The sequence below is a fragment of the Micromonospora sp. LOL_015 genome, assembly GCF_048060275.1.
Lineage (GTDB): Bacteria > Actinomycetota > Actinomycetes > Mycobacteriales > Micromonosporaceae > Micromonospora_E.
This window is the reverse complement of the sequence record NZ_JBHMIO010000008.1, coordinates 113,437-167,776: the sequence shown is the minus strand read 5'-3', so window position 1 is coordinate 167,776 and position 54,340 is coordinate 113,437. Positions and strand designations below refer to the sequence as shown.

49 protein-coding genes and 2 pseudogenes (1 of these 51 cut by a window edge) are annotated in these 54,340 nt (G+C 71.3%); 20 read left to right on the top strand and 31 right to left on the bottom strand.

Features of this window, described 5'->3' with window-relative positions; genetic code table 11:
- Positions 1–98, top strand: a pseudogene (locus ACFHWU_RS10735) (IS5/IS1182 family transposase); the annotation flags it as partial.
- 18 nt (positions 99–116) lie between these two features.
- Here ACFHWU_RS10735 and ACFHWU_RS10730 read toward each other — a convergent pair.
- From ACFHWU_RS10730 to ACFHWU_RS10715, 4 genes are all read right to left on the bottom strand, one after another.
- The gene (locus ACFHWU_RS10730; protein ID WP_416590409.1) at positions 117–1,493 is read right to left on the bottom strand and encodes a phosphomannomutase/phosphoglucomutase; all 1,377 of its coding nucleotides are present in this window, start codon (positions 1,491–1,493) and stop codon (positions 117–119) included.
- A 152-nt stretch (positions 1,494–1,645) separates the two neighbouring features.
- A complete protein-coding gene (locus tag ACFHWU_RS10725; protein WP_416590408.1) occupies positions 1,646–2,530 on the bottom strand; it encodes a hypothetical protein in 885 nt (294 codons plus the stop codon).
- 54 nt (positions 2,531–2,584) lie between these two features.
- Entirely contained in the window at positions 2,585–2,797 is a 213-nt protein-coding gene (locus ACFHWU_RS10720) for a DUF397 domain-containing protein (RefSeq protein ID WP_416567464.1), read from the bottom strand.
- A gap of 24 nt (positions 2,798–2,821) precedes the next feature.
- Positions 2,822–3,682, bottom strand: coding sequence for a helix-turn-helix domain-containing protein (locus tag ACFHWU_RS10715; protein ID WP_416556077.1), 861 nt, complete (start codon positions 3,680–3,682; stop codon positions 2,822–2,824).
- 166 nt (positions 3,683–3,848) lie between these two features.
- Between ACFHWU_RS10715 and ACFHWU_RS10710 the strand changes: the two genes are divergently transcribed.
- Positions 3,849–4,160 (top strand): hypothetical protein, encoded by a 312-nt coding sequence (locus ACFHWU_RS10710; protein ID WP_416556075.1) that lies wholly within the window; start codon positions 3,849–3,851, stop codon positions 4,158–4,160.
- A 16-nt stretch (positions 4,161–4,176) separates the two neighbouring features.
- On the opposite strand, the gene ACFHWU_RS10705 is transcribed toward ACFHWU_RS10710, so the two are convergent.
- On the bottom strand, positions 4,177–5,682 hold the full coding sequence (locus tag ACFHWU_RS10705; RefSeq protein WP_416590407.1) for an aldehyde dehydrogenase family protein: 1,506 nt from the start codon (positions 5,680–5,682) through the stop codon (positions 4,177–4,179).
- Between the two features lie 76 nt (positions 5,683–5,758).
- Between ACFHWU_RS10705 and ACFHWU_RS10700 the strand changes: the two genes are divergently transcribed.
- The 4 genes from ACFHWU_RS10700 (at position 5,759) to ACFHWU_RS10685 (ending at position 7,867) form a co-directional block, all read left to right on the top strand.
- Positions 5,759–6,094, top strand: coding sequence for an ArsR/SmtB family transcription factor (locus tag ACFHWU_RS10700; RefSeq protein ID WP_416567461.1), 336 nt, complete (start codon positions 5,759–5,761; stop codon positions 6,092–6,094).
- Positions 6,095–6,122: 28 nt separating this feature from the next.
- The gene (locus ACFHWU_RS10695; RefSeq protein WP_416567460.1) at positions 6,123–6,614 is read left to right on the top strand and encodes an SRPBCC family protein; all 492 of its coding nucleotides are present in this window, start codon (positions 6,123–6,125) and stop codon (positions 6,612–6,614) included.
- A 150-nt stretch (positions 6,615–6,764) separates the two neighbouring features.
- A complete protein-coding gene (locus ACFHWU_RS10690; RefSeq protein WP_416590406.1) occupies positions 6,765–6,980 on the top strand; it encodes a helix-turn-helix domain-containing protein in 216 nt (71 codons plus the stop codon).
- Entirely contained in the window at positions 6,977–7,867 is an 891-nt protein-coding gene (locus tag ACFHWU_RS10685; protein WP_416590405.1) for an SAM-dependent methyltransferase, read from the top strand. The genes ACFHWU_RS10690 and ACFHWU_RS10685 overlap by 4 nt, the downstream gene beginning before the upstream one ends.
- A 330-nt stretch (positions 7,868–8,197) precedes the next feature.
- On the opposite strand, the gene ACFHWU_RS10680 is transcribed toward ACFHWU_RS10685, so the two are convergent.
- The 4 genes from ACFHWU_RS10680 to ACFHWU_RS10665 are packed head-to-tail and all read right to left on the bottom strand — an operon-like array spanning position 8,198 to position 12,373.
- Positions 8,198–9,040 (bottom strand): ABC transporter permease, encoded by an 843-nt coding sequence (locus ACFHWU_RS10680; RefSeq protein WP_416556068.1) that lies wholly within the window; start codon positions 9,038–9,040, stop codon positions 8,198–8,200.
- On the bottom strand, positions 9,037–9,948 hold the full coding sequence (locus tag ACFHWU_RS10675; RefSeq protein ID WP_416590404.1) for an ABC transporter permease: 912 nt from the start codon (positions 9,946–9,948) through the stop codon (positions 9,037–9,039). Before ACFHWU_RS10675 ends, ACFHWU_RS10680 begins: the two co-directional genes overlap by 4 nt.
- Positions 9,945–11,123: an ABC transporter ATP-binding protein gene (locus ACFHWU_RS10670; protein WP_416556066.1), complete on the bottom strand. Its 1,179-nt coding sequence runs from the start codon at positions 11,121–11,123 to the stop codon at positions 9,945–9,947. Before ACFHWU_RS10670 ends, ACFHWU_RS10675 begins: the two co-directional genes overlap by 4 nt.
- Positions 11,124–11,134: 11 nt before the next feature.
- On the bottom strand, positions 11,135–12,373 hold the full coding sequence (locus ACFHWU_RS10665) for an ABC transporter substrate-binding protein (RefSeq protein ID WP_416590403.1): 1,239 nt from the start codon (positions 12,371–12,373) through the stop codon (positions 11,135–11,137).
- Positions 12,374–12,622: 249 nt separating this feature from the next.
- On the opposite strand from ACFHWU_RS10665, the gene ACFHWU_RS10660 reads away from it, so the two are divergent.
- The 3 genes and pseudogenes from ACFHWU_RS10660 to ACFHWU_RS10650 all read left to right on the top strand — a co-directional run.
- Positions 12,623–12,832: a hypothetical protein gene (locus ACFHWU_RS10660; RefSeq protein ID WP_416556064.1), complete on the top strand. Its 210-nt coding sequence runs from the start codon at positions 12,623–12,625 to the stop codon at positions 12,830–12,832.
- 18 nt (positions 12,833–12,850) lie between these two features.
- Positions 12,851–13,615: a hypothetical protein gene (locus ACFHWU_RS10655; RefSeq protein ID WP_416590402.1), complete on the top strand. Its 765-nt coding sequence runs from the start codon at positions 12,851–12,853 to the stop codon at positions 13,613–13,615.
- A gap of 144 nt (positions 13,616–13,759) precedes the next feature.
- A pseudogene (locus ACFHWU_RS10650) lies at positions 13,760–14,242 on the top strand (aminotransferase class III-fold pyridoxal phosphate-dependent enzyme); the annotation flags it as partial.
- Between the two features lie 106 nt (positions 14,243–14,348).
- On the opposite strand, the gene ACFHWU_RS10645 reads toward ACFHWU_RS10650, so the two are convergent.
- Positions 14,349–14,720 carry a DUF3499 domain-containing protein gene (locus ACFHWU_RS10645; protein ID WP_416556061.1) on the bottom strand — a complete coding sequence of 124 codons (372 nt, stop codon included), beginning with the start codon at positions 14,718–14,720 and terminating at the stop codon, positions 14,349–14,351.
- A 219-nt stretch (positions 14,721–14,939) separates the two neighbouring features.
- On the opposite strand from ACFHWU_RS10645, the gene ACFHWU_RS10640 reads away from it, so the two are divergent.
- Entirely contained in the window at positions 14,940–15,305 is a 366-nt protein-coding gene (locus ACFHWU_RS10640) for a metallopeptidase family protein (RefSeq protein ID WP_233606708.1), read from the top strand.
- Between the two features lie 32 nt (positions 15,306–15,337).
- Here the strand turns inward: ACFHWU_RS10640 and ACFHWU_RS10635 are convergent, their stop codons facing one another.
- From ACFHWU_RS10635 to ACFHWU_RS10610, 6 genes are all read right to left on the bottom strand, one after another.
- The gene (locus tag ACFHWU_RS10635; RefSeq protein ID WP_123605977.1) at positions 15,338–15,595 is read right to left on the bottom strand and encodes a WhiB family transcriptional regulator; all 258 of its coding nucleotides are present in this window, start codon (positions 15,593–15,595) and stop codon (positions 15,338–15,340) included.
- Between the two features lie 494 nt (positions 15,596–16,089).
- Entirely contained in the window at positions 16,090–16,455 is a 366-nt protein-coding gene (locus tag ACFHWU_RS10630; protein WP_416556060.1) for a phospholipase, read from the bottom strand.
- Between the two features lie 56 nt (positions 16,456–16,511).
- Positions 16,512–17,900, bottom strand: coding sequence for a DUF4331 domain-containing protein (locus tag ACFHWU_RS10625; protein WP_416556058.1), 1,389 nt, complete (start codon positions 17,898–17,900; stop codon positions 16,512–16,514).
- 80 nt (positions 17,901–17,980) lie between these two features.
- Positions 17,981–18,265: a hypothetical protein gene (locus ACFHWU_RS10620; protein WP_416590401.1), complete on the bottom strand. Its 285-nt coding sequence runs from the start codon at positions 18,263–18,265 to the stop codon at positions 17,981–17,983.
- Between the two features lie 179 nt (positions 18,266–18,444).
- Positions 18,445–20,970 carry a bifunctional FO biosynthesis protein CofGH gene (locus ACFHWU_RS10615; protein ID WP_416590416.1) on the bottom strand — a complete coding sequence of 842 codons (2,526 nt, stop codon included), beginning with the start codon at positions 20,968–20,970 and terminating at the stop codon, positions 18,445–18,447.
- A 128-nt stretch (positions 20,971–21,098) separates the two neighbouring features.
- Positions 21,099–21,941 carry a hypothetical protein gene (locus tag ACFHWU_RS10610; protein WP_416590400.1) on the bottom strand — a complete coding sequence of 281 codons (843 nt, stop codon included), beginning with the start codon at positions 21,939–21,941 and terminating at the stop codon, positions 21,099–21,101.
- A gap of 80 nt (positions 21,942–22,021) precedes the next feature.
- Here ACFHWU_RS10610 and cofD point away from each other — a divergent pair, with 80 nt between their 5' ends.
- Positions 22,022–23,035 (top strand): 2-phospho-L-lactate transferase, encoded by a 1,014-nt coding sequence (cofD, locus tag ACFHWU_RS10605; RefSeq protein WP_416590399.1) that lies wholly within the window; start codon positions 22,022–22,024, stop codon positions 23,033–23,035.
- Complete coding sequence (locus tag ACFHWU_RS10600) at positions 23,032–24,195, top strand: coenzyme F420-0:L-glutamate ligase (protein ID WP_416556051.1); 1,164 nt, start codon at positions 23,032–23,034, stop codon at positions 24,193–24,195. Before cofD ends, ACFHWU_RS10600 begins: the two co-directional genes overlap by 4 nt.
- Before the next feature lie 13 nt (positions 24,196–24,208).
- Here ACFHWU_RS10600 and ACFHWU_RS10595 read toward each other — a convergent pair whose 3' ends face one another.
- Positions 24,209–25,309: a mannose-1-phosphate guanylyltransferase gene (locus ACFHWU_RS10595; protein ID WP_416556049.1), complete on the bottom strand. Its 1,101-nt coding sequence runs from the start codon at positions 25,307–25,309 to the stop codon at positions 24,209–24,211.
- A gap of 78 nt (positions 25,310–25,387) precedes the next feature.
- Positions 25,388–26,551, bottom strand: a complete 1,164-nt coding sequence (locus tag ACFHWU_RS10590) for a glycosyltransferase family 4 protein (protein WP_416590398.1) — start codon at positions 26,549–26,551, stop codon at positions 25,388–25,390.
- Positions 26,552–26,748: 197 nt separating this feature from the next.
- Here ACFHWU_RS10590 and ACFHWU_RS10585 point away from each other — a divergent pair, with 197 nt between their 5' ends.
- On the top strand, positions 26,749–27,456 hold the full coding sequence (locus ACFHWU_RS10585) for a TIGR03089 family protein (protein ID WP_416590397.1): 708 nt from the start codon (positions 26,749–26,751) through the stop codon (positions 27,454–27,456).
- A 37-nt stretch (positions 27,457–27,493) separates the two neighbouring features.
- On the opposite strand, the gene ACFHWU_RS10580 is transcribed toward ACFHWU_RS10585, so the two are convergent.
- Both ACFHWU_RS10580 and ACFHWU_RS10575 read right to left on the bottom strand, forming a co-directional pair.
- Positions 27,494–27,832, bottom strand: a complete 339-nt coding sequence (locus ACFHWU_RS10580; protein ID WP_416567454.1) for a hypothetical protein — start codon at positions 27,830–27,832, stop codon at positions 27,494–27,496.
- Between the two features lie 69 nt (positions 27,833–27,901).
- Entirely contained in the window at positions 27,902–29,911 is a 2,010-nt protein-coding gene (locus tag ACFHWU_RS10575) for an acetoacetate--CoA ligase (RefSeq protein WP_416590396.1), read from the bottom strand.
- Between the two features lie 273 nt (positions 29,912–30,184).
- Here ACFHWU_RS10575 and ACFHWU_RS10570 point away from each other — a divergent pair, with 273 nt between their 5' ends.
- On the top strand, positions 30,185–30,916 hold the full coding sequence (locus ACFHWU_RS10570) for a hypothetical protein (protein WP_416590395.1): 732 nt from the start codon (positions 30,185–30,187) through the stop codon (positions 30,914–30,916).
- 80 nt (positions 30,917–30,996) lie between these two features.
- Entirely contained in the window at positions 30,997–31,905 is a 909-nt protein-coding gene (locus ACFHWU_RS10565; RefSeq protein ID WP_416590394.1) for a hypothetical protein, read from the top strand.
- A 38-nt stretch (positions 31,906–31,943) separates the two neighbouring features.
- On the opposite strand, the gene ACFHWU_RS10560 is transcribed toward ACFHWU_RS10565, so the two are convergent.
- A complete protein-coding gene (locus ACFHWU_RS10560; RefSeq protein WP_416556037.1) occupies positions 31,944–33,107 on the bottom strand; it encodes an acyl-CoA dehydrogenase family protein in 1,164 nt (387 codons plus the stop codon).
- A gap of 268 nt (positions 33,108–33,375) precedes the next feature.
- On the opposite strand from ACFHWU_RS10560, the gene ACFHWU_RS10555 reads away from it, so the two are divergent.
- Together ACFHWU_RS10555 and ACFHWU_RS10550 are read left to right on the top strand one after the other, a co-directional pair.
- Positions 33,376–34,803: a UDP-glucose dehydrogenase family protein gene (locus ACFHWU_RS10555; RefSeq protein WP_416567452.1), complete on the top strand. Its 1,428-nt coding sequence runs from the start codon at positions 33,376–33,378 to the stop codon at positions 34,801–34,803.
- Between the two features lie 166 nt (positions 34,804–34,969).
- The gene (locus ACFHWU_RS10550; RefSeq protein ID WP_416590393.1) at positions 34,970–40,066 is read left to right on the top strand and encodes an SCO7613 C-terminal domain-containing membrane protein; all 5,097 of its coding nucleotides are present in this window, start codon (positions 34,970–34,972) and stop codon (positions 40,064–40,066) included.
- A gap of 40 nt (positions 40,067–40,106) precedes the next feature.
- Here the strand turns inward: ACFHWU_RS10550 and purE are convergent, their stop codons facing one another.
- The 7 genes from purE to mca all read right to left on the bottom strand — a co-directional run bounded on the left by purE (position 40,107) and on the right by mca (position 48,545).
- On the bottom strand, positions 40,107–40,601 hold the full coding sequence (purE, locus tag ACFHWU_RS10545; protein ID WP_416556031.1) for a 5-(carboxyamino)imidazole ribonucleotide mutase: 495 nt from the start codon (positions 40,599–40,601) through the stop codon (positions 40,107–40,109).
- On the bottom strand, positions 40,598–41,767 hold the full coding sequence (locus tag ACFHWU_RS10540; RefSeq protein ID WP_416590392.1) for a 5-(carboxyamino)imidazole ribonucleotide synthase: 1,170 nt from the start codon (positions 41,765–41,767) through the stop codon (positions 40,598–40,600). Before ACFHWU_RS10540 ends, purE begins: the two co-directional genes overlap by 4 nt.
- A gap of 12 nt (positions 41,768–41,779) precedes the next feature.
- Positions 41,780–43,813, bottom strand: a complete 2,034-nt coding sequence (locus ACFHWU_RS10535) for a thioredoxin domain-containing protein (protein ID WP_416590414.1) — start codon at positions 43,811–43,813, stop codon at positions 41,780–41,782.
- Positions 43,814–43,893: 80 nt separating this feature from the next.
- On the bottom strand, positions 43,894–44,496 hold the full coding sequence (locus ACFHWU_RS10530; RefSeq protein ID WP_278173904.1) for an HAD-IA family hydrolase: 603 nt from the start codon (positions 44,494–44,496) through the stop codon (positions 43,894–43,896).
- Complete coding sequence (locus tag ACFHWU_RS10525) at positions 44,493–47,024, bottom strand: putative bifunctional diguanylate cyclase/phosphodiesterase (RefSeq protein ID WP_416590413.1); 2,532 nt, start codon at positions 47,022–47,024, stop codon at positions 44,493–44,495. Before ACFHWU_RS10525 ends, ACFHWU_RS10530 begins: the two co-directional genes overlap by 4 nt.
- 327 nt (positions 47,025–47,351) lie before the next feature.
- A complete protein-coding gene (locus ACFHWU_RS10520; protein WP_416556027.1) occupies positions 47,352–47,609 on the bottom strand; it encodes a hypothetical protein in 258 nt (85 codons plus the stop codon).
- Between the two features lie 51 nt (positions 47,610–47,660).
- Complete coding sequence (gene mca / locus ACFHWU_RS10515) at positions 47,661–48,545, bottom strand: mycothiol conjugate amidase Mca (RefSeq protein WP_416556025.1); 885 nt, start codon at positions 48,543–48,545, stop codon at positions 47,661–47,663.
- A 128-nt stretch (positions 48,546–48,673) separates the two neighbouring features.
- Between mca and ACFHWU_RS10510 the strand changes: the two genes are divergently transcribed.
- The gene (locus ACFHWU_RS10510) at positions 48,674–49,108 is read left to right on the top strand and encodes a DUF4307 domain-containing protein (RefSeq protein ID WP_416556023.1); all 435 of its coding nucleotides are present in this window, start codon (positions 48,674–48,676) and stop codon (positions 49,106–49,108) included.
- Between the two features lie 154 nt (positions 49,109–49,262).
- A complete protein-coding gene (gene greA, locus ACFHWU_RS10505) occupies positions 49,263–49,763 on the top strand; it encodes a transcription elongation factor GreA (RefSeq protein WP_278173899.1) in 501 nt (166 codons plus the stop codon).
- A 27-nt stretch (positions 49,764–49,790) separates the two neighbouring features.
- On the opposite strand, the gene ilvA is transcribed toward greA, so the two are convergent.
- The 3 genes from ilvA to ACFHWU_RS10490 all read right to left on the bottom strand — a co-directional run bounded on the left by ilvA (position 49,791) and on the right by ACFHWU_RS10490 (position 53,659).
- Positions 49,791–51,011 carry a threonine ammonia-lyase gene (gene ilvA / locus ACFHWU_RS10500; RefSeq protein WP_416556021.1) on the bottom strand — a complete coding sequence of 407 codons (1,221 nt, stop codon included), beginning with the start codon at positions 51,009–51,011 and terminating at the stop codon, positions 49,791–49,793.
- Positions 51,008–52,399, bottom strand: a complete 1,392-nt coding sequence (locus ACFHWU_RS10495; protein WP_416556019.1) for an amidase — start codon at positions 52,397–52,399, stop codon at positions 51,008–51,010. The genes ilvA and ACFHWU_RS10495 overlap by 4 nt, the downstream gene beginning before the upstream one ends.
- A 117-nt stretch (positions 52,400–52,516) precedes the next feature.
- Positions 52,517–53,659, bottom strand: coding sequence for a cystathionine gamma-synthase (locus ACFHWU_RS10490; protein WP_416556018.1), 1,143 nt, complete (start codon positions 53,657–53,659; stop codon positions 52,517–52,519).
- 136 nt (positions 53,660–53,795) lie between these two features.
- On the opposite strand from ACFHWU_RS10490, the gene msrA reads away from it, so the two are divergent.
- On the top strand, positions 53,796–54,340 hold the 5' portion of the coding sequence (gene msrA, locus ACFHWU_RS10485; protein ID WP_416590391.1) for a peptide-methionine (S)-S-oxide reductase MsrA. It continues 112 nt past the right edge of the window; the window shows 545 of its 657 coding nt (coding positions 1–545); the start codon lies at positions 53,796–53,798; its stop codon lies beyond the right edge, outside the window.

Below are 54,340 nucleotides of genomic sequence, written 5' to 3'. Positions count from 1 at the left end.
GGCTCAAGCGCAACCGTGCCGTCGCGACCCGCTACGACAAACTCGCCGTCCGGTACGAGGCGACCGTGCAGGTCGCGGCGATCAACGAGTGGCTGTGACCGACTTTGATACACGCCCTAGCCGCGAACCAGCGCGAGCACCCCGTCGCGCAGTTCGGCCATCCGCTCGACGGTCGGTGCCTCCACGTTGAGCCGCAGCAACGGCTCGGTGTTCGAGGCACGGATGTTGATCCAGGCACCGTCGTCGAAGCGGACGGTCAGGCCGTCCAGCTCGTCGGCGTCGGCGTCGGCGTACGCCGCCTTGATCTCGGCAAGCTTGGCCTGCTGATCGGTGACCGTCGAGTTGATCTCACCGGAGGCGACGTACCGCTCGAACTCGTGGGCCAGCTCGGACAGCGGCTTGTCCTGCTCGCCGAGCGCAGCCAGCATGTGCATCGCGGCCAGCATTCCGGTGTCGGCGAACCAGAAGTCCCGGAAGTAGTAGTGCGCCGAGTGCTCACCGCCGAAGACCGCGTTGGTCCGGGCCATCTCGGCCTTGATGAACGAGTGGCCGACCCGGGAGCGCACCGGCTCGCCGCCGTTCTCCCGGACGATCTCCGGCACCGCGCTGGAGGTGATCAGGTTGTGGATGACCGTCTCGCCGGGGTGTTTGGCCAGCTCCCGGGTGGCGACCAGGGCGGTGATCGCCGACGGCGAGACCGGCTCGCCACGCTCGTCGACGACGAAGCAGCGGTCGGCGTCGCCGTCGAACGCCAGCCCCAGGTCGGCGTTGTGCTCCCGGACCGCCTTCTGCAGGTCGACGATGTTCTCCGGGTTGAGCGGATTCGCCTCGTGGTTCGGGAACGAGCCGTCCAGCTCGAAGTACATCGGCAGGATCTCCAGCGGCAGGGCCGGCAGCACCGTGTCACCGAGCACCGCCGGCACCGTGTAGCCGCCCATCCCGTTACCGGCGTCGACGACCACCTTGAGCGGCCGGATCGCGGACAGGTCGACCAGGGTACGCAGATGCGCGGCGTAGTCGGCGAGCAGTTCACGCCGCTCGACCTGGTCTCCGCCGGACGGCACCTCGCCGCTGTCGATCAACGCCTGGGCCCGGTCCCGGATGTCGGTCAGCCCGGAGTCCTGGCCGATCGGCGCGGCACCGGCCCGGCACATCTTGATGCCGTTGTACTGGGCCGGGTTGTGGCTGGCGGTGAACATCGCACCGGGCAACTCCAGCGCGCCGGAGGCGTAGTAGAGCAGGTCGGTGGAGGCCAGCCCGGCGTGCAGCACCTCGGCCCCGGCGGCGGTGGCCCCGGCGGCGAACGCGTCGGCCAGCGGCGGCGACGACTCACGCATGTCGTGGGCGATGACGATCCGGTCGGCCTTGTCGCCGCGCTCGGCCAGGACCTGCACGAACGCGGTGCCGATGGCCCGGGCCACGGTCTCGTTCAGCTGGTCTGGAGTGGTGCCACGGACGTCGTAGGCCTTGACGATTTTGGACAAGTCAGACAAGGTCTCGCTCCTCAGCCGTGCCGATGCCAACACGAGTGAGGGTAACGGAGCGGTGCGCAACGCCTTCGGTCAAGGCTGACGGTCCATCCTCCGGCCGTACGATGTTCACCCTCCGGCCGGGTACGCCGCTGCCGCGAGCGCCCAGCCGCTGGTCAGCGCCGGATCCGGGGCAACAGCATGGTCGCCCCACCGTCCCCAGCGCTCCCACCGGGACCACCCGTACCGACGGGGGCCGACCGGGCCGGGCGCAGCCTGCGGATCAGCAGCACCAGCAGGGCGATGCCGACAGCGACCATGCCGACCCCGGCGGCCATCACACCGGTGCCGACATCGGAACCGTCGTCACCGCCCGGCCCACCGGCGGTACCGGCCGCGGCGAGCAGATCCTGGTCCGACAGTACGGCCGGCGCGTCGCTCGGCTCGGCGGTCGCGCCGTCGACCGTCGGTTCCGGGGTCGGTTCCGCACTTGGCGACGGGGTCGGCGACGGGGTCGGCGGACCCGGCTGGTAGGTGCCGGCGAGCCGGCCGCCGACCTGTTTGGCCCCGGCTTCCCGGCCGAGCAGGACCCCACCGGCCGTGTACGCCTCACCGACGATGTGCGCGACTCCGGCGGGCGCACCGGCCCGGAACGCCATCCGGTAGCGGACCGAGCGGCTCTTGCCCTTGCACAGTTCGTCCTCCTCCGGCGCGGTGTGCTCGGTCAGCAGCAGCCCGTCGCCGTTGTCCCACAGCGGCACGGTCACCCAGTCGTCGTCGATGCGGGCCTGCACGCCGACCTGGTCGGGGGTGACGCCGGGCAGCCGGATCGCCAGCGCGGTACGCACCGCCACGCACCCGTCGGTGCGTTTGGTCACCTTCACGGTCACCTCACCGGCCTTCTCGCCGACCGCGAACTTGCTCGGCAGATCAATCCGCACCCGCTCGTCCTGACCGTACGCGGGGGCCGCGGCGAGTGCCGCTGTGCCGACGGTCAGTGCGAGCACCGTCGCCAGTCGAGCCGCGCCACGCCGTACCGACATCTCCGCCTCGCCTCCCACGTCGCCGGCACCCGCGCTTCGGACGCCACCGCGCGACAGGCTACCGCGCTCCGGCTACGCGGCCGGACCGCGCAGCGCGCCGCCCCGGACATCGGCGACGAACCGCCCGAAGTCCGTAGCGGTGAAGGCGAGCACCGGGCTGGCCGGGTCCTTGGAGTCCCGTACGCCGACGGTCCCGCCGACGACGGCGACCTCGACGCAGCTGCCGTTGCCGCCGCTGTAGCTGCTCTTGCGCCAGCCCGCCCCGGTGAAATCTGCTGTGGACATGCGGTGCTCCTTGTCAGCGACGCGTCAGATCAGCCCGTCGGCGACCTCGGCGATGAACGCCCGGGAGTCGTCGCAGCCGAGCGCATCCGCCCGCAGGTCGTCGAAGACCAGGTTATACCGGGCGACGCCGGCCGGCTTCTCCACGTAGAGGTCGCCGGCCTCGTTCTCGACGTAGGCCACGTCGGCGTCGGCGGTCTCCGGGAAGGTCAGCACGGTGAACGGCCCGGTGATGCAGGCTGAGGCACCACGTGCGAACGGCAGGACCTGCAGCCGTACGGTCGACAAAGTGGACAGCTCGACCAGGTGACGCAGCTGCCGGCGCATCAACTCCGGCCCACCGACCAACCGGCGCAGCACCGCCTCGTCGAGGACCGCCCAGAGCCGCACCGGGTCGGTGTCGCGGGTCAGCACCCGCTGCCGGGCCATCCGGACGCCGACCTTCTCCTCGATGGTCTCGGCGCTGTGGCCGGGCAGAGTCTTGCGGATGACCGTCCGGGCGTACTCCTCGGTCTGCACCAAGCCGGGCAGCACGGACGGCTCGAACCAGCGCAGCTCGGCGGCGTCGTTCTCCAGCGCGATCAGCGTGGAGTATTCCCAGGTGAGACGTTCGCTGTACTCCTGCCACCAGCCGGTCTCCTGCGCCTGGCGGGCCAGGGCGACCAGCCGCTGCCGCTCGGGGCCCTCGATGCCGTAGACATCGAGCAGCTCGTGGACGGTGCCGGGCGAGATCCTGACCCGGGCCGTCTCGATCCGGCTGATCCGGGCGGTCGAGCAGCGCAACTCGGTGGCGACCTGCTCGGCGAGCAGGCCGGATGTCTCCCGCAGGGCGCGCAGCTCGCGACCGAGCTGCCGGCGTCGCACCGTCGGCGGCGATCCGACGACCATCAGACACCTCCTGAACATTGATGCATGGATGCCAGTCTCGCTTACCGGAAGCACGAAGTCAGCTACCAGTAGTTCAGATAGTGCTACTCGATGCACTTGCATGACTGGTGACCACGGAACACGATGACATCACCACACGTCACTGCGTACCGAATCGAGGACGACTGTGAGCGACCAGACCCGCACGGCAACCACCGCGATCCGACTGGAGGCGGTCCTGCTTGACCGGGCGCCGAAGGTGTTCGCCCTGTGCCGCTTCGACGACGACTACGACGAGTTGCCCGACACGGACGAAGCGGTCGACACCGGCGGAGCGGTCGACGACGTCGTCGGCTGGGCGTTCGCCATGCCGGACGGCAAGGTGCTGATCGTGCACAGCGACGGCAGCCGCGACGGAATGACCTGGTGCAACGACATCGAGTCGGCGAGTCGGTTCTGGGCACCGCTGATCGGTGCCGACCTGCTGGCCGTCGCCTAACCTGCGAGGTGACAGGTCAGAGGTCGAGTCCGGTGAGTACCATCACCCGGGGCTCGGTGTAGTCGTCCATCGCGCTGCGGACCCCTTCGCGGCCGACGCCGCTGCCCTTGACCCCGCCGTACGGCATCTGGTCGGCCCGGTACGACGGTACGTCACCGACGATCACCCCGCCGACCTGCAGGACGCGGTGCGCGGTGAACGCGGTCTGCAGGTTGTGGGTGAACACGCCGGCCTGCAGCCCGTACGCCGAGTCATTGACCGCCGCGAAGCCGGCCTCGTCGTTCTCCACCCGGTCCACGACGAGCACCGGGCCGAAGACCTCCTCGGTGAGCACCTTCGCGCCGGCCGGCACCCCGGTCAGCACCGTCGGTGGGTACGTCGCGCCGTCGCGCCGGCCGCCGACCTCGATCGTCGCCCCGGCGGCCACCGCCTCGTCCACCCAGGACTCGACGCGTATCGCGGCGTCCTCGTTGATCAGCGGCCCGACGTCGGTCGCCTCGTCGGCCGGGTCACCGGCCCGCAGCGCCTGTACGGCGGCGACGAGCCGGGGCAGGAAGCCGTCGTAGAGCCATTCGTGCACGTACACCCGTTGCACCGCGATGCAGCTCTGCCCGGCCTGGTAGTTGGCGAAGGTGGCGATCCGCTGTGCCGCCCGGGTCAGCTCCTCGTCGCCGGTCCAGTCCTCGCAGATCACCGCGGCGGCGTTACCGCCCAGCTCCAAAGTGACGTGCTTGTCCGGCACTGAGCGACGGATCAGCGCGCCGACCGGTCCGGAGCCGGTGAACGACACCACCGGCAGGCGTGGGTCCGCGACCAGGTCGCCGGCCCTGTCGTTCGGCACCGGCAGGACCGAGACCATGCCGGCGGGCAGCCCGGTGCCTGATCCACTGCCCGGCGCGGCGGCCGGATCGGCCGGCTCGGTGACCTCGGCGATCAGTTCGCCGAGCAGCAGCGCGGTCAGCGGGGTCGCCGGGGCCGGCTTGACGATGATCGGGGCGCCGACCGCGATCGCCGGGGCGACCTTGTGCGCCACCAGGTTCAGCGGAAAATTGAACGGCGAGATGCCCAGCACCGGCCCGCGCGGCACCCGGCGGACCACCGCCATTCGGCCGGCGGCGGCCGGGTCGGTGTCCAGGCGCTGCAGGTCGCCGGAGAACCGGCGGGCCTCCTCCGCCGCCCAGCGGAACGTGGAGACGGCGCGGGCCACCTCGGCGCGCGCCCACTTGACCGGTTTGCCGTTCTCGGCGGTGATCAGCCGGGCGATCTCGTCGGCCCGCTGCGCGAGCCGGGCACTGATGTGGTCCAGCGCGGCCGCCCGGCGGTACGCGGGCAGCGCGGCGGCCTGCGGCGCGACCCGGTGCGCGGCGGCGACCGCCTGTTCGACCTGGTCGGGCGTGGCGCAGCTGGTTTGTCCGACGAGCCGACCGTCGTACGGGTGATGCACATCGAACGGTGTTTCACCGTGCGCCGGCTCGCCGGCCAGCCAGAACGGCGTACGCGGGGTCGGGTCGGGGTGATCCATCCGGCCAGCCTAGGCCAGTGACCAAGGCGCTCGATGGCCTTGACAACGTACAACCGATCGGTTGTATATTGGTCCCGTGATCGAGGAGAGTGCGGACCGGACGGACGCCATGTTCCACGCGCTCGCCGACCGCACCCGGCGCGACATCCTGCGCCGGGTGCTGGCCGGGGAGCACTCCGTCTCCACCCTCGCCGCCAAGTACGACATGAGCTTCGCCGCCGTACAGAAACACGTCACCGTGCTGGAGAAGGCTGGTCTGCTGACCAAGCGACGCAGTGGTCGCGAGCAACTGGCCAGCGGCGACGTGCAGGCGGTGCGTTCGGTGGCAGCCATGCTCGCCGAGCTCGAACACATCTGGCGTGGCCGCATCGCACGCATCGACGCGCTGATTGCAGCTGATCCGGATGGGTAGTCAACGATTCCGACGGAAGGACCGAACAATGCCCGTGACCGACGTCCAGCAGGACCTTGACAACCTGACCCTGACCATCACGGCGGACTTCGCCGCTCCGGTGGCGCGGGTCTGGCAGGTCTACGCCGACCCTCGCCAACTGGAGAAGGTGTGGGGACCGCCGACGTACCCGGCGACCGTGGTCGACCACGACCTCACGCCCGGCGGACGCATGACCTACTTCATGACCGGCCCGCAGGGCGACAAGCATGCCGGGTACTGGCTGCTTACCGCCGTGGACGAGCCGACGAGCTTTTCCTTCGACGACGGCTTCGCGGACCTGGACTTCAAGCCACTGTCGGAGTTGCCGGCCTCCCGCAACACCTACACCTTCGCCGAGCACAACGGCGGCACCCGGGCGACCTACGTCAGCAGATATGAGTCCGCCGAGGCGCTGCAACAGGTGCTGGACATGGGCGTGGTGGAGGGCTCCACCTCGGCGATCAACCAGATCGACGAGCTGCTCGCCCCCACTCCTTGATCAAAAGCGCTGCTGCGAGAAGCGCTCCGATTCCAGCATCCACGGCAATCCAACCGGTGGTCTACTTCCACGCTGGACTATCAGTCAGTGTCGTTAGAAGATGGACTTCGTTGAACCCGCTACCACGTCTGGGCATTCGAGGTGATAATCATGAGTGAACTCACGACAGAGCTTCGACGGCTCCGACTGACCCGGCGCATGAACCAGACGCAGCTGGCAAAGGCGCTGCGGGTGTCGAAGTCCCCGATAGCCAGCTTCGAGACCGGTCGGCTGGTGCCGAAGGAGGACACCGCACAGGCGCTCGACGAGGTGCTGAACTCCGGCGACAAGATCCAGCAACTGGCCTGTGATAACCTGCGTCGATGAGCTCGACATCGGAGCGTGCAGCGTCTGGACTTGGTCACGTTGATCGCGTCGCCGACTACTACGACGACAACACGCGTCGGTTCCTTTTGGTTGCCGAGAGCCCAGGCAGTGACGCAATACACCGTGGGGTATGGACGCCGGATGTCACGAATGCGACTCAGGCTGTGGACACCGTAAACCGCCTAATGATCGAGCGCTTGCGCGGGCAGGCTCCTTCGGCGAACGCAAGGGTGCTTGACCTTGGCTGTGGCGTCGGTGGGACGATGGTGCGCTTGGCCCGCGAGGTGGACGGGATCATTTCTGGCGTGACCATCAGCCGAGTGCAGGCCGAGATCGCAGCGAAACGGTTCGCCCGCGAAGGACTGAGCGACCGCTGTCACGTATTCTGTGCCGATTTTGCCGAACTGCCCGCAGAACCACACTACGACGCCATGGTCGCCGTTGAGGCAGTCGTCCACTCGCCGTCGCTGGAGAGCCTACTCCCGTCCCTGGCTGAGCGGCTGCGCCCTGGAGGTCGCCTTATCTTGTGCGACGACTGGATGACCGACAAGGATCGTGGGCTCGCCGCTCGTGAACTCTGTCTCGACCAGTTCCGCGCCGGGTGGCGTATCGGAAGTTTGCATACTGTGGCGGAGTTGGTAGCCATGTCCGGACGCGCCGGCTTACACCTGGTCGAAGACCTAGATCTTACTGCATATTTGCGTCTCGGGCGGCCACGCGACCGCGTGGTCAAGATGGCTGTCGGCGCCACAGCCGCAGTTCCACGGCTTCGCAACCGCCTTGTTGAGATCCCCTTTTGGGCCAACATGATTGGCGGGTCGGCGCTGCAAATTGGATTGTCGCGGCGTTGGCTGGAGTACCACTTCATCGTGCTTGAAAAGGCATGAGGCAGACCACATCTTCTTCTTCTCTCGACACCTTAACCGCTACCTGCGCCTGACAACGGGATTGGGACGCGACTGGCGAGCCACCGCCGCATGACGACCTCCGACCTGCATCGCTTCGATATTGCGACGGTCGACCGACTGAATTCGCCGGCTCCGGAGCCGCCGCTCGATTCCCGTCCTGCGGTATCAGCAGGTCGTCGCCGGTGTCAGGTCGGCGCCGATGACGCCGCAACCCCGGCCGGCAACGGATAGACCCGCTCGGCCGGCAGCAGGGCAGCGGCACCCGCGTCGTCACCAGCGGGCTGGAGGACTACACCCGGCTCAAGCACGTCACGCACGCGATCGAGCACTGACCTGGCCCCGCCGGCGGCTGACCGCACCGCCGAGCACCACCAGCAGCAGCGCCACCGCGAACATCGCCGTGCCGATCACGTTGACCTGCGGCGGGATGCCACGCTGGGCGGCGCCCCAGACGTACATCGGGAAGGTCACCGTGGTGCCGGAGTTGAAGTCCGTCACGATGAAGTCGTCGAACGACAGCGAGAAGGCCAGCAGCGCGGCGGCCACGATGCCGGGCAGCACCAGCGGCAGGGTGACCAGGCGGAACGTCTGCCATTCGGAGGCGTACAGGTCCATCGCCGCCTCCTCCAGGCGGGTGTCCATGCCGGCCAGCCGCGCCTTCACGGTGACCACGACGAAACTCAGGCAGAACATCACGTGGGCGGTCACCACGGTCCAGAAGCCCAGCGGCACCGCCCCGGCCACGAACAGGGTCAGCAGCGACGAACCCATCACCAGCTCCGGCGTGGCCATCGGCAGGAAGATCAGCAGGTTGACTGCGGAGCGGCCGCGGAACCGGTGCCGGACCAGCGCGAACGCCATCAGCGTGCCGAGGACCGTCGCCCCGGCGGTGGCCAGGAACCCGATCTGCACGCTGCGCAGCACCGCGTCGCACATCTCGGCGCTGGCGCACGGCTGCCGCCAGTTGTCCAACGTGAACTCGTTGAAGTCGTAGGACAGCCGGCTGGACGGCCGGTTGAACGACAACCCGGCGACCACCGCGACCGGCAGCAGCAGGTAGCCGAGCACCAGCAGACCCACGCCGAACACCCAGCGGTCGACCAGCCACCGGGCCAGTCGGACGCCGGTCCCCGTCGTACCCGGGCCCGTCACAGCACCTCCTCGGTGCCGGTGCGCCGGACGTAGACCGACACGATGATCAGGATCGCCGCCATCAGCAGGAACGACAGCGCCGCCGCCTGCGGATAGTCCAGCCGCACCAGGAACGCCGAGTCGATCACGTTGCCGATCATGTACTCGTTGGGGGTGCCGAGCAGCCGGGCGTTGATGTAGTCACCGGAGGCCGGGATGAAGGTCAGCAGGGTACCGGCGACCAGGCCGGGCGCCGACAACGGCAGGGTCACCCGCCAGAAGGCCCGCGCCGGGCTCGCGTACAGGTCGCTGGCCGCCTCCAGCAGCCGGGAATCGAGCCGGTCCAGGCTCGCGTACAGCGGCAGCACCATGAACGGCAGGAAGTTGTACGTCAGCCCGAGCACCACCGCGACCGGGGTGAACAGCAGGCGGCCGTCCGGCGCGAGCAGGTGCAGATCCCGCAGTACGCCGACCAGCCAGCCGTTCTCCGACAGGATCGTCTTCCAGGCCAGGGTACGTACCAGGAAACTGGTGAACATCGGGGCGACGACGCAGATCAGCATCAGGTTCTTCCACCGGCCGGCCCGCCGGGCGATCGCGTACGCCAGTGGGTAGCCGAGCAGCACCGCGATCACGGTGGCGATGCCGGCGAAGAGGAAGCCGCGACCGAACTGCGTCCAGTACGCCGACAGCGCGTCCGGGTAGTTGCCGAACGACCAGGTCATCGCGTACCCGGTGGCCAGCGAACCGGTCGGGTCGTACAGGCTGGTCGCGGCGAGCTGCACCGCCGGCGCCGCAAAGAACAGGGTCAGCCACGCCCCGCCCGGCAACAGCAGCAGGTACGGCAGCAGCCGGCTGCGCCGCCGGGCGGCCGGCACCGGGGCGGGGGGCTTTCCCGCTCCCCCGCCGACGTGGGCCAGGATGCTCATGACGCAGGTACGGCGTCGTCGAGCAGCGGGGCGGTCTGGCCGCCGGCGCCCGGCTCGCGGGCCAGCAGGAAGGCGTGCGCCGGCTGCCAGTAGGCGACCACGTCGGCACCGACCGGCAGCAGAGCTCCGTCCCCGCTGTTCGGGCTGAACACGCTCAGCTCGGTGCCCCAGCCGGTACGCACCTGGTACTGGGTGCTGACCCCGAGGTACGCCAGCTCGGTGACCACGCCGGTGACCGACTGCGCCCCGGCCGGTACGCCGTCGGCGTCCCGGGTCAGGGCGAGCTTTTCCGGGCGTACCCCCAGATGGACCGGACCGTCGACGGACCGGGACCGGGCCGCGGGCACGGTGAACCGCGAGCCGTACGCGGTGACCAGCACGTCGTCGCCGGATCGGCCGGTGGCCTCGCCGGCCAGCAGGTTCGACTGGCCGAGGAAGTTCGCCACGAACGCGGTCGCCGGGAACTCGTACATCTGCGCGGGTGGGCCGAGCTGCTCGATCCGGCCGGCGTTCATCACCGCGACCGTGTCGGCCATCGTCATGGCCTCCTCCTGGTCGTGGGTGACGTACACGAAGGTGATGCCGACCTCGGTCTGGATGCGTTTCAGCTCGGCCTGCATCTGTCGGCGCAGTTTGAGGTCGAGCGCGCCGAGCGGTTCGTCGAGCAGCAGCACCTGTGGGTGGTTGATCAACGCACGGGCCAGGGCGACCCGCTGCTGCTGCCCGCCGGAGAGCTGCTGTGGGCGGCGCGGGCCGAAGCCGTCCAGCTGCACCAGGGCGAGCATCTGCTCGACCTGCGGGCGCACGTCGCGGATGCCACGCCGCCGCAGTCCGAACGCGACGTTGTCGGCCACACTGAGATGCGGAAACAGCGCATAGCTCTGGAAGACGGTGTTCACCGGCCGCCGGTACGGCCGCAGCCGGGTGATGTCCCGCCCGCCGAGCAGCAGCCGGCCGCTGGTGGGCTGTTCCAGCCCGGCGACCATCCGCAGCGTGGTGGTCTTGCCGCAACCGGAGGCGCCGAGCAGGGCGAAGAACGCCCCCTGCGGGATGGTCAGGTCGAGTCCGTCCACGGCGGTGAACGGGCCGAACTGCTTGGTCAGGTCGGTCAGCTGCAGGTCACCGGCGGGTGGGTCGGCTGGGCGTGGGCCGCCGCCGGTCGGGTCGGTTGCCATCGGTTGCCGCCTCAGGCCCCGATGACCTGCTGGAACTTCTGCTCGTACGTGCGTTCCTGCTCCTCGGTCAGCGCCATGAACACGGCCGACCGGGCGAGCAGCGCCTCGTCGGGGAAGATCAGCGGGTTGGCGGCCAGCTCCGGGTCGACGGCGGTCATCGCCTCCTGGGCACCGGCAACCGGACAGATGAAGTTGACGTACGCGGCGACCTCGGCGGCGACCGCCGGGTCGTAGTAGTGGTCCATCAGCTTCTCGGCGTTGGTCTTGTGGGTGGCCTGGTTCGGCACCTGAATGTTGTCGGAGAACAGGATCAGCCCGGACTCCGGTGCCTGGAAGACGATGTTCGGGTCCTCGGCGGCCAGCTGGATCACGTCGCCGGACCAGCCGATGCAGGCGGCGACGTCGCCCCGGGCCAGGTCGGCGGCGTAGTCGTTGCCGGTGAACCGGCGGATCTGCCCGTCGGCGACCGCTTGGTGCAGCTTCTCCAGAGCGTCGTCGAACTGGGCATCGGTGAAGTCGGCCGGGTCGTGCCCGTTCGACTGCAGCAGCAGACCCATGGTGTCGCGCATCTCGGTCAACGCGGTTACCCGGCCCTTGAGGTCGGCCCGGGTGAGCAGCTCGTCGATGGTGCGGACCTCGCTGGTGACGGTGCCGTTGTAGGCGATGCCGGTCAGTCCGGACTGCCACGGTACGGCGTACGAGTCATCCGGGTCGAACGGGCGGGCCCTCAGCGACGGCAGCAGGTTGGCCGTGACGTTGGGCAGGTTCGCCTTGTCGAGGGACTGCACCCAGCCGAGCCGGATCATGCGGGCGGCCAGCCAGTCGGTGAGCACCATGATGTCGCGTCCGGTGGGCTGGCACGCCGACAGCTGGTTCTGCACCTTGCCGAAGAACTCGTTGTTGTCGTTGATGTCCTCGGAGTACGTGACCGTGATGCCGGAGGTCTGCTGGAACGCCTCCAGGGTGGGTCGGCGGCTCTCGTCGTCGGCGTCGACGTCGATGTACTGCGGCCAGTTCGAGAAGTTGATCACCTGTTCGCTGTCGGACAGGTCCTCGCTGACGCAGCTCTCCTCGGTCTGCTGGGCGGCCGGGGTGCCACATGCGGCGAACGCGCCGCCGGCGAGCAGCAGCCCACCGGAGGTGGCGGCGCCGCGTACCAGGGCTCGCCGGGTGAGGGTACGGCGCATGCCGAGGGCCGCGAGCAGTGCGGCGGCCGGCGCGGACGGTGGGGGGCGGAGGCGACTGCGCATGGACGGCTCCTGGAGTGGTGCCGGTCCGAAGGACCGGAAGGGTGCGGGCCGGGGGTACGGCCTGACGCGTCTCAGCACTGCCACCGACAAGACCGTGACGGGTACCGGTGCAACATATGTCGATTGTTCACCGGGGTCCACAGGGGTCACAACTTGTTGCTACTGTTCAGCTACCGATGGTAGCTGAACAGAAAGGCGCCAGCCGTGCTCAAGTATCTTCGCAGTGCCTTGGCGGGAACACTACTAGCGGTGGCTACCAGCCTCGCGCTGACGGCCACTCCGGCGCAAAGCGCCCCGCCCGACTACCACACCGTCATTTACTACTACTATTCGGACAGCAGCCACGCCACCGAGGTCGGCATCGGCTACCACTTCCGGTGCCCAGATGGCAACTACAAGTATCTGACGGGCGAATCCACCGCGTACTTCACCTCGATCACAGTCCCGTACTGCTTCTAGCCCGCCCAGGACGGCACGGTGCGGCCGCAAGCCGGCCGCACCGGCAGCCGATACCTGGGGTACGGGCCGGGCGAGAAGTACTACGTCTACCCGGCCGGTCAGCGTACCTTCGATTTCACCGGCAGCGAGGGCTCCGAGTCCCCACCGTTCATCGTGGTCTCCAAGGACAACCAGGAGCTGACCGTCTCCGGCGGGTTGACGTTCCACCTGGACACCTCGTGCGAAGACGAGGGCGGGATGCTGCGGGAGTTCCACGAGGAGATCGGGTTGAAGTTCCAGCCGATGGTCGACGGCGACGGACAGATCACTGATCGCTGGCTGGAGATGCTGCGGTTCTACATCGGCCACCCGTTGCAGCGGGCGATGACCACCGAGGCGCAGAAGTACGACTGGCTGGCGCTGTACAACGACCCGGCCACCCGGGCCGCGTTCGAGACCGCAATAACAAGATTCCGCCGCAATCCCCAAGTGGCGCAGGCACGCCGACAGACCGTCGAAGGAACCGTGCGACTGTTGTGTGGATTCAACCCACCAGATGTTGTCGTTTTCAGCCTAGCTCTCCTCAATCAGGTCGGCCGGCGTCACCGCATCGAGCTTCGATTTGATCACGCAGGTCCCGGCCGCACCAGCGCCTACATGGATTATCCGATGCGTAACACCGGTACACGGGAGTTGACTGGCCGCAAGAACGTCCCAGACCGACGGACCAAAGTTCGACAGTGGACCGACATTGGCGCGGATCGACCAAAGCGGAGATCCTGGTCTCGAGGCGTCTTGGAGTGACCCACCTCGTTACAGGGAACTCCGCTTTCCCATGTCCGACCGACACACCATTGACCGCCGCCGCAACGGCTTAACCGAGCGGCGTTGCAGCTAGACGGGGTCCATGCCGAGCGCCACCGCCGTCAGGTGCCGGCGCTGCGGTGGGTCGCCGCCGTCTTTCTGGAGCCGGTGCAGAACGCCGGCGGCTGTTTCCCGCCGCCGGGTTACTTCGAGCGGGTACGTGAGATCTGCGACGCGTACGACGTGCTGCTCGTCTCCGACGAGGTGATCTGCTCGTGGGGCCGGCTCGGCGAGTACTTCGGCACCCAGCGGTACGGCTACCAGCCGGACATCATCACCGCTGCCAAGGCGCTGACCTCCGGCTACTCCCCGCTCGGCGCGATGGTCGCGTCGGACCGACTGATCGAACCGTTCCTGCACGGCACCGAGTCGTTCGGTCACGGGATCACCCTCGGCGGACATCCGGTCTCCTGCGCGGTGGCGCTGGCCAACCTGGAGATCTTCGCCCGGGAGGAGCTGACCGGGCACGTACGGGCCAACGAAAGCGCTTTCCGGGGCACTCTGGAAAAGCTGTACGACCTGCCGATCGTCGGGGACATCCGGGGCGACGGGTACTTCTACGGCATGTTCCCGGTGCTCGGCGACGGGGTGGGCACCGCCAACCTGGCCGGCCGTACCGTCGCCGACCTGATCCTCGGTCGGCTCGGCGGGGTCGGGGGCGGATCGCCCGAGGTCAGGCCGGCGGGATCACCCGGAGGTGGCCACGGCGGCCGGTCGACGGGTTGATGTCGATGTCGACGGCCTCCGGGTCGCCCGGTCGCGGTGGCGGGGCCGGGCGGGCCGCCTCCCGGACCGCCTCGGCGAGCGCCACCAGATCGTCGGTGGTCGGTGGGGGCGGGTCGAACTCACCCTCGTGCCGGACGACCTGCCAGCCACGGGGCGCGGTCAGGCTACGGGCGTGCTGCTCGCAGAGGTCGTAGGTGTGCGGTTCGGCGAACGCGGCGAGCGGGCCGACCACCGCGGTCGACTCGTTGTAGACATAGGTCAACGTGGCGACGGCCTGGCGGGGGCAGCCGTTACGGGAGCAGCGCCGTGGTGACCTCACGGCGGCACGTTATCTCTAATACCGGCTCGACTACCAGTTTGCCGACGCGACACGCCGGGACTCCTGATCCGCACGCCCGGAAAGGGCCGATCCGGACTACGCTGGGCAGGTGACCGGAGGATCCCAGTGACCATCCCCGTGCCCGGCAGCGCGCAGACACCTCGCCGGGCGCGTCGGGATCGCCGGGACCGGCACGGGCGCGGGCTGCGCGGTCGGCTGGTGCCGGCGACGGTGCCGTTGGCCCGGACCAAGGCCGAGGTCTTCGACGAGCTGGTCCTGGACACGGTCGAGACGCTGGAGCGGCGCTTCGCGAAGGAGCTGGCCGGCGTCGAATTCGCCGTCGAGGACGTCCCACCTGATCTGAACGTGTACGACTCCGACGTGCTGGAGGACGGTGAGGTGCCGCTGGCCCGGCTGCTGCCCGGCCGGCCGGGGCGTCAGGAGATGCCGCCGCGGATCGTGCTCTACCGGCGTCCGCTGGAGTTCCGGGCGTTGAACCGGGAGGATCTCGCCGACCTGGTGCACGACGTGATCATCGAGCAGGTGGCGAATCTGCTCGGCGTCGACCCGGACGAGCTGGCCTGAGTTGGCAACTCGTCCGGGTCGACAGCGGCAGGTCAGGCGACCCTGCGCTTGAGCTTGCGTCGTTCCCGCTCGGACAGTCCGCCCCAGATGCCGAACCGCTCGTCGTGACCGAGTGCGTACTCCAGGCACTCGGACTTCACCTCGCAGCGAGAGCAGATCCGCTTGGCCTCGCGGGTGGATCCGCCCTTCTCCGGGAAGAACGCCTCCGGATCGGTCTGCGAGCACAGCGCCCGCTCCTGCCACTCCGGGGCGTTACCGAGCAGGTCCGCGACCTCCAGCCGACCATCCATACGCGTGCCTCCTTTCGCGCGCCGCCCCACCCGGCCGGCGCAACCCCCCACGCGGAAGGCGTGTCCATCTTGCCCGTACGATCCGGTTTTGATGCAGCCCGTCCGAGCGACCCCGTTGAAATTACACGCGTGTAATGCGTGCGTCGTCAAGACGAACCTGGTAAATGGGCTTGCCGTCGCGCACCGGTCACCCGCCCTCCCCGTTGTCATCCGGCCCGCAACCTGCCCTATCGATTCAGACCCCCACCGGGTAACGCGGGACCGGCGAGTCGCACCACCCTGCCCGGCCTGACCGGCGAATCCCAGCGGCGACGACGCTGTCCGCAGACGACATCGAGCCGGTGCCGCTCACGCGGCACCGGCTCGATGTCCGGTCGGACGACCGGTCTACCTCACTTGCCCTACTTTCCTCCCCAGGGTCCGTCACGCCTACGGCCCGGAAGCCGATCGCGCCTAGTGCATCGATCTCGTCACACTGTCGTGCGGGAGTCCCGTCACCCTGCCTTGGGGATCAGCCGCCCAGCGGTGGCGTGCTGCGGCCAGACGAACTCGGTCACCGCCCCGCCGGTGATCGTCACCTGACCGGCGGGCACCTCGTCGAAGCGCCACACGGTGTAGGAACCCGCCGGCAGATCGGTGTAGACGGCGCTGAAAAAGACTCCGTCGCGTACCTGCCGCTCCCGGACCGCCGCATGGGTACGCGGGGCCGGATCCGGCTGGTCCGGACCGGCGGTCGGGCTGATCTCGATCTCCCGGCCGTGGAACTCCTGTCCGGTGTAGATGATCAGGGCACCCATATCGCCGCCGATGTCGAGGACGACGCCGCCGGTCTCCGACGGGGCCAGACTGTGCTCGTGCATGCTCCCCACCTTCTTTGGATCTGCCGGGGCCGGCCCGGACGGGACGGACGGGCCGGTCAGGACGGGTTGTTGAACCCGTCGTACGGCACGCCGAGGTACGGGAACTGGTTCAGGAACGGGGCGGTCACGTCGGCAGCGCTCAGCCCATGAGTCACCGCGCCGGCCGCGTCGTCCGGGGTGAAGTTGTTGTCAATCAGCGGGAACGTCAATCCGGCGATAGCCCGCAGCGAAATGGTGACCACGTCGTCGGTCGTCCGTCGGCCGTTCGGGAAGCCGGCCAGGTCGCCGCCGAGCAGACCGAACCGATTCGGCTGGTCCGCCGGGGGGATCGCGGTGTTCAGCCGCAGCATGTCCGCCTGCAGATCGCCGGTGTTGTTCTGGAAGCCGTCGATCAGCCCGGCCGGAATCCCGGTCAGTAGGATCGCCACCAGATCGGCTCGGGCCACGCCGGACTCGTTGAGCTCGGCCAGGTTGGGGAAGACGTCCGGGTAGAGCACCGGCAGCAGCTGCGCCAGTTCGGGCTTCTCCACCAGGCCCGCGAAGCGCTTGTCCTCCGCCGGGGGCAAGGTGTTCCACAGGTCCTTCTGCGCCATCGGCACAATGACCTCGTTGAACAGCGGATTACCGAGTCGCGACACCTGAACCGTCGGTCCGACGTTGACGTCAGCAGCCTTGGCATTGCCCAGCATCCGTACCTGCTGACGCCCGGCCGAGGTCCAGACCCCGATCACCGAACGCTGGTCGTTCACGCCGTACTGGCCGCCGCCACTGACCAGGTCGGTGATCGGGACCTGCAGCGCGATGCTGGAGACGTTCAGCCGGTCGGTGGCGTTCACCGGCTCGTCCGCCACGTTGAAGATGTCCTTGCCGACCACGTGCAGCTGCTGGAAGGGCCGCAGGTTACCCAGGTCGAAGATGGCACCCAGGTCAACGAAGAACCCCTCGGCCCGCTGCCCGGCGAAGACCCGTTCACCGCTCTTGAGCTGGAACGTGGCGTCATTGGCCAGCCCCACGTAGTCGGGGGTGGACAGCGGACCGATGTTGCACGGCGGGCAGGGCACATTACGGGCCAGCAACTGCGCCTTGCCGTGCGCGTCCACCTTGGTAACACTGTAGAACTGGCGCCGGTTCCAGTTCTCGCTGTCCAGCGCCTCGATCGGTCCGGTGTTGTAGAGAAAAGTGTTCTCGTTGGTGATCTCCGTGTGGAACCGGAACTGGTAGGTGATGTCCGGATGACCGTCGCCGTTGTTGTCCACGTGGATCTCGTAGAGCACGTCATCGCCGAACTCGAAGAAGTTCGGCCCGCCCGACGGCACCTGTAAAGGCAGATAGTTGGCGATGAGAGTCACCGTGTCGGGGCGGTCCGGACTCACGAACGCGTAAAGGTCGGTGCTGTCGGCAACCGGGTCCTTGGATATCTCCGGCGCTTCACGGTGCGAAGACATGGCTAACCTACCTCACATAGCCTGGATGAATCGGTGATCGATGCGGTACGCGTCAGGTGAAACGTGCCCGTATGGCGTAATCAGCCCTGGCTGGCGGCGCGCTGCAACCGGGCGGCAAGACCCTTGTCCCGTACCTCGATCCGCGACGTGCCGACGAAGACGTCCAGCGTGCCGTTGGACGGATCCCGTAGATGGACGACGATCGCCTCGTCCTCCGAGGCAGCTCCGGCGAGCCGGCTGTCCACGGCCGACGACAGGCCGCTGACGCTGACTGCGGCCGCGCCGACACCCGCGCTCGCCGCCACGGTCAGCACCTGGCGGCGGGAGATCTTGAACTTCGGTCGGTTTCGCTGGCGAGTTCTCATGGACAACCCTTCTGGTGGGTCAGGGGGTGACCCACTGTCGCGATGGGACCAGAGCCGGCGCGGCCCATCCGTCACCCGCAGTCGCCGGCACCTATCCATACGGCCGACGACGCCGGTGGGTTCGATCATCCGCGAATCGACTTTTGTCGGGTACGCCACCGCAGTGCGCCGGCCGGCCGTCAGCGCTGGTACGCGGTGGACCGGCGGACCGCTGGACGGCCGGCGGCGGCCGCGATCGACTGCAGCTGCGCTTCGGTACGCGCCGAGCCGTTGGCCGACCCGGCCATCCGCGAGATCGTCTCCTCCATCAGCGTCCCGCCGAGATCGTTGCACCCGCCGCGCAGCATCGCGACGGTGCCCTCGTCGCCGAGCTTCACCCAGGAGCACTGGATGTTGTGTACCCGGCCGTGCAGCAACAGCCGGGCCATGGCGTGCACGGCTCGGTTCTCCCGCCATGTCGGCCCCGGCCGGGCCAGCCCGGCGAGGTAGATCGGCGCGTTAGTGTGCACAAATGGCAACGCGACGAACTCGGTGAAGCCGCCGGTGCGGTCCTGCACCCCGGCCAGCACCCGGAAATGCGCCAGCCACTGACCGGGATGGTCCACGTGCCCGTACATCATCGTCGAGCTGGACCGCAGCCCCAGCTCGTGCGCGGTGGTCACCACCTCGACCCAGGTGGCGGCCGGCAGTTTGCCCTTGGTCAGCACCCACCGCACGTCGTCGTCGAGGATCTCCGCCGCAGTTCCCGGGATGGTGTCCAGTCCCGCCTCGCGCAGCATCAGCAGCCAGTCCCGGACCGGCATGCCCGCCTTCGCGGCGGCGGTGACGATCTCCATCGGGGAGAAGGCGTGCACATGCAGCTGCGGCACCCGTCGTTTGACCGCCCGGACCAACTCGGCGTACGCGGTCACCGGCAGCTTGGGATCGATGCCGCCCTGCATGCAGACCTCGGAGGCACCGGCCCGCCACGCCTCCTCGGCCCGGTCCGCCACCTGCTCGGCGGAGAGCCGGAACGCGTCGGCGTCCCGTTCCCGCTGGGCGAACGCGCAGAATCGGCAGCCGACGTAGCAGACGTTGGAGAAGTTGATGTTGCGGTTGACCACGTAGGTGACGTCGTCGCCGACGGTGTCCCGGCGTACCTCGTCGGCGATCCGGCAGACCTGGTCCAGCGCCGCGCCATCGGCGTTGAACAGGGCGAGCGCCGCGTCGGTGTGCCGTGGTTGCAGCAGCGCCGCCGGATCGTCGGCGGCCAGCCGCAGCCCGGCCCGCAGATTCGCGTCGCCAGCGCCGTCGCCGTTGGTGCCGGCACCGGTCGGTACGCTGATCCGGCCGGCGACCTCGGCCCAGTCGCCGTACACCCGGTCGAAGTCGCCCCGCCGGTCCCCGGTCCGCCCAGTGGTGTCGATCGTGGTGTGCAGATCGGTCCGGCCGACCGGGGCGAACAGCTCCTCCGGCTCCTGCCAGGGGCGGCCGACCGGCATCGCCGACTCGTCGGCCAGACCGGTGCCCGGCTCGGCGAGCGCCGACACGTGCGCGGCCAGCCGGGGGTCCAGCCACGCCTCGCCGCGCCGCACATACTCGGGGTAGACGGTCAGCCGTTCCCGCAGGGTGAACCCGGCGGCGGCAGTACGCCGGGTCAGCTCGTCGATCTGCGGCCAGGGCCGCTCCGGGTTGACGTGGTCCGGAGTCACCGGCGACACCCCGCCCCAGTCGTCGATGCCGGCCCGCAGCAGCAGCGCGTACTCCCCCTCGACCAGGTTCGGCGGGGCCTGGATGCGGGCACCCGGCCCGAGCAGGAGGCGGCCGACGGCCACCGTCGCGGCCAGGTCACGCAGTTCGGCGTCCGGCATGCCACGCATCGCCGTGTCCGGCTTGGCACGAAAGTTCTGCAGGATCACCTCCTGGATGTGACCGTACTCGCGGGCCGCCGACCGGATCGCGAACAGCGACTCGACCCGTTCCCGGGGAGTTTCGCCGATGCCGATCAGCAGGCCGGTGGTGTACGGCACGCCGACCCGACCGGCGTCGGCGATCGCCCGCAGCCGCACCGCCGGTTCCTTGTCCGGCGAGCCGTGGTGCGGGCCGCCCGGCTCGGACCACAGCCGGGTCGCGGTGGTCTCCAGCATCATCCCCATGCTGGGCGCCACCGGCTTGAGCCGTTGCAGCTCGGCCCAGCTCAGCACCCCCGGGTTGAGGTGCGGCAGCAGACCGGTCTCCTCCAGTACGGCGATCGCGCAGGCCCGCAGATAGTCGACGGTGGAGTCGTAGCCCCGCTCGTCCAGCCACCGCCGGGCCGCCGGCCAGCGGTCCTCGGGCCGGTCGCCGAGGGTGAACAACGCCTCCTTGCAGCCCTGCGCGGCACCGGCTCGGGCGATCGCCAGCACCTCGTCGCGGTCCAGGTACGCGGCGGGCAGCCGGCCGGGCACGGTGGCGAAGGTGCAGTAGTGGCAGCGGTCCCGGCAGAGCCGGGTCAACGGGACGAAGACCTTCCGCGAGTACGTGATCACGCCCGGCCGGCCGGCGTCCCGTAGCCCCGCGTCGCGCAGCGAACCGGCGAGGTCGAGCAGTTCGTCGAACTCGTCTTCGGTGGCGGCCAGCAGCGCGACCGCCTCGTCCAAGTCGAGACTGCGGCCGGTCGCGGCACGACGCAGCGCCCGCCGGACACTTGCGGTGGTGGGCTGTCCCGCCGGGGCGGCCCCGGTCACCCGGGCGACGACGGATTCGGTGTGCTCGGCCACCAGTGCAGACTAGGCCCTCGGGCTTGCGCCGGCCGGTGGCGCTCGCCACAGCGGTCACCGGCGACCGGAGCTGAGCCGCCGACGACCGGAGCCACTTAGGAGATTCGCTGGGTCGGCCCGTCCGGTCCCGGCTCCTGCGGAGCGGGCTCGTTCCCAGCCGGCCCTGGCTTGTCCCCGGGCGGAGCCGGCGGCCCGGAAGACGGCGCCGTCGGCGCAGGCGGCGCGTACATCGGATGCGGGCCGCTCTGCGGTGGTGGCGGTGGCGGGTACGCCGGTCCGGGCTGACCGGGCTGGTGGTACGGGTGGTACGGGCCCGGCTGGCCGTACTGACCCGGCTGGCCGTAGCCGGGCGGCGGTGGGCCGTACGGACCGGGCTGGCCGTACTGCCCTGCTGGGCCGTAGCTGGGCGGTGGGCCGTAGCCGTCCGGTGCCGGCGGCTTCGGTGGCACCACCTGGTAGCGCCCCTGCCAGATCCGCCACAGCGCGTACCCGGCGACGCCGAGCACCGCCAGCCACGCCGCCCGGGTCAGCAGCGCCTGAAAGCCGCCGCGGATGGTGTCGTCGACCAGCACGACGAAGCCGACCAGCAGCCCGAACAGACCACCGAACACCGCAGCGACCGCGTACTCGACGAGGGCGACCAGGGTCATCAGCCGAGCCCGGCCCAGCTCCGGGGTGAGGTGCGTGGCGAGCAGCACCGCCAGCAATGGGAAGCTGACCGTGGCCAGGTTGACGAAGCTGCCGAAACTGTCCGCCGAGCGGCGGGCGAACCCCGGCCCGAAGCCGAGCCGGTACGGCACGAGCAGGTCCAGCAACGCGGTGAACAGGAACACTGCGGTGGCACCGAGCAGGACGGCGGCGGCGAGCTCCCGCAGCGGCATGGTGAGATCTCTGGCTGGCGGCCGGTCGCCGGGCCCAGCCTCTGGTTGGGTGGTCACGCGTTTCTCCCGGTGCTCGCAGGTGGCGGCGGTCGATGCCGGTGAGCGTAGTGCTCCGCCGATGGACGAGGATGGACGGCATGCGGATCGTGGTACTGACCGGCGGGATCGGCGGCGCGAAGTTCCTGGTCGGCGCGCGAGAGTACGCCCGACGCACCGAAGCCGAGCTGACTGCCGTGGTCAACGTCGGTGACGACGTGATCCTGCACGGGTTGCGGATCAGCCCGGACCTGGACAGCGTGATGTACACACTCGGCGGCGGCGCGGATCCGGAGCGTGGCTGGGGCCGGGTCGGCGAGACCTGGGCGGTGAAGAACGAGCTGGCCGCGTACCAGGCGGAACCCACCTGGTTCGGGCTCGGTGACCGGGACGTCGCCACCCATCTGGTCCGCACCACCATGCTCAACGCCGGCTATCCGCTGTCGGCGGTCACCGAGGCGCTCTGCGCCCGCTGGCGGCCGGGGGTGCGGCTGCTGCCGGCCACCGACGACCGGCTGGAGACCCACGTCGTCGTCTCGGACCCGGAGTCGGGGCCGGGCTCGGAGTCGGGGCCGGGGCCCGATGCCGGCGGCGAGCGGGCCATCCATTTCCAGGAATGGTGGGTACGCCATCGGGGCGCGCTGCCCACCCACCGGTTCGTCTTCGTCGGCGCGGCACAGGCCAAGCCGGCTGCCGGCGTACTGGACGCACTGGCCGCCGCCGACGTCGTGCTGATCGCACCGAGCAACCCGGTGGTGAGCATCGCACCGGTACTCGCCGTACCCGGGATCCGCGAGGCACTCGCCGGCAACCCGGCCCCGGTGGTCGGTGCGTCGCCGATCATCGGCGACGCACCGGTACGCGGCATGGCCGACCGGTGTCTCGCGGTGCTGGGCGAACCGTGCACGGCGGCGGGTGTGGCGGCGCTCTACGGTGCCCGGCGCGCCGGTGGGCTGTTGGACGGCTGGCTGGTCGACCCGGTGGACGAGGCCACCCGGGTGGACGGGATCGAGGTGCGGGCCGTACCGCTGTGGATGTCCGACGAGGCGGCGACGGCCGCGATGGTCGGCGCCGCGATCGAACTGGCCGGTCGGCCGACCGGGGTGACCGGATGAGGCTGGAGATCCTGCCGGTCACCGGGATCGGCGAGGTGCTCCCCGGTGACGACCTGGCGGCGCTGATCGGGGACGCCGCGCCGTGGCTGCGCGACGGCGACGTCCTCGTGGTGACCAGCAAGATTGTCTCCAAGGCCGAGGGCCGGCTGGCGGACCTGCCGGCCGACGATCCGGACCGCAGCCGGGTCCGCGACGAGGTACTGGCCGCCGAGACCGTCGAGGTGGTGGCGCGGCGTGGGGCGACCCGAATCGTCCGCACCCGGCACGGGTTCGTGATGGCGGCCGCCGGGATCGACAACTCGAACGTGGCTCCCACCCAGCTGGTGCTGTTACCGGTCGACCCGGACCGGTCGGCCCGACAACTGCGGGCCGGGTTGCACGCCCGGCTGGGGCTCGATCTGGCGGTCGTCGTGTCGGACACCATGGGACGGCCGTGGCGCAACGGCCTGACCGACGTCGCGCTCGGGGCCGCCGGCATCGACCCGGTGCGCGACTACTGCGGCCAGACCGACCGGTACGGCAACGAGCTACGGCTGACCCAGATGGCGGTGGTCGACGAGATGGCCGCTGCCGGGGACCTGGTGAAGGGCAAGTCGGAGCAGGTGCCGGTGGCGGTGGTCCGCGGCTATCCGTGGCGGCCGGCCCCGCCGGCGGGGCCGGCCGGTCCCGACGGGCCGGGCGTGCGCCCACTGATCCGCGAACCAGGTCAGGACCTGTTCACGCTGGGTACGGCGGAGGCCCGGCGGGCCGGGCTGCTCGCGGCGGCGACCCTGCCACCGGCCGGGCCGGTAGCGGCCCCGGCCGGACCGGCGGGTGCTCCGGCCGTCGGAGTCGACGATCGCCGTCCGGTCGACGGCGAGACCGTGGCCCGAGCGGTCCGGCTGGTGTCCGAGGTGGTGGCACCCGGCACCCGCTTCGAACTGGCCGACGCCGACGATCAGCGGACCGCGACCGACGGTCTGCCGGCCGACGCAGCGTACCCGGTGTTGCTGCGCTGCCGGCCGCCTGGCGATACGCCGCCGGACCTGGTGCGCTTCGGCGCCGACCTGCACCGGCTACGGGCGGCGCTGGCGGCCGACGGGGTCGCCAGCGCCGAGCTAGGGACCGTCGCCGGCCCCGACGGTACCGTCGTCGCACTCGGGCTCGTCGCGCCGCCGTGACGGACCCGGTGGCCTACACGTAGCCGTCCTCGCCGCGCTCCTTGAGCGCGTCCACCAGCCGCTTGACGTCCTGCGCCCGATCGCGCGGGCAGACCATTACCGCGTCCGGGGTGTCCACCACGATCAGGTCCCGTACGCCGAGCGCCGCGACCAGCCGGTTGGAGTGCGGCACCACCACCAGGCCGCTGCTGTCCCGCAGCAGCACCCCCGGCTTCTCCTCGGCCGCCGAGGCGCCGAGGACGACGTTGCCGTCCGGATCGGCGGGCAGCACGTCGCCGAGGGTGTGGAAGTCCCCGACGTCGTTCCAGCCGAAGTCGCCGGGGACGGTGCCGACCCGCCCGGCGGCGGCCGCGCCCTCCATCACCGCGTAGTCGACGGAGATGCGGGGCAGTGTCGGCCAGATCTCGCCGAGCACCTCGTCCCGGTCGGGGCTGTCCCACCTGGCCGCGATCCGGGTCAGGCCGGAGTGCAGCTCGGGCTGTTGGCGGGCCAACTCGGTGAGGAACACGTCGACCCGCCAGACGAACATGCTGGCGTTCCAGAGATGCCGGCCGGAGCGCAGGTACTTCTCGGCAACCGCCAGCCCTGGCTTCTCGGTGAACTGCTCGACCCGGCGGACCGGCCCGGAACCGATGGTGTCGCCGCAGGCCAGGTAGCCGTAGCCGGTCTCCGGCCGGGTGGGGGTGACACCGACGGTCATCAGCAGGCCGGTACGGGCTCCGTCCACCGCCTGACGAATCGTCTCCACGAACCGGTCGGTGTCGCCGATCAGATGGTCGGCCGCGAACGAACCCATCACGCCCTGGGGTTCACGCCGGGCGACGACCGCGGCGGCGAGGGCGATCGCCGCGCAGGAGTCCCGGGGCGACGGCTCGACGAGCACGTTCTCCTCCGGCACCGTCGCCAACTGCCGGGCGACCGCTGCGGCGTGCGCCGCACCGGTCACCACCAGTATCCGTTCCGGATCGGTCAGCGGCGCCAGCCGTGCGACGGTCGCCTGCAGCAGTGAGGCGGTGGTGCCGGTGAGGGGGTGCAGGAATTTAGGGTTACCGGCGCGGGACAGCGGCCACAGTCGGGTGCCGCTGCCACCCGCCGGAATAACGGCGAAGAGCATCAGCACATCATGCCCGGCACGGGCACGCCACCCGACGAGATGGCGGAAACCTACCCGTACCGGTAGGTAGTGGTCGGGTCACCAGGCGACCCGGTTCATGCTGGCGGCCCGGCTCCACGCCGCCACGTGCACCTCGGCGCTGGATGCCCAGGTGAACTCCTTGGCCCGGTCCACCCCGGCCTTGGCCAACGCGTGCCGGCGGGACTCGTCGTCGAGCAACGCCACCAGGTCGGCGGCGATCCGGTCCGGATCCTCGCTGGTGTAGGCGACCGCGTCACCGCCGACCTCGGGCAGCGACAGCCGGGGCGTGGTCAGCACCGGAGTACCGCAGGCCATCGCCTCCAGGATCGGCAGGCCGAAGCCCTCCCCGTAGGACGGGTAGGCGGCGACGAGGGCACCGCCGAGGAAACCGGGCAGGTCGGCGTAGCGCAGGTAGCCGGGACGCAGCAGCCGCAGGTGGGCGGGGACGTCGGTGACGGCACGGTCGATCTCGTCGTCGTGGCCCTGCCCGCCGGCGACCACGAGCGCGGGCGGCTCGGGCCGGTCCTGCACCGCGCGAACCCAACCCCGGATCAGGTTGGGCACGTTCTTACGCGGCTCCTTGGCACCGAGGAACGCGATGTAGTCGGTGCCGGTCAGCCCGAGCCGGGCCCGTACCCGGGCCTTCTCTTCGTCGCTGGGCACGTGGAAGGCGCCGCAGTCGACGCCGTGGTAGGCCACGTCGATCCGGGCCTGGTCGGCGTTGAGCAGCCGGATCAACTCGTCACGGCTGGCCTTGCTGGGCACGATCACCCGACTGGCCCGGCGCAGCGAGGTCCTGATCGCGCTGCGGAAGAAGGTTCGCCGCGACTTGTCGTAGTGCTCCGGTTCGGTGAAGAACGTCGCATCGTGCACAGTTACCGTTATCGGACATCCAGCCCGCATCGGACAGGTGTAGTACGGCGAGTGCAGCACGTCAGCACCGGTCTGCTGGGCGAGCAGCGGCAACCCGGTCTGCTCCCAGGCCAGCCGGGCCGGGCGATGCGCGACGGCGGCCGGCGCAGCGATCACGTCGGCGGCCGGCAACATCCGGGTGTACCGCTCGACATCTGTACGCAGCGCTACGACGGAGAGCTCGACGCCGCTGCCGATGAGCGCACCGAGGGCCCCCAGCAGGCCGTCAACGTATCGACCGACGCCACCGCGGTCGGTGGGCACGCTCGTGGCGTCGATGAGTACGCGGGGCGGTCGACCGGCGGTCACTGGGCAACTCCTCTAAGGGGGTGGTGGAGGGTTGTGAAGAACGACACGTGTGCCAAGACTACGCCGCCCGACGCCGTCCGCCGTGTCGACGACGCGACCGAAAACGCGGCGCGGCGAACCGCGCCGCCAACGATCAGCGGGGCGAGACCACCCGGTGACAGCGTGTACGTACAGTGACGGCGCTACGCTCAGCCCCGATGACCAACAACCTGGCCGGGCTGCTCGCGGTCGCCGTCGCTGCGGACCCGACACGGCCCCTGCTCACCTGGTACGACGACGCGACCGGCGACCGGGCCGAGCTGTCCGGTGCGACGCTGGCCAACTGGGTGGCCAAGACCGCCAACCTGGTGGTGGACGGGGCCGGCGCGGCCGCCGGCGACCACGCCGACGTCGCGTTGCCGGCCCATTGGCAGACCGCCGGCGTCCTGCTCGGTTGCTGGTCAGCCGCGCTGGTGGTACGGACCGCCCCGGCCGCCGGGCCCGGCACCCCGGCTGCGGAAGTGCTCTTCGCCAGCCCGCCGGCGGTGCCCGAGGTCGATCGGCGGCCCGCCGGCGAGCGCTACCTGCTCAGCCTCGCCCCGATGGCGGCACCCGCCCGGGAACTGCCGCCCGGCTGGACCGACTACATCACCGAGGTACGCGGCCACGGCGACCATTTCACCCCGTACCCGGCGGTCGACCGACAGGACCCGGAGCTGGCTGGCCGGGCCCGCCGGCGCGGCGCGGAGCTGGGCATCGGGGCCGGGGCCCGGGTCCTGGTCGACTGCGACCGGTACCCGGACCCGACCGACTGGCTGCTGGCGCCGCTGGCCGCCGAGGCGACCATGGTGCTCTGCCGCAACCTCGACCGGCAGCGACTCGACGGGCGGGTGGACAGCGAAAAGGTCGATCTGGTCCTGGCCTGAGTGGTCGTCGTCGGCACCGCCGGACGATCGGGGCCGGTCAGAGTTCGCGGGGCACCACTTCCCGCAGTTCGCCGTCCGGCGCGCACACGTAGAACCCGGCCCGATCGGCCAGCCACGGCTTGCCCGCCGCCTCACCGTCGCTGAGCAGCTTCTCCTGCACGCCGAGGATGATGTACCGGGACCCGTCCGGATTGCCGTCCCGCCAGCCCGGGCCATACAGCCGGTCGACCAGCATCTCGCGCCGCTGCCGCGGCACCGCGCCGTCCACCACCCAGTCAGTCGGCAGCCGGTACCAGAACGTCCGGGTGATCCCGGCCAACGGGTTGAAGGCGTGCGCCCCCTCGACCCGGACGCCGAGCGTGTCGGTGATCTTCAAACGGAAGTAGACACCCACGCCTGTGAGACGCGCTGCGCTGACGCCGCGTTGCCATCCCGGCGGAATCGGTCAACCCACCGACGCTTCCCGGTCCTGGGCGAACCGGATGAACGGCGCCAACGCCGCCGGATCGGTCAACGCCCCGGCCGCCGCCGCCTGCCCGGCAGGCACGCCGGTGAGGATCTTCTTCACCGGCACCTCCAGCTTCTTGCCGGACAGCGTCCGGGGCACGGCCGCGACCTGATGAATCCCGTCCGGCACGTGCCGCGGTGACAGCGCCGAGCGCAGCTCACGCACGATCCGGGTACGCAGCGCGTCGTCCAGCCCGACCCCGGCCCGCAATGCCACGAACAGCAGCAGCTCCCCCGCCCCGCCCTGCGGATCCTCCAGGTGAACCACCAGCGAGTCGGCGACCTCCGGCAACGCCTCCACCACCGAGTAGAACTCGGCGGTGCCCAACCGCACCCCGCCCCGGTTCAGGGTGGCGTCCGAACGGCCGGTGATCGCGCAGCTCCCGTCCTCGGCGACGGTGATCCAGTCACCGTGGCACCAGATCCCCGGGTACCGGTCGAAGTACGCCTGCCGGTAACGGCTGCCGTCCGGGTCGTTCCAGAACCCGACCGGCATGCTCGGCATCGGCTCGGTGATAACCAGCTCGCCCAGCTCACCGACCACCGTCCGGCCGTCGGCGGCCCGGGCCTCGACCCGCGCGCCCAGACACCGGCAGGCAATCTCCCCGGCCCGCACCGGCAACAGTGGTACGCCGCCCACGAACCCGGTGCACACGTCGGTGCCGCCGGACAGCGACGTCAACTGCAGATCCTCGCCGACCGACCGGTACACCCAGGTGAAACCCTCGGCCGGCAGCGGCGCCCCGGTCGAGCCGACCCCGCGCAGCCGGGACAGGTCGGCGATCTGGCGGGGCACCAGCTTCTCCTTACGGCAGGCCAGCAGGAACGGCGCCGAGGTGCCGAAGTAGGTGGCGCCGGTCTCGGCGGCCAGTCGCCACAGGGTGCCCAGGTCCGGGCTGGCCGGGCCGCCCGGGGCGGCGCTCACCGCCGGGTTGCCGTCGAACAGCACGATGGCCGCACCCACCGCCGGCCCGGAGGCAAGGTAGTTCCACATCATCCAGCCGGTGGTGGTGTACCAGAAAAACCGGTCCCCCGGCCCCAGATCGTGATGCAACGCCAGCATCTTCAGATGCTCCAGCAGGATGCCGCCGTGCCGGTGCACGATCGGCTTGGGCAGCCCGGTGGTGCCCGACGAGTAGAGCACGTACAGCGGCTGATCGAACGGCACCGCGTCGAACGCCAACGGCTCGTCGGTCGGCGCGGCGAGCGCCTCCCAGGTCGAGGTGGCCCACGACGGGGCGTCCGACGGCTCAGCCGACAGGTACGGGATGAGCACCCGGTGCCGCGCCGACGGCAACGCGTCCGCGATCGCTGCCACCTCGGCGCGGCGGTCGACCGCCTTGTCGCCGTACCGGTAGCCGTCGACCGCGACCAGCACCGTCGGCTCGATCTGCTGCCAGCGGTCGGTGACGCTGCGAGTGCCGAACTCCGGCGCGCACGACGAGAAGATCCCGCCCAGGCTGGCGGTGGCCAGCATCAGCACGTACGTCTCGGGGATGTTCGGCGCGTACGCCGCAACTCGGTCCCCCGGCCCCACCCCGAGCCGCCGCAGCCCGGCCCGCACCCGGCGGACCTCGTCGCGCAGTTGCCCGACGGTGAGGGTGACCGGCGCTCGGGTCTGGCTGTGCGCGATCACCACCGGGGCGTCCTCGGCCAGCCCGGGGGCGCGCAGAACGTGCTCGGCGTAGTTGAGCCGGGCACCGGGGAACCACCGCGCGCCGGGCATCCGCCGGTCGGCGAGCACCTGCTCTGCCGGCTGATGGCCGACCACCTCGAAGTAGTCCCAGATCGACCCCCAGAACCCGGCCAGGTCGTCGACCGACCACTGCCACATCTGCTGGTAGTCGGCGAACCGCAGCCCGCTGGTGCGCTCCAGCCACGCCAGGTATCCGCCGATCCGGGTCCGTTGCCGCACGTCCGCCGGTGGGCACCACAGCACCTCGCTCACGACTGACACTCCTCCCCGGGTCACGGCCGCGTCGCCGGACCGCGTGTGGCCGTCCACTTCCATCCTCGCTCACGTCGCGCGCCGCCGGCGGCGGTGCCGCTGATCGATTGTCCTGCCAACCGGGGCGCAACGGAGCGTGCCGGGAACACAAGCTGTCGTCGGCAGGTAGCGCAACGGGCACAGGCTGCGACGGATACCAAAGTGTCCGGAAAAAGTTCGCCGCCCGTTGCGCCCTGACTCAAGCATCCCCGCCCGAAACGGTACGGTTTGCCCATGCGTCATCTCTGGAGCCTCCTCAGCGGCCTGGCCGTGGCACCGCTGTGCTGGGTGCTGATCGCGGTCGGCCAGACGACATCGGCCCGCACCATCGCCGGCTGGGTGACCGACGACACTTACCACACGGCGACCCTGCTGGCACCGGCCGCGTTCGTGTTCGCCGCCGGGCTGCTGCTCGGGCTGCTGGGCACGCTACGGTTCTCCCCGCTCGGTCCACTCACCGCCGGGCTGGCCCTGGCCACCCCGTACGTCGCGATGTTCGTCGACCCGTTCGGTGCCCGCGACCTGATCGGTATCGGTACGCCGTGGCGGCTCCTCGGTGAACCGGTGGTACTGCTGCAGCCGGTGGAGAACGGCACTCTCGCGTTACTCGGGGTGCTGCTCAGCACCGCGGTGCTGAGCCGGCAGCGGTGGCGGTCCCGGCCCGCGGCGAACAGCACCTCCGGCGACAAGGCCGGCTCCGATGCGACGGCGGCGGAGCCGTTGCCGGTCCGGCCGCTCGGCGAGTTCGATCCGTCGCTCTGGTCACTGCCGGGCGGCAGCACCACGACGTCGGACGAATCCGCCGGCGCGCCGGCCGGCCCGGACCGGGCCGACGCAGGCCGGCCGGCGTCGTTGACCACGAAGACGAAGTCGACACTGGCCGCGCCGGCCAAAGACGTTCGACCCGACGGCGACGGGCTACGGCCGGCCCGGCGCATCCCCCGGTCCAGTCGGTTGATCCGCTGAGTTGACCCACCGACCATCGTCGGTGACGTTGCGACCGGCGGGTACCGTGCCGGAAGGCACCATCCCCGCGAGGAGGTCAGATGCGGCACCTGGGCTCGCTGATCCTGTCCCTGCTCCTCGCACCGGTGATCTGGTTCATCGCCGGGCTCGGCCTGAGCGAGTACGCGCTGGCCCGACGGGACGCGTACAGCGAACCACCGCTCGACGTGTTCATCGGGTTGGCCGCGCTCGCGGTCTGCGGGGTGTCGTACGCACTGTTGCTGCTACCCCGTTTGTCCCCGGTCGGGCCGGTGCTGGCCGGGGCGTCGTTCGTCGCAGTGTCGGTGTGGGCCACCGTCGACATCGTGGGGTTCTACGACACGATGCCGCGCCGGCTGCTCGGCACGGACTTCGTCCTCACGGCGCCGGCCGAAGGGCTCGCCGTGGTACTGGCCGTCCCGTTGTTGGCCACCGTGTTCAGCCCGCGTCGTTGGCGGGGTGAGCGGACGGTGGCGCTGTATGCCGGCGGACCACCACCGCAGGACGTGACGCGGACCGCCCCACTGCCCGGCCCCGGCGGGTACGGCGACCCGGGCGGATACGGCGGCGACGCCGGACCGTCGCCGTGGTCGGCCCAGCCGCCGACCGGCGATCCGGCTCGGACCATCGCGTTCCCGGCTGCCGCCAACCCGCCGCTGCGGCCAGCCCGATCGGCGACGGGTGCCGGGACCGACTCGGAGCACGACACGATGCGGCTGACCCCACCGGGGCACCGGCGAGACGATCCGACCGTCGTACTGCCCCAGGCGGCGGCGTTCGCACCGCCCCGTCCGGCGGGGACCGGCACCGACCCGGACGAGACCACCCGAATCAGCCAGCCGACCACCACCGACCCGGACGAGACCACCCAGATCAGCCAGTCGGACCAGACGGAGCGGATCGACCAGGCCGACGAGACCACGACGGTGCTGCCGGCCCGTCCCGGCGATGCCGGGAAGTCCCCGAGCTGAGGCCGGACCCGGAACCTCAGGTCCGGCCTCAGGTCAGGTCAGGGCGTCAGCAGCTGACGCGCCATCACGATCCGCTGCACCTGGTTCGTGCCCTCATAGATCTGAGTGATCTTGGCGTCCCGCATCATCCGCTCGACCGGGTAGTCCCGGGTGTAGCCGTACCCGCCGAGCAGTTGCACCGCGTCGGTGGTGATCTCCATGGCCGCGTCGGAGGCGAAACACTTCGCCGCCGCCCCGAAGAAGGTCAGGTCGGCGTCGGCGCGCTCCGACCGGGCGGCGGCGGCGTAGGTGATCTGCCGGGCCGCCTCCAGCTTCATGCCCATCTCCGCGATCATGAACTGGACGCCCTGGAAGTCGGCGATCGGCTTGCCGAACTGCTGGCGCTCCCGCACGTACCCGCGGGCGAAGTCGAGCGCGCCCTGCGCGATGCCGACGGCCTGGGCGGCGATCGTCACCCGGGTGTGGTCCAGGGTGCGCATCGCGGTGGCAAACCCGGTGCCCGGCTCGCCGATCATCCGGTCCGCCGGAATCCGGACATTGTCCAGGTAGACCTCGCAGGTCGGTGACCCCTTGATGCCGAGTTTCTTCTCCGGTGCGCCGAAACTCACCCCGGGGTCGGACTTCTCCACGACGAACGCGGAGATCCCCCGTGACCGGGCACCCGGCTCGGTGACCGCGAAGACCGTGTAGTACTCCGAGACACCGGCGTTGGTGATCCACCGCTTCACCCCGGTGAGCACCCAGTGGTCGCCGTCGCGCACCGCGCGGGTGGTCATCGACGCCGCGTCGCTGCCCGCCTCCGGCTCGGACAGGCAGTACGAGAACATCGCCGCCCCGGACGCCACCGGCCGCAGATAGCGCTCCTTCAACTGCTCCGAGCCGGCCAGCAACAACGGCATCGTGCCGAGCTTGTTGACCGCCGGGATCAACGATGAGGATGCGCAGGCCCGCGCGACCTCCTCGATGACGATCGCGGTGGCGAGGGCGTCGGCACCCGCCCCGCCGTACTGCTCCGGGACGTGCGGGGCGTGGAAGTCCGCCGCCCGTAACGCGTCGTAGGACGCGGTGGGAAACTGTGCGGTCTCGTCGGCCTCGGCGGCGTTGGGGGCGACCTTCGCGTCGCACACCTCCCGAACCGCTTCCCGGATCGCCGTGTGCTCCTCTGGTAACTGATAGACATCGAACGCCGGCCCGGACGTCATCACGCCCTCCCTCGCCTGGAGTGTTCCCTCGATATCCTGCTCGAGTGCGAGGATACCGGCGAGTAACGCCGACGTCGGTCGCCCCCACCCAGACATACGGACTATCGTCTGCCGGGCAGCCGATCGGCGGCTCTCAGCCGGGTCGGTCCCCACGGAAGCGGTATGCCGCGAACGTCAAAACCACGATGATTGGTGTCGAGCCCCCCGGCACCGGACCACCGAGTGCGACGCGACCACAGCGCCGCCAGCGCGAGCGGAGAATCAAGGCGTGACCATCCCGTACCCGAACATCCAGCCCGTCCCGGCCATCGCGGCGGTGACCCCGCCGTCCGGCGCCCCCCGCCCGCGCCTGACCTTCCTCGGCACCGGCTACCTCGGCGCGACCTACGCCATCTGCTTCGCCGAACTCGGCTACGAGGTGATCGGCTACGACGTCGACGCCGACAAGATCGCCAAGCTGTCCGCAGGTGAGGTGCCCTTCCACGAGCCGGGTCTGGACGAGTTGCTCAAGCGGAGCCTGGCCGCCGGGCGGTTGCGGTTCACCACGGACATGGCCGCCGCCGCCGATTTCGGCGACGTGCACTTCATCTGTGTGGGCACCCCGCAGCGGGCCGGCGCGATGGGCGCGGACCTGTCCTACGTCGAGGCGGCGGTCACCGGCCTGGCCCAACACCTGACCCGTAAGGCGTTGATCGTCGGCAAGTCCACCGTGCCGGTCGGCACCGCCGAGTGGATCGAGCAACTGGTCGGCAAGCACGCCTCGGCCGACCTGAGCGTCGAGGTGGCGTGGAGTCCGGAGTTCCTGCAGGAGGGCTTTGCCGTCGAGGACGTGCTGCGGCCGAACCGGATCGTGGTCGGGGTACGCAGCGAGTGGGCCAACGGCATGCTGTACGCCGCACACAAAGGGGTGTTCGACCTGGCCGCCACCGAGGACCGGGAGGTGCCGTTGGTAGTGACCGACTTCGCCACCGCCGAGCTGGTGAAGGTCGCGGCGAACGCGTTTCTGGCCACGAAGATCTCGTTCATCAACGCGATGGCCGAGGTGTGTGAGGTGGCCGGCGGCGACGTCACCCAGTTGGCCCGGGCGATCGGCTACGACCCGCGGATCGGCAACCGGTTCCTGCAAGCCGGGGTCGGGTTCGGTGGTGGCTGTCTGCCGAAGGACATCCGGGCGTTCCAGGCGCGGGCGCAGGAGCTCGGCGCGGGTGAGGCGTTGCGGTTCCTGCACGAGGTGGATCTGATCAACCAGCGGCGACGGTCCCGGGTGGTGCAGCTGGCGGCCGAGCTGCTGGGCCGCTGGTCCGGGCCGGCCGGGCCGGATCTGTCCGGCACGACGGTGGCGGTGCTCGGGGCGACCTTCAAACCCAACTCCGACGACGTCCGCGACGCGCCGTCGCTCGCGGTGGCTGCGATGCTGGCCAAGACCGGCGCGCAGGTGCGGGTCTTCGACCCCGAAGGCACGGAGAACGCCCGGCGGGCCCAGCCGGACCTGACCTACGTACCGTCGATGGTCGACGCGGTCCGCGACGCCGACCTGGTCTGCGTCCTGACCGAGTGGGCCGACTTCCGTAACGCCGACCCGGTGGCGTTGGGTGAGCTGGTCGCCGGCCGACGGGTGATCGACGGCCGGAACTGCCTCGATTCGACGTTGTGGACCGGCGCCGGCTGGCAGTACCGCGGTATGGGCCGCCCCTGAGCCCGGCACCGCCCGCGCCGAACCGGCCGGTTGTGGGGCCGTGACGGACCCACGACCGGTTTTTCTCCGATCTCCACGCCGCCTGGGGCTGTTCAACAGTTGCTTGGTTTAGGCATGCTTCGTAGGAAGTGGTCCACAGTGTGGTCCGGGCGTGGAGGAGGGTGCCATGAGTACGCCGTACCGCTGCGCCTCGTGCGGGCGAACCGTGCCGGCGGCGGCGACCTGCCCGCGGTGCGGTGCCGAGCAGCCGCAGTTCGCTGAGGACCTGGCCCGCATCGAGCGGTCCATCGCTGAGATGAAGGCCCGCGAACTCGCGCTGGCCAAAGAGCAGAAGCAGATGGCCAGCGATCTGCAGGCGGCGATCTTCCAGCGGGACATCCTGTCCACCGGCGGTGCCGCCGGTCGGCGTGGCCCGGGGCCCCGGGTCTCGGTCCGCCGCCGGGCCGGGCGTCGACCGCCGACCGCCGACCAGGGTACCGCCCCGCCGAAGTTCCCCCGGCAGAGTCCCAACCTAGCCGCCGACGACGACGCGCCACCGACCGGGCCACCACCGGGCTCTGAGCGTCCCGCCTCCGGCCCGCCCGGCTACCCGCCGGCCGCCGGTGACGACGATCCAACCCAGGTCCTGTCGTCGGACGGCACCCGACCGGAGGCGTCCGCCCAGTCGATCCAGAACGTCCTGCTCGGCCTCGGCGCGTTGATGGCGGTGGTGGTGTTCGCCGCCGTCGCCAACAGCGCGTTGCCCGACGTCACCCGGCTGAGCGTGCTGTTCGCCGGCACGCTACTGCTGCTCGCGGCCCCGCCCGCGGTCGCCGCCCGCGGGCTCACCTCCACCGCGGAGACGATCGCCGCCGTGGCGCTGGTCCTAGTCCCGATCGACGGCTACGCGATCTGGGCGACCGACGCCGTCCGGGCCGGCCCGGTCAGCCCGTCGGCGTTCGCCGGCCTCACCTTCGCCGTCACCGCGCTGGTCGCCGCCGGATACGCCGCCACGACCGGGCTGCGGCTGCCCCGGTACGGCATGGTGCTCGCGATCCAGCCGGTCGTGCCGCTGCTCGGTCAGGACCTGATCCGAGGGCCGGCCGGGTGGGCGTCGGCGCTCGCCGCGGTCGCCGTGCTCGACCTGCTGCTGGTCCGGCTGCTGAGCGGCTCCGGAAAGCTCGGCGCCAGCTGGCGGTCCGGGCCGCCAACGGTGGCACGACCCCGGCCGGACGCACCGGCCGGACCGGACGGCGGCAACCGGCCCGGCGACCGGGCCAGCGGGCCGGCACCGTCCGGCACCGGCTCCGACCGGCCGGAGAGCGCGCCGGAGGAGGCCGACGCCGTCGTCGAGGGCGAGCCTCCCGGTGGCGGCGACGGTGGCCGACAGCCGGGCTGGCTGCCGCCGGCACCCACGGCGGCCGTCCTCTGGCTACGCGACCTGATCTGGACCATGCACGGGCTGGCCGTCACCGCCGCGCTGCTGTTCGCTGTGGTGGCGGTGCTGCGCGCCGACACGGTGCCCGCCACGCTGGTCGCGGCGGCGGTGCTGCTGATCGCCGCCGGGGTCGGGCTCGTCGGCGGCTTCACCCTGGGCCACCCGCCGTTGCCGGACCTGGCCGCCGGCGTGTTCGCCCTGGCAGTCATCGGCGCGGCCAGCCGGGTCGCGGCGGTCGCCCTGCCGGGCCCGGCGCTGTTGTTGATCGCTGCCGTGGTCGCCGTCGCCGGGATCGGCGTACGGGCCCTGCCGGAGCAGGTCCGCCGTGGCCCGCAGCTCGCGGCGGCGGCCGCGTTGACCGTGCTCGGCGTACTCGTCGCCGGTGGTGCGCTGCGGGCGGCGCTGGCACCGGTCCGCGCCGCGTTACCCGCCTGGCAGGCCGACCTGGCCGGGTACCAGCAGAGCCTGGTGGACTACGCCGGGCCCGCCGACTGGCAGCTCGCCCTGGCCGCGCTGCTGATCACCATCGCGGCGGCGGTCGCCATGCCCGTCGACTGGCGTCGCGAGGCGACCGTCGTCGGCGTGACGCTGACCGCGCTGGCCGTACCGGCGTCCTTCGCCCTGCCCTGGTACGCCGCACCGTGGCTGCCGGTGCTCGCCGCCGTCGCGGTGGCCGGCACCGGTTTCCTCACCGACACCACCCGGGCCGCCCGGGTGCACGTGATCTGCGCGGCGGTGCTCGGCACCGCCGGTGCGGGCGCTGCGCTGGCCCGACCCGGCTCCACCGCTGCCGCCCTGCTGGTGCTGGCCGCCGCCGGCGTACTGATCGCCGTAGCCGGGACGCTGCCGGAGGTACGCCGCCGGCCCGCCGGGGACGCGGTCGGGGGTTGGGCCGCCGGCGGGGCCGCGTTCGCCCTGCCCGGTGGGGTGGCGGCGTTCGTCACCGCTCTGGTGCCGCCGCCGGGGCCGACCGCACTGGCCGTCCAGGAGACGACCGCCCCGATCCTGGCCGCCGGTTTCCTCGCGGTCTGCGGCACGCTCGGCTACTCGACGCTGGCGCAGGTGGCGGAACGGCAGATCCCCCGACCGTTGACCATCGGCACCGGGCTGGGGGCGCTCGCGGTCACCGCCGCGGCGTTCGGCTCGCCCGGGGCGGCCATCGCCGACGTGTGGGTCGCCGTCGGACTGCTGGTCGCCGCGGGGCTGCTGCTCATGGCGCCTTCGATCGACGCCGGCCGGCGGGCGGACCGGCTGCTCGACGGCCCCGACTACGCCGCGGCGGCGGCCACCGCCGCGCTGGTCGGCACGCTGGCCAGGGTCAGCGCGATCGTAGTACCCGGCACCGAACTGGTGGCCAGCGCGGCGCTGACCCTGCTGGTGGCGGTCGCCGTACGCGCCCTGCCCGAACACTGGCGACGCGGACCGGTCCTCGGCACCGCGGTCAGCGGTGGGGTCATCGCCGCCCTCGCCGGCTACACGGCGGTCGCCGGCGGCGTCCAGGCACTGGCCACTCCGGGCCAGCTCTGGCAGGCGGACCTGACCGCCTGGTCCACCGAGGTCGCCGCCAACTCTTGGCAGGTGCCGCTGGCCCTGGTGCTGCTCGCGCTGGCCGCCGCCGTCGCGCTGCCCCGACCCTGGTCGTTCCACGCCGCCGGCGTGCTGGTCGCGCTCGCCACCGTCGGCACCCCGGCGGCGCTCGGCCTGCCCTGGTGGTCGCCGATCGTGGTCGGCTGCCTGGTCGCGATCGGGTACGGGATCGTCTCGGTGGCCGCCAACGATCCACAGGCCGCCACCGCCCGGGCCGGCGTCGCCGTGGCGGTCGCCCTGTACGCCATCGGTGCCAGCCTGGTCCGTCCGTGGACCACCGCCGCCGCGCTCGGTGTCGTGGTACTGACGTGCGTGGTGGTGGCGGTACTCGCCCGGGTCGTCGCCACCGTGACGCTGGCCGATCGATCTGCTCACGCCGACCAGGCCGACCAGGCAGGTACCGGGCCGCCCGTCCCCGACCGGGAGTCGATGCCGGCGCACCTGGCGAAGATCGGTGGCGCGGCGACCGGGGCCGCGCTGCTGGCACTGCCCGGAGGGGTCGCCGCGCTGGCCGCCGCGCTCGGCTGGACCACGGAGATCGTGCTGACCGGGGCGTTGGCCGCCTCGGCGCTCGGCGTCGCCGTGCTGGCCATGGTCCGCCGCCGGGTCCCGCACTACCTGCCGTACGCCACCGTCGGGTTGGCCGCCGGCGCGACGGTCACCGCCCTCGCCTCGCTCCCGACCAGCCTGCCGACCGGCATGTACGCCGCCGGAGCCGCACTGCTCGGCGTACTCGCCGAACTGCTCCGGGCCGCCACCCCACCGCCGGTGGACCTGTCCCGGCCGAGTCGTCGATGGTCCGGACTCGGCGGCCGGTGGAGCCAGCCGGGGCCGCTGGAGATCGGCCAGGAGTGGGCGATCAGCCCGGTCAAGGGAGCGTTGGCGGCCGCCGCGCTGCCCACCGCGCTGGCCGTCGCGGCGGTGGCGCCGACGCTGGCCGCCGCACTGGTCGAGCCGTACCGCACCCTGACCGCAATCTGGCAGGGGCCACCGGCCAGGCTGCTCGACCCGCCGGCCGCCGCCGTGGATCCGACGAACGTGCTCGCGGCGCTGCTGCTCACCGTCGCGGCGGCGCTGGCCGCGACCGGGTTCAACACCGGCCAGCCGGGCCAGGCGGTTCCGGTGGTACTGCCCGGCGTGGCGATCACCCTGCTGATCACCCCGATGTCGTTCGGCGTCGGCTGGCCGGCGGGCACCATGGCGGCGCTACTGGTCTTCGCGGTCGCCATGGTCGGACTGGCGTTGACCGAACCGCCGCCGGACACCGAGCGGCACCGGCCGCTGCGCATCGCCCGCCGGCTGCTGTTCCTGATCGGCCTCGCCGCCGGTGGCGCCGGACTCGCCGGGGCGCTGGCCAACGATCAACTGACCGTCTTCACGCTGGGCAGCTCGGTGTGCGTCGGAGCGGTGTCCGCGTACGCCGGACGCAGCCAGCCGGCCCGGATCCTCGGCTGGCTGTTCGCCTCGGTGATGGCGCAGATGTTCGTGCTGACCATGGGCCTCGTCGCCGGTTTCCCGCCGAGCTGGTCGGCGTTCGGCGTACTCGCCGTCGGTGCCGGCCTGCTGTTGTCCGCGACCCGACTGCCCCGGCTCAGCCACCCCGAGGCGGTACGCGAGGCGGCGGTGGTCGAGTGGAGCAGCTACGCGGCCGCGCTGCTCGCGCTGGCCCTGGCGTACAACTCGGCCGCGCATCTGGCCGGGCTGCTGGCCGCCTGGGGTGCGGTGCTCGGGGTGACGGCCACCCGGCCTGGCCGCCGTGCGATGGAGCGCCGGGTGCTGTTCTGGCTGGCGGTCGGCTGCGAGATCACCGCCTGGTGGATGCTGATGCGGATCACCGACGTGGCGCTCACCGAGGCGTACACCTTGCCGTTCGCCGTCCTCGCCCTGCTGGTCGGGGTCCTCGAGCTGCGGCACCGGCCGGACCTCAGCAGTTGGACGGCGTACGGGCCGGCACTGGCCGCGGCGTTCCTGCCCACCCTGGTACTGGTGATCAGCTCGGGGGAGAACAGTTTCCGGCAGGTCCTGTTGCTGCTCGGTGCGGTCGGCACCCTGCTGGTCGGGGCGATGAGTCAGCAGCAGGCCCCGGTGGTGGTCGGTACGGTGGTCAGCGCGGTGACCGCGTTGCACGCGTTGACCTTCTTCGGTCCGTGGCTGGTGCTGATCCCGGTCGGGCTGGTGCTGCTGGCGCTCGGGGCCAGCAGCGAGTGGCGCCGGCAGACCCAGGATCGGGTGCGGGGCGCCCTGCGCGGCATGCGCTGAGGCCGGCCGCCGAGACCCGGCCGGGCCGACTCGGCTGGGGCTAGGTGGTGCCGCCGCGTTGCGCCTGCAGCGCGGCGTCCTTCGCGGCGACCAGCTCGACCAGCTCCTGCTGGTAGGCGAGCATCCGGGCGCGCAGCCCCGGGTCGGTGGCGGCGAGGATCCGTACCGCCAGCAGACCGGCGTTGCGGGCGCCACCGATCGACACCGTGGCCACCGGCACGCCCGCCGGCATCTGCACGATCGACAGCAGCGAGTCCATCCCGTCCAGGTGCTTCAACGGCACCGGCACCCCGATCACCGGCAGCGGGGTCGCCGAGGCGACCATGCCCGGCAGGTGCGCCGCGCCGCCCGCCCCGGCGATGATCACCTGGAGGCCACGGTCGGCGGCGGCGCCGGCATAGTCGAGCATGCCGTGCGGGGTACGGTGCGCCGAGATCACCCGCACCTCGTGCTCGACGTCGAACTCGGCGAGGGCCTCGGCGGCGGCTCGCATCGTCGGCCAGTCCGAGTCGCTGCCCATGATGACGCCGATCATCGGCCCTCCTGTAGCCAGCGGGCGGCCCGGGCGGCCCGGTTCCGGACGTCGGTGAGGTCCTCGCCGAGCACCGTCACGTGGCCGATCTTGCGGCCCGGCCGGACCTGTTTGCCGTACAGGTGGACCTTGGCGCCGGGGTCGGTCGCGAACAGGTGGTGCAGCCGCTCGTCGATGCCCATCCCGCCATCCGCGCCGCCAAGCACGTTGGCCATCACCACCGCCGGGGCGGTCAGCCCGGTGTCACCCATCGGATAGTCCAGGACCGCCCGCAGATGCTGCTCGAACTGGGAGGTACGGGCCCCCTCGATGGTCCAGTGCCCGGAATTGTGCGGCCGCATCGCCAGCTCGTTGACCACCAGGCCACCGGGCACCTCGAACAGCTCCACCGCCAGCAGCCCGACCACGCCGAGCGCGCTGGCCAGGTCGATAGCCAGCTGCTGGGCGGCCAGAGCGCGCGACTGCGGCAGGGCCGGAGCGGGCGCCAGCACCTCGACACAGATGCCGTCCCGTTGCACGGTCTCCGCCACCGGGTAGACCGCCAGCTGACCGAACGGCGAGCGGGCCACCTGTACCGCCAGCTCGCGGACCAGCTTCACCCGCTCCTCGGCGATCAGCTCCACTGCCGGGTCGGCCGACGGGCCGGCCGGGTCGAGCCCGGCGGCGACCAGCTCGTCCGGCGTGTCCAGCAACCACACCCCGCGGCCGTCGTAGCCGCCGCGCGCGGTCTTGACCACCACCGGCCAGCCGACCTCGGTGCCGAACTCGGCCAGCTCGTCGACCGAGCCGATCCGCCGCCAGCGCGGCACCGGGGCACCCAGCTCGGTCAGCCGCTGCCGCATCACCGCCTTGTCCTGGGCACACCGCAGCGCGTCGGCCCCCGGGTGGATCCGCACCCCGTCGGCGGCCAGCGCCCGGATGTGCTCACCCGGCACGTGCTCGTGGTCGAAGGTGACGACGTCGCAGCCCTTGGCGAAGGTACGCAGCGCGGCGAGGTCGGTGTGCTCGCCGTACTGCACGTCGGCGGCGACCAGGGCGGCGCCGTCCTCCGGCGTACGGGCCAGCACACGCAGCGACTGGCCGAGCGCGATCGCGGCCTGATGGGTCATCCGGGCGAGCTGCCCACCACCCACCATGCCGACGACGGGCAGTCCGGTACGGGTATCCATGGCGGCGACAGCCTAACCCAGCTGCGCGACCAGGTCCGCGACGGAGGTGACCGGCCGGTCGCAGACGAAGCCCCGGCAGACGTACGCGGTCGACGCCCCGCCGATCATCGGCCGGTCCGCCAGCAGCGGTACGCCGGCCTGGTCGGGACGGCCGGCCACCACCACCGCACCGGGCGGCGCGTGCCGCCGCGCCGCCCGTAGCAGCGGGTCACCGGTCGGGTCCTCGGTGACCACGGCGATCTCGTACGGACCGGAGAGCAACGCCTCGCCGACGGCGGCGGCGTAGCCGGTGAACCGGGCATGCCGGGCGACCACCGGCGCGACGGTGGCCAGCGCGGCCTCGGCGGCGGCCCGGTACTGCGGGGCGCCGCGCAGCGCCGCGTACCCGGTGAGCGCGGCGGCGGTGGCCGACAGCCCGGACGCGGTGGCGTTGTCGGTCGGGTCCGCCGGCCGGGCGACCAGTTGTTCGGCGTCGTCGGCGGTGTCGTAGAAGCCGCCGTTGTCGGCGGCGAACCGGGCCAACGCGACGTCCAGCAGCTCGCCGGCGAGATCCAGCCATCGGCGTTCCCCGGTGAGCTGGTGCAGCGCGCAGAACGCCTCGGCGAGGCAGCCGTAGTCCTCCAGCACCCCGTCTGGCGCGCCGACCAGACCGTCCCGGGAGACCCGGCGCAGCCGCCCGCCGACCAGGTGGGTACGGGCCAGATACGCCCCGGTCGCGACCGCCAGCTCGGCCGCCAGCTCAACGTCGCCGTCGGTACCGGCTGCGGCACCAGCCGGGGCGTCGGCACCAGTCAGGGCGTCGGTGGCGGTGGCGAACTCGACCAGTGCGGTGACGGCCAGGCCGTTCCAGGCGGTCACCGCCTTGTCGTCGCGGGCCGGCTGCGGCCGGCCCGACCGGGCCCGCCGCAGCGCCGCCCGGACCCGGTCCAGCTGCTCCGGCGGCGTGTCGTCGACGTCGCGGGCCAACCGAAGCACGCTGGTGCCGTGTTCGAAGGTGCCGTCGCCAGTCACCCCGTACAGGTCTGCCGCCCACCGGCCGTCGGCCTCGCCGAGGACCTCGATCAGCTGCTGCGGCGTCCACACGTAGCTGGCGCCTTCGACCCCGCCGGTGTCGGCGTCCAACGCGGAGGCGAACCCGCCACCGGGTACGGCGAGCGCCTCGGCGAGGAAGCGGACCGTCTCCCGGGCGATCCGACCGGCCATCCGGTCGCCGGTGAGCCGCCACAGCAGCGTGTAGACCCGCAGCAGCAGCGCGTTGTCGTAGAGCATCTTCTCGAAGTGCGGCACCGTCCAGGTGCCATCCACCGCGTACCGGGCGAAGCCCCCGGCGAGTTGGTCGTAGATGCCGCCCCGGGCCATCGCCTCGCAGGTGTGCTGGACGATCTCCAGGCTGTCGGCGGCGCCGGTGCGTTGATGATGCCGCAGCAGGAAGAGCAGGCTGAGATGCGGGGGGAACTTCGGTGCCCCGCCGAACCCGCCGTGCGTCGGGTCGTACTCCTTGCCCAGCGTCGCCGCGGCGGCGTCGAGCAGGTCGGCGGTCAACGGCGTGGTCGCCCCGCCGACCGCCTGCGCGCCGCCGACCGCCTCGGCTACCGCGGCCCCCTGGCGCAGCACGGCGTCGCGCTGGTCGCGCCAGGCGGCACCGACCGAGTGGAGCAGCCGGACGAAGTTCGCCTGCGGGACGTAGGTCCCGCAGAAGAACGGGGTGCCGTCGGCGGTGGCGAACACGGTCATCGGCCAGCCGCCCTGACCGGTCATCGCCTGGGTCGCGGCCAGGTAGACCGCGTCCACGTCGGGGCGTTCCTCCCGGTCCACTTTGATCGCGACGAAGTTGTCGTTGATCAACTGCCCGACCGCGTCGTCCTCGAACGACTCGTGCGCCATCACGTGGCACCAGTGGCAGGCCGCGTACCCGACCGAGATCAGCACCGGCACGTCCCGGCGGCGGGCCTCGTCGAACGCCTCCGGGCACCACGGCCACCAGTCGACCGGGTTGTCGGCATGCTGCTGCAGGTACGGGCTGGTTGCCTCACCGAGCCGGTTCACGCTGGGTCGCTCCTCGGGGTCGTGGCACGACTCCGACGGTGGGGGTCGCACGTTCCGACCATAGCCAGTCGGTGGGCGGCTCACCGCCGGGTCGGCACCGGAACGTCCGGGTATCGCAGCGCGGTGAGGCCCGCCTCGGCGGCGGCCTGGACGTTCTCCGGGCGGTCGTCGACGAAGGTGACCCGGTCGGCGGGCGCGCCGAGCCGGTGCAGCAGCGCCGCGAAGATCGCCGGATCGGGTTTGGTCAACGCCAGCCGGCAGCTGAACAGCCGGTGGTGGAACACCGCCGCCCAGTCGGCCGAGTCGATCGCCGTGGCGATGGACTCGGGGGCGTTGGACAGCAGCGCCAGGCCGTGTCCGTCGGCGGCAAGGCCGGTGACGAGTTCGACGGTACGCGGATTCAGCTGCGACCAGCTGGCGATGTCGGCCCGGTCCAGTTCGGCCACGAGCGGATCGTCGGCGGATAGCGGCCGACCGACCACGTGGCTCCAGTAGCGGTCGGCCGGCCAGCCGGCGTCGTAGGCGTCCCGGTGCCGCCAGTACCCCTCGTCGAAGGTGGCCTGCGGTAAACCGGCCAGCTGGGCCATGGCGGCCACTGCGGCCGACGGCTGCGGCAGCGAGATGACCTGACCGTAGTCAAAGACCAGCCAGTCCCGGACGGCACCGCTGGGCCCGCCGGTCACGATGCACCGTCCGCGCGCAGCGGGTAGATCTGGGCCTGCGCGGAGTCCGCCAGGGACCGGAGCACCGCGAGTACCTTGTCGGCGGGCATCGGCTTGAAGAAGTGGTAGCCCTGGGCGGCGGCGCAGCCGAGGGCGGCCAGGGTGGCCCGCTGGTCGGCGGTCTCCACCCCCTCGGCGACCACCCGCAGGCCCATCTCCCGGCCCAGCCGGACGGTGTGTCGCACGATGGCGGCGTCGCGTGGCGAGTCGGCCATCCGGACCACGAAGGACCGGTCGACCTTCAACTCGTCGACGGTGACCCGGGTCAGGAAGGCCAGTGAGGAGAACCCCGTGCCGAAGTCGTCAACGGCGAGCTGGACGCCCATCTCCCGGAGGCTGGCCAGCACCTCGTCAATGATCTCCAGCTCGCTCATCACCACCGTCTCGGTGATCTCCAGCACCAACCGGTGGGCCGGGACCTGGTGGCGGCGCAGCAGCTCGCCGATCTCGGCCGGCAACTGCGGGTCGAGCAGGCTCCGGGCCGAGATGTTGACCGAGATCGGTACGTCGATGCCGTGCGCCGCCCACTCGGCGGCGGCCGACAATGCCCGGTCGACGACGTACCGGGTGAACGGGGCGAGCAGTTCACTGCCCTCGACCGCTCTGACGAAGTGGACCGGGGTGAGCCGGCCGCGTCGCGGATGCCGCCACCGGATCAGCGCCTCCACCCCGGTCGGCCCGCCGGTGGCGAGGTCGACCGCCGGTTGCAGGGCCAGCTCGAGCTGGTCGTCGACGTCCAGCGCGGCGCGCAGTTCGGCCAGCAGTGCCAACTGGTCGGTGTTGGCGGCGTCCTTCGCGCTGTCGTAGCCGGCGACGCTACCGCCGATCGTCTTCGCCTGGCTCATCGCGATGTTCGCCCGGCGGAGCAGTTCGTTGATGTCGGCGGTGCCGGCACCGGCGACCACCACGCCGAGTGCGCCTTCGACCGACATCCGCACGCCGGCGACCTCGGTCGGCTCGGCCAGCATCGCGATTAACTCGCGGGCCCGGCGCATCGCCACCCCGGTCGGCGAGGTCCGCTCGACGCAACCGGCCGCCGCCGGGCTCAGCGAGGTCAGGAGCAGGGCGAACTCGTCGTTGCCGAGCCGGCCGAGGAGCTCGCCGGGGCGGAGTCGGTTGCTGAGCCGCCGGGCGGCGGACTGCAGCAGCTCGTCACCGGCGGCGTTGCCCAGGGTGTCGTTGACCTCTTTGAAGCCCTTGATGTCGAGCAGCAGCAGAGCGACCGGATGATCGTGCTCCAGCCGGTGCAGAGCGGCGTCCCCCTTGGTGAGCAGCGCTGCCCGGTTGAGCAGCTCGGTCACCGGATCGTGCATCGACCGGTGCATGGTCCGGTCGGTGAGGTGGCGCAGTGCCCGCTCGGTCGCCGCGTCGTGCAGGGCTGCGGCGAGCGCGTCACCGAAGGCGGAGAGCGCGGCGCGGTCCCGGGACCTCGGCATGGTGCTGGCCGGCAGGTGGATCCGCAGTTCACCGACGCCGGTCCGGCCGACCGTGAGCGGGTGGACGAGCATCTGGTCGGTTGCGGCGTCCGCGACGTCCTCTGCCGCCGCGACGGGGTCGACGGGATCGGCCGGCGGCTCCGACCGGCGCAGCCCGCCGGCGGCGTCGCCGACGTAGCGCCACAGCCTGCCGTCGACCTGCCGGACGTCGATCTCGACCCGCTCGGCACCGAACAGGGCCAGCCCGCCGGCGACTCCGGCGCCGACGACGGCCGGCTCGTCGAGCTGGTTGAGCGCCCGGGTCGCCCGGGCGAACTCCTGCCAGGCCCGACGCTCGTCCTCGATCCGCAACCGGTGGCCGTAGGTCTGCTGTAGCAGCCACAGCACCGGGGGCAGCAGCAGCAGCCAGCGCGGATCGTGACCGAGCATCCCGACCGTGACCAGCCCGACCAGGACGTTGCCGACGAACATCAGCAGCTTGTTGCGCAGCGCGTGCAGCAGGGTGGCACCGAACGGCCGACCGTGCCGCAGTGACAGGGCGACCGTGGCGAGGACCGCGGTGATCAGCAGATAGACCAGCCCGCCGAGGAGCATGGCGGCGGCGAGCAGTGGGGTGAGCTGCTGGGCGTACGGGTCGGCGACCGCCCGGGCGGCGACGCCGGCCGCCGCGACGGCGACGGTCAACGACGCGGTGACCCGGAGGATCTCCGGCACGGTACGGGGCTCGGAGAAGATCGACAGCAGGGTCCAGGCGATGCCAACGCCGACTGCGGCGGCGGCCGGCAGCCAGCCGGCCGGGAGGACGTAGAGCCCGACGATGAGGGCGGCCTCGCCCCAGGTGAAGCTGACCGTGCCGGTCCCGATGCGGAACCGCAGTCGGGCGAGTTGCGCGACGCCGAGCAGCGCCGCGACGATCGCGAATCCGGCCGGGGGCGGGAGCGCCGACGTCTGCGGGGCCGACCCGGTGAGCAGCCCGATGGCGATGGTGGCGACGGCGGCCACCAGAACGGCGACGGTGAAGACGGGCAGCCGCCACCGGCCCCCGCCGTCCAGGGTTTCGATCGTCGCCTGGTGCGCGGTCGCAGCCGGTTCCGTCCGCGCCGGCGTCACGGATCACTCCCGGTGACCGCCGGGCCGTGGACCGACGCCCGGCGCGGACGACCGACCATGATGAGCATCCCTCGCGTCCGTTCCGTACGACCAGGGACGACAGTTGTGCGATCCATGGTCGCCCCTTTCCGCGCGCGGTCGGAGGAACTGAAGGTCCCCGGCGGAAGGCTAAGCCAAAGCCGATTCCGGCAACAGGGGCCACTGGGCCGGTTTACCGGCGGAGGCCCGCTGGAGGGGAGAAAAGTCCCTGGTGAGAGCGCACGTAAGCGCTTACAAAGGGGATCCGGGACGCGAGTCGCCTTCTGTCGGATCAAGGACATTGCGTTCCGCCGCCGCCGACCCGCTGCCCGGCGCCGCGTCGTCGAACCGCTCGGGCAGCCGACGCAGCCGGGAGTTCATGTTCCTGATCAGAAACACCGTCGCGGCGGCGAGCACCAGGAGCAGGAACAGCCCCATCGGCCCGGCCAGACCACCACTGCGGGTGTCCCCGAAGTTGTTCACCGCCAGGACATGGACAGCACTCAGCACGATCGGACCCCTCTGCGTCGCTGACGTCGACTACACGTTACGCCCGGCGGATCAGGAGTGGCCGAGCCCCTCGCGAATCCCGGCAAACAGGTCGGATTCCGGCTTTGGGCTATCGACGAACGACCGGACCAACTCGAAATCCTCGGTCGGCCAGGCCTGCCGCTGCACCTCCATCGGCACCTGGAACCAGAAGCCGTCCGGATCGACCTGGGTGGCGTGCGCGCGCAACGCGTCATCGCGAACCGGGAAGTAGTCGGCGCAGTCGACCCGGGTGGTGATCCGGTCGCCCTTGTCCGGGCGCCCCTCCCACCGGTCCATCCACTCCTGGTACGGCGACTCCCGACCGATCGCGAGCATCCCCTCGTGCAGCGCGAGAATCCGCGCCCTGGTGAAGCTCATGCAGTAGTACAGCTTCAACGGCTGCCACGGCTCACCACCGACACCCGGGTATCGCGCCGGGTCACCGGCCGCCTCGAACGCGGCGACGCTCACCCGGTTGCACATGATGTGGTCCGGGTGCGGATAACCGCCGTCCTCGTCGTAGGTGGTCACCACGTGCGGACGGAACTCCCGCATCAACCGCACCAACGGCCCGGCTGCCTCCTCCATCGGCTCCAGGGCGAAACACCCGTCCGGCAGCGGCGGCAGCGGATCACCCTCGGGCAGACCCGAGTCGACGAAGCCCAGCCAGGCCTGCTCGACACCGAGGATCGCCCGGGCGGCGTCCATCTCGGCCCGGCGGATCTCGGCGATGTTCTCCCACACGTCCGGCCGGTCGAGTTTCGGGTTCAGCACACTGCCCCGCTCCCCGCCGGTGCAGGTGACCACCAGCACCTGGGCACCCTCCGCGACGTACCGGGCCATCGTCGCGGCACCCTTGCTGGACTCGTCGTCAGGATGGGCGTGCACCGCCATCAGACGCAGTTGCTCAGCCAACGAAAACGCTCCCTCATCCCATGCCTGACATCCCCTGCCGGCGGCGTCCGGGCCCGGCTGCGACAATGGGGCCCGTCAACCATTCTCGCCGACCCCACCGACACGTCCGCCAAGGAGTTCCGTCCCGGGTGACCGACACGTCCGCCACAACCGCCCCGACCGCCGTCATGTTCCCACCCGGGCGGTACGGACGGCGACGCGCGCCCCGAGCGCGCCGGCCGTGGCTCGTCGCGCTGCTCACGGCGGTGGCGGTGCTGGTCGGGACGGCGATCGCCGGCCGGCTCTACACGCTCTACGGCGATCCGCTGCACCAGCCCGAGGTGATCACCTACACCGAGGCCACCGAGGACGGGATCACCATCGACTTCGCCGTCACGGTGCCCCCCGGCGGTGCGACGACGTGCCTGGTCAGGGCCCGGTCGCGGGACGGGGCGGAGGTGGGCCGGTCCGAGGTGACCGTCCGGGCCGAACCGGGCGAACGACAAGTCCGCACCACGTACCGGCTGGCCACCGAACGAGTCGCGTTCCTGGGCGAGGTGCCACGTTGCCGACCCGCCGACTGACCAGCCGACCGTGACCCTCGCCACACCCGCCGATACGGGTGGCGATCCGGCGGCCGGCACACCCGAGCCGTTGCAACCCCGGCACCTCGGTGCGGAACGCTGGTACGTTGGTAGTTCGACCTCGACCGCCCGCAAGCCCACAAGGAGATCGTCTGTGTCCACGACCGACCGCGAGGCGCCCACCACCTGGCTGTCCCAGGACGCTTACGACCGGCTCCAGGCCGAGCTCAACGAGCTGATCGCCGGACGGACGGCGATGGCCGCCGAGATCAATGCCCGTCGGGAGGAAGGCGACCTGCGGGAGAACGGCGGCTATCATGCCGCCCGCGAGGAGCAGGGCAAGCAGGAGGCCCGGATCCGCTACCTGCAGGAGCTGCTGCGTACCGCCAAGGTCGGCGAGGCACCGGACGCGGACAGCGTCGCGCCCGGCACGGTCGTCACGATCCACTTTGACGACGACCCCGCCGACACCGAGACCTTCCTGCTCGGCTCCCGGGAGATCTCCTCGACGACCGAGCTGACCGTCTACAGCCCGGAGTCCGCGCTCGGCCAGGCCATCCTGGGCAGTCGACAGGGTCAGACGGTGACCTACACCGCGCCGAGCGGCGCGGACATCAAGGTCACTGTCGACAAGTTCGAGCCCTTCGCCGGCTGAGTTTGCGGCCGCTACAGCGGCGGTGGGTCAGTCAGCGGCGGCGAACGTTACCTGGTAGCCGCGATCACGGAGCACCTCGACCAGCTCGGTCGAGTGCTCCGGGCCGCGGGTCTCCACCGACAGGCCGACCTGGACCTCACCCAACCGCAGATGCGGGTTGCGCCGCTGATGATCGACGTCTACCACGTTCGCCCGCTGCTCGGCGATCAGCGCCAGCAGCGCGGCCAGCTCACCGGGCCGATCGCCGCACCGTACGGTGAACCGCAGGTACCGGCCGGCGGCGGCCAGGCCGTACTCGATCACCCGCAACAGCAGCAACGGATCGATGTTGCCGCCGGAGAGCACCGCGACCGTCGGGGTGGCCGGCCGCACCGCGCCGGACAACAGCGCTGCCACCGCGGCCGAGCCGGCCGGTTCGACCACCTGCTTGCCCCGCTCCAGCAGCATCAGCAGCGCCCGCGACAGGTCCTCCTCGGAGACCGTCACGATCTCGTCGACCAACTTGCTGACATGCGCGAACGTCAGGTCACCGGGGCGTCCCACGGCGATGCCGTCGGCGATCGTACGGTAGTCGGCCAACCGCACCGGGGCACCGGCGGCCAGCGACGGTGGGTACGCGGCCGCGCTGTCCGCCTGCACACCGATCACCCGTACGTCCGGGCGCAGTGCCTTGACCACCACCGCGATCCCGGAGATCAACCCGCCGCCACCCACCGAAGTGACGATGGTGGTGACCTCCGGGCACTGCTCCAGGATCTCCAGCGCGACGGTGCCCTGGCCGGCGACGACGTCCGGATGGTCGAACGGGTGGATCAGCACCGCACCGGTCCGGTCGGCGAACTCCCGGGCCGCCTCCAGCGCCTCGTCCACGGTGGTGCCGGCGAACTCGACCTCGGCACCGTACCCTCTGGTCGCGGTGACCTTCGGCAACGGAGCGCCGGTCGGCATGAACACCGTCGCGCCGATGTCCAGCAGCCCGGCGGCGAGCGCCACGCCCTGGGCGTGGTTGCCGGCGCTGGCCGCGACCACCCCGCGCCGACGCTGCCGCTCGGTCAGCCGGGAGATCCGCAGGTACGCGCCGCGTACCTTGTAGGAGCCAGCCCGCTGCAGGTTCTCGCACTTCAACCAGACCGGCCCGCCGAGCAGGGCGGTCAACGGGCGGGACGGCTCCAGCGGAGTCACCCGTACCACGTCCGACAAAACGTCCCGGGCGGCGAGGACGTCCGGCAGTCCGACCAGTTCCGTCATACCGGGCTGTCCACTCTCGGCCACGACGGGGCGTGCCGGGGCCACGACGCCATCATCTCCAGCTGGCCGGCCACCGCTAGCAGCAGCAGCTCCGAGCCGGGCGGCCCGACCAGCTGGACCCCGACCGGCAAGCCGTCCGGGCGCAGCCCGGCCGGCGCCACCAACGCGGGCAGTCCGGCCATGTTCCACGGCGCGGCGTACGGGGCGTACCGAACACAGCTCCACATGTTCGCCGTCCAGGACCGGCGCGCCCAGCTGGTCGCGGCCGGCGGGGTACTGGCCAGCGCCGGCGTCAGCAGCACGTCGGCGCGCTGGTCGGTGAAGAACCCGGTCATCCGGTCCCGCCAGGCGGTGCGGTCGGCTTCCCGGACGCACCCGCGCCGTTGTGCCCACCGGCCGAGCGCGACGTGCCGACGGGTCCGTGGTTGCAGTTCCCGGCCGCCGGCCCGGCCGGCGGCGGCGTCCTCGGCCGCGGCGGCGAACCAGGTGGCCAGTCCCCGCAGCCCCAGCGAGGCCGGATAGTGCAGCGCGGTGCCGACCACGTCGTGCCCGGCCTCGGTGAGCCGGCGCGACGTCGCCGCCACCGCGTCCCGGTTGGCCGCATCTGCCCGCAGCCCGGCCACCGGCGAGGTGAGCGAGACCGCCACCCGCAGCCGGCCCGGCTGGACAAGCTTCTCCGGTCGCCGGCCAGCGAGCACCGCGAAGCCGGTCGCGGCGTCCGCCACACAGGTCGTCAGGATGCCGTGCTCGGTGAGGCCGAACCAGTCCTCGGTGCCGAGCTGTCGCGGAACCACGTCGCGGCCCGGTTTGAGCCCGAGCAGACCGCAGCAGGCAGCCGGGATCCGGATCGAGCCGAATCCGTCGTTGCCGTGTGCGATCGGCACCATGCCGCTGGCCACCGCGGCCGCCGCGCCACCGGAGGAACCGCCCGGGGTACGCGACAGCTGCCAGGGGTTGCGGCTAATTGCCGTGGCGTCGTCGGTGGTCGCCCAGAGCCCGAGCTCCGGCATCCGGGTGACCCCGACGACGACCGCGCCGGCACCGCGCATCCGGCGGACGATCTCGTGGTCGTGTTCGGCGACCGGGGTCCGCGCGGCGGCCGATCCGCGCCAGGTCGGCAGCCCGGCGACCGGGGTGTTCTCCTTGATGGCCACCGGTACCCCGGCCAGCGGCAGGTTCGCCAGGTCCTCCTGTTCATCGACCTTCTCCGCTTCGACGATGGCCTCGCCGCCACGGACCGCTCGGAAGGCGGACAGCTCCGGGTCGGCCCGGGCGATGTAGTCGAGATGGTCGGCAACGACCCGGGTCGCCGAGGTGTCACCCCGGCGAACGGCCCGGGCGATCTGCCGGGCGGTGGTCCCGACCCAGGTCGGTACGATGTCGTGCACGGCACCTCCAGGCAGCCGGTACGCGGTTCGCGTCGCTGTGCGGACCCGTCGCCGGACCCGCCCGGGTGTCGGGCCGGCCCGGAGTGGGCCCGCCCGTCGGATCTCGCCGACGGATCCTCAGCCGAGCGCCTGATCCAGGTCGGCCAGCAGGTCGTCCACGGTTTCGATTCCGACAGACAGTCGCACGAGATCGCCGGGGACTTCAAGAGGCGAGCCGGCGGCGCTAGCGTGGGTCATCCGTCCAGGATGTTCGATCAACGATTCGACCCCGCCGAGCGATTCGGCGAGTACGAACAGTCGGGCCCGGTTGCAGATTCGCACCGCTTCCGCCTCACCACCGGCCGCCCGGAACGAGACCATCCCACCGAACCGGCGCATCTGCTTGGCCGCCGTCTCGTGACCGGGGTGGTCGCGTTGTCCGGGGTAGAGCACCTGGCGTACCGCCGGGTGGTGGTCGAGGAATTCGACGATCCGCTCGGCGTTGTCGCAGTGCCGTTCCATCCGTACGCCCAGGGTCTTGATTCCGCGCAGGGTAAGCCAGGCGTCGAAGGGTCCGTTGACCGCGCCCATGGCGTTCTGGTGGAAGGCCAGCTCGGCGGCGAGTTCCGGATCGTCGGTGACCAACGCGCCGCCGACCACGTCGGAGTGTCCACCGAGATACTTGGTGGTGGAGTGGACCACCACGTCGGCGCCGAGCGCCAGCGGCTGCTGCAGGTATGGCGAGGCGAAGGTGTTGTCCACCACGAGCCGCGCCGCGACGTCACGGGCCAGGGCGGCCAGCCCGGCGATATCGGCGATGCCGAGCAGCGGATTCGTCGGGGTCTCCGCCCAGATCATCCGGGTACGGCCGGGTTGTACCGCTGCCCGGACCGCGTCGACGTCGGAGATCCGCGCGGCGGTCCAGGTCAGTCCCCAACGCTCGGCGACCTTGGCGAACAGCCGGAACGTGCCGCCGTACGCGTCATCCGGGATGATCGCGTGATCGCCGGGCCGGCAGACGGTGCGCAGCAGCGTGTCCTCAGCCGCCAGACCGCTGGCGAAGGCGAGCCCGACCCGGCCACCCTCGATCGCGGCCAGGCATTCCTGCAGCGCGTCCCGGGTCGGGTTGGCCGACCGGCTGTACTCGTACCCGGCCCGGGGCGCGCCCACCTCGTCCTGAGCGTACGTGCTGGTCTGGTAGATCGGCGGCACGACCGCTCCGGTCCGGGCCTCCGGCTCCTGCCCGGCGTGGATGGCGACCGTGTCGAACCCGTATGTCATGGCACGAGGCTAGGCCATCGGTCCGAGCGCCACCGCCGGTGGGACGGATGCCCGCCTGACCTGCGGGTACCCCGACGGGAACGAGCCGGCCCCCGCCGGTGTTGTCCGAGAGGCCACGAACGAGAGGAGTCGCACGGTGTTCCTGCGACCGATGAAAGCGAATCTGCCTGAACCTGGGCAGGCCCTGCCCGGCCGGGACCGGCCGATACCGGTGGCGGACCGGCACGCCGTGCTCGGTACGCCGCTGACCGGCCCGTGGCCGGCCGGTACCCGGGTGGCGGTCTTCGGGATGGGCTGCTTCTGGGGGGCCGAACGGCTGTTCTGGCGACTGCCCGGGGTCGTGTCGACCTCGGTCGGGTACGCCGGCGGCGAGACGCCGAATCCCACGTACGAGGAGGTGTGCTCCGGCGGGACGGGGCACGCCGAGGTCGTTCAGGTGGTTTACGACCCGGCCCGGATCGGCTACGCCGACCTGCTGAAGGTGTTCTGGGAGAACCACGACCCGACGCAGGGCATGCGCCAGGGCAACGACGTCGGTACGCAGTACCGGTCGACGATCTACACCACCGACGCCGAGCAGGCGACCGAGGCCGCCGATTCCCGGACGGCGTTCGCTCCGGTGGTGGCCGCGGCCGGCCGGGACGGGATCACCACCGAGATCCGGCCGCTGGGCGAGTACTA

What these genes read in the sequence shown, in the direction of transcription:
- ACFHWU_RS10720 (WP_416567464.1), bottom strand. Translation starts at nt 2,797, where the DNA reads ATGTCCACAGCAGATTTCACCGGGGCGGGCTGGCGCAAGAGCAGCTAC.
- ACFHWU_RS10715 (WP_416556077.1), bottom strand. Translation starts at nt 3,682, where the DNA reads ATGGTCGTCGGATCGCCGCCGACGGTGCGACGCCGGCAGCTCGGTCGC.
- ACFHWU_RS10705 (WP_416590407.1), bottom strand. Translation starts at nt 5,682, where the DNA reads ATGGATCACCCCGACCCGACCCCGCGTACGCCGTTCTGGCTGGCCGGC.
- ACFHWU_RS10695 (WP_416567460.1), top strand. Translation starts at nt 6,123, where the DNA reads ATGCCCGTGACCGACGTCCAGCAGGACCTTGACAACCTGACCCTGACC.
- ACFHWU_RS10690 (WP_416590406.1), top strand. Translation starts at nt 6,765, where the DNA reads ATGAGTGAACTCACGACAGAGCTTCGACGGCTCCGACTGACCCGGCGC.
- ACFHWU_RS10685 (WP_416590405.1), top strand. Translation starts at nt 6,977, where the DNA reads ATGAGCTCGACATCGGAGCGTGCAGCGTCTGGACTTGGTCACGTTGAT.
- ACFHWU_RS10675 (WP_416590404.1), bottom strand. Translation starts at nt 9,948, where the DNA reads ATGAGCATCCTGGCCCACGTCGGCGGGGGAGCGGGAAAGCCCCCCGCC.
- ACFHWU_RS10670 (WP_416556066.1), bottom strand. Translation starts at nt 11,123, where the DNA reads ATGGCAACCGACCCGACCGGCGGCGGCCCACGCCCAGCCGACCCACCC.
- ACFHWU_RS10665 (WP_416590403.1), bottom strand. Translation starts at nt 12,373, where the DNA reads ATGCGCAGTCGCCTCCGCCCCCCACCGTCCGCGCCGGCCGCCGCACTG.
- ACFHWU_RS10635 (WP_123605977.1), bottom strand. Translation starts at nt 15,595, where the DNA reads ATGGATGGTCGGCTGGAGGTCGCGGACCTGCTCGGTAACGCCCCGGAG.
- ACFHWU_RS10630 (WP_416556060.1), bottom strand. Translation starts at nt 16,455, where the DNA reads ATGCACGAGCACAGTCTGGCCCCGTCGGAGACCGGCGGCGTCGTCCTC.
- ACFHWU_RS10625 (WP_416556058.1), bottom strand. Translation starts at nt 17,900, where the DNA reads ATGTCTTCGCACCGTGAAGCGCCGGAGATATCCAAGGACCCGGTTGCC.
- ACFHWU_RS10620 (WP_416590401.1), bottom strand. Translation starts at nt 18,265, where the DNA reads ATGAGAACTCGCCAGCGAAACCGACCGAAGTTCAAGATCTCCCGCCGC.
- cofD (WP_416590399.1), top strand. Translation starts at nt 22,022, where the DNA reads ATGCGGATCGTGGTACTGACCGGCGGGATCGGCGGCGCGAAGTTCCTG.
- ACFHWU_RS10600 (WP_416556051.1), top strand. Translation starts at nt 23,032, where the DNA reads ATGAGGCTGGAGATCCTGCCGGTCACCGGGATCGGCGAGGTGCTCCCC.
- ACFHWU_RS10595 (WP_416556049.1), bottom strand. Translation starts at nt 25,309, where the DNA reads ATGCTCTTCGCCGTTATTCCGGCGGGTGGCAGCGGCACCCGACTGTGG.
- ACFHWU_RS10585 (WP_416590397.1), top strand. Translation starts at nt 26,749, where the DNA reads ATGACCAACAACCTGGCCGGGCTGCTCGCGGTCGCCGTCGCTGCGGAC.
- ACFHWU_RS10570 (WP_416590395.1), top strand. Translation starts at nt 30,185, where the DNA reads ATGCGTCATCTCTGGAGCCTCCTCAGCGGCCTGGCCGTGGCACCGCTG.
- ACFHWU_RS10565 (WP_416590394.1), top strand. Translation starts at nt 30,997, where the DNA reads ATGCGGCACCTGGGCTCGCTGATCCTGTCCCTGCTCCTCGCACCGGTG.
- ACFHWU_RS10560 (WP_416556037.1), bottom strand. Translation starts at nt 33,107, where the DNA reads ATGACGTCCGGGCCGGCGTTCGATGTCTATCAGTTACCAGAGGAGCAC.
- ACFHWU_RS10550 (WP_416590393.1), top strand. Translation starts at nt 34,970, where the DNA reads ATGAGTACGCCGTACCGCTGCGCCTCGTGCGGGCGAACCGTGCCGGCG.
- purE (WP_416556031.1), bottom strand. Translation starts at nt 40,601, where the DNA reads ATGATCGGCGTCATCATGGGCAGCGACTCGGACTGGCCGACGATGCGA.
- ACFHWU_RS10540 (WP_416590392.1), bottom strand. Translation starts at nt 41,767, where the DNA reads ATGGATACCCGTACCGGACTGCCCGTCGTCGGCATGGTGGGTGGTGGG.
- ilvA (WP_416556021.1), bottom strand. Translation starts at nt 51,011, where the DNA reads ATGACGGAACTGGTCGGACTGCCGGACGTCCTCGCCGCCCGGGACGTT.
- ACFHWU_RS10490 (WP_416556018.1), bottom strand. Translation starts at nt 53,659, where the DNA reads ATGACATACGGGTTCGACACGGTCGCCATCCACGCCGGGCAGGAGCCG.